Source organism: Sphingomonas sp. GCM10030256 (assembly GCF_042666415.1).
In the GTDB taxonomy this organism is placed as follows: Bacteria; Pseudomonadota; Alphaproteobacteria; order Sphingomonadales; family Sphingomonadaceae; genus Sphingomicrobium.
On the sequence record NZ_JBHTDI010000001.1, the window covers coordinates 230,687 to 285,298 of the forward strand.

The following is a 54,612-nucleotide window of genomic DNA, read 5'->3' on the forward strand; positions in this document are numbered from 1 at the left end:
CTGCTGCAGCGCCCGCGTGAACGAGGGCGCTACCGCGTGCAACCTCCCTTCCACCCAGCGGGATGAACTTGAAGGTGCCGTGATCGGCGCCCTGCAGGAACGGCTCTTCGCTCCTTCAAGGCTCCCCGTGCTTCTTTCCCATCTGCTGGATCGCTCTGCTGATGCTGACAAGCGGCGACGCAAGGATTTGGGGCTGGCGCGCTCTGAACTGACCAGCGTGTCCAGAGCGATCACAAACCTCATGATATTGGTCGAGCGTGAGGTCTCCCGCCTTGATGAGCCCGAGTTCGCAGAGCGCATGGCTCACAACCGGGCTCGCAAGAGCGTGCTCGAGGCCGACGTGAAGGCGCTGGAAGCTCAGCTCGCCAAGGCGAAGGTGCGCATTACCAAGGAAATGATCGAGACCTTCGGCGAACGGATGAGAACGGCCCTCCGAGACGGCGATCGTCAATTCCGGTCCGCCTACGTGCGCCTGTTCGTGGACCAGGTGACCGTCACACCTGAGGAGATCGTCATTTCGGGGAGTAAGGCAGCGCTTGAGCGGACCCTCGTCAAAGTAGGCGATCCCGCTCGCGAGCCGGTGCCCATCTTTGACCGGGAGTGGTGCCGCTTACAGGACTCGAACCTGTGACCCCCTCATTACGAATGAGGTGCTCTACCAACTGAGCTAAAGCGGCTTGGCCGGGTGGAGCCCGGGCAGGCGAGGCGCGCCCTACCAACCCGGGGGGCCGCAAACAAGCCCTCGCCTGCCGCCGGTCCGCTCAGCAGCGCCAGCCACCGCCCGACCACCAGCGGCGGTCGCAATTGGCGTTGCTGCCGACCCAGCGGGGGAAGGCGCGGTCGGGGCGGTCGTGCCACCAGTCGTTGTAGCTGTCGGGTTCCCAGGTGCGGTTGTTGTAGAGCGCCCATTCGCCGCCGTACCAGCCGCCGGCAAAGACGTTGCACTCGACCGGTCGGCGGTCGCGGTGTCCCCCGCGTCCATCGTGGCGGCGGTCACGCCGGAGGTCGCAGTCGAAGCCGCGGCGGTCGCGTCCGAACACGGTGCCGCGGTCGTGGCCGGCTCCGCCGCGATGGACGGTGACGCCGGAGTTCGACCAGCTCTCCGCGGACGCGGCGGAGGGCACAGCGGCGGCAAGCACGGCGGCGGAGGCGAGGATCAGGGTTCGCATGTCGCGGCTCCTTGAAGGCCCGCTTTTGGGCGGAAGACGAACGCCCGGGCCAGACAGGTGTTGCGCCGCGTCGATGGACTAGGCGGCCAAGACGGCCCCTTAACCATCCGGTGACCCCTGACGATTACCGTCGCGCCATGAGCAACAGCATCGTCCTGCGCGCACTCGCCCCGTGGAAGTTCAAGCGCCACCAGGCGGCGCAGCGGATGGCAGCGCTCCGGAGCCGAGACGGCGACCATTGCTTCCGCTGCCGCCGACCACTGCGCTTCGACCTTCCCGCCGGGCATGACCGCGGAGCAAGGATCGAGACGATCACCCCCGGCGACGAAGGCTCACTCGATAATCTGTGCCTGACCCACGGCCGCTGCAACGCCAAGGCGGGCTGCGACACGACCGAGGTGCTGGAGCGCAGCCGGCTGAAGAACGAGGCCGCCTTGTTCGAACGGGCGCGGGAGCGGCGCCGGGCATGAGCGGAGCGCCGCGTTCGACGGCCCCGCTAACCGCTTGCTAACCCAAGCCCCTGTAGTCACCGGCCCATGGCACGACCGCTCCCCACGGCAAAGCAGACCGTCGACCTGGCGGCGCCCGTCCGGGTGTCGCGCATCCGCCGCGATCCGCCGCCGCCCGCCAAGACGCTGTCGCTCCACGACCGCAACGAGCGCGACAAGCGCAACGCGGTGATCGGCGTGGTGGCGTTCGCGCTAGCGCTGGCGATTATTGCGCTGGCCTCGGCCTCGGCCGCCGGTTGGTCGCCGAGCCAGCATTCGATCGTGATCCAAACCTGAAGGGTCCGCATCGCGGCCACGCGCATCGGTGAAGCAGCCGTCACGGAGTTAATCCGTGACGTCGGTCCTGTCACCCACAGGCGCAGGCGGGCCGGCCTGCGCCGGCTCTACGCGCTGATAATAAAAGACGACCTTGAGGGGCAGCTACTTCGATTATTCATCTTGGCTGACATCGGAGTAAAGGATCTTTTAGGTTGGCGGAGACCTTAGAGCGTCAAATCAGGCCGCATTTCTACTTGACAAACGTGCTTATGTTGAAGATCAGCGAAACTCTATTAAGACTTCAATAGAATAAAAAGGAAGCTTCCGCTCTGAGAAGTACGGTCGCGGAAACTATGATTGGTCGGTTGGGCACTCTCAAACCTAACGCCAAGGGTAGCTTCTTGACACGTGTAAAGCGGAGAGATTTGGCGCTCAGATTGAAAGTGCAGCAAAGGGACAAATACGACGGCACCACTCCAGAGTTGTAAATGTTATCCCGCTTGCTTCGGGTGGCGAGCAGGCGATGCGATCTTAGGAACTAAGTTTCGCATCGCCGGTGAGCCTAGGAGTGCCGCATACTACTCCGCCGCCACCCCGGCAGCCTCGAACAGGCCGCCCTCACCTTCACCCTCGTTCGCCGCATCGCCCGCGCCCGCCTTCGCCTTCTGCCGGCGGTCGAAGCTGTCCCAGACGCTGTTCCAGTCGCCCTTGGTCGCCGCCTTGGAATATTCCGTCGCGCGGGTTTCGAAGAAGTTGGCGTGCTCGACGCCGTTGAGCAGCGGGGCGAGCCAGGGGAGCGGGTGCTCGTCGACCATGTAGATCGGCTGGAAGCCGAGCTGGCCGAGGCGCCAGTCGGCGATGTAGCGGATGTACTTCTTGATCGCCTTGGGGGTCATGCCCTCGACCGGGCCCTGCTCGAACGCCAGGTCGATGAACGCGTCCTCCAGCCGGACGGTCTTCTGGCAGGTGTCGATGATGCTGTCCTTGACCGCGGGGGTCAGGCAGTCGCGTTCCTTGGTGAAGGCGTGGAACAGGCGAATGATGCCTTCGCAATGAAGGCTCTCGTCGCGGACCGACCAGCTGACGATCTGGCCCATGCCCTTCATCTTGTTGAAGCGCGGGAAGTTCATCAGCATGGCGAAGCTGGCGAACAGCTGCAGCCCCTCGGTGAAGCCGCCGAACATGGCCAGCGTCTTGGCGATGTCCTCGTCCGTGTCGACGCCGAAGGTGCTGAGATAGTCGTGCTTGTCCTTCATCTCCTTGTACTGGAGGAAGGCGCTATACTCGCTTTCGGGCATGCCGATGGTATCGAGCAGGTGGCTGTAGGCGGCGATGTGGACCGTTTCCATGTTGCTGAACGCGGTCAGCATCATCTTGATCTCGGTCGGCTTGAACACGCGGCCGTATTTTTCGTGGTAGCAGTCCTGCACCTCGACGTCGGCCTGGGTGAAGAAGCGGAAGATCTGGGTGAGGAGGTTGCGCTCGTGGTCGGAGAGCTTCTGCGCCCAGTCGCGGCAATCCTCGCCAAGCGGCACTTCCTCCGGCATCCAGTGGATCTGCTGCTGACGCTTCCAATATTCGAACGCCCAGGGGTATTCGAACGGCTTGTAGGCTTTGTTGGCTTGGAGGAGAGGCATCAGTTGGCTCCCGCGTTGGAAGTGGAGAAATCGTAAGGTTCGGTGGTGGTCCAGGCGATGGCGAAGCCGGCGAGGACCAGGCCGAAGGCGAGGACCATCATTCCGGCGATCAGCAGGCCGGTCGACTTGCGGGACTCGCCGGGGCGGCCGCGCAGGGCGGCAACCAGCATGCCGGCCCCGACCAGCGCGGCGAGGATGCCGACGACCAGGAAAGCGAGGGTGGCGCCGCTCACTCGCGGAACCCCAAAGCGAGGACCAAGAACAGGGCTCCGGCGGCAAGGAACAGCCAGCCGGAGGTGCGGGCGTTCTTCGCCTTCAACGCATCCTCGTGACGACGGGCGCGGCCGAGGTTGAGGATGGCGGCCAGAATCAGCAAGGCCGCAGCGAGCAGCTGGAGGGTCTGGGCGGTGGTCACCAGAACAGCTTTCCACCGCGGACCGCCTTGCCGCCGCCCGCCTTGACTAGGCGACCGCGGAGCATCTGCAGGTACATCCATAGTCCCGAGATGCTGAAGAAGATGAGGGTCAGGCCGCTCAGGATGGCGATGGCGGTGCCGATCGGCCCAAACGTCTCGCCGGAATGGAGATGGTGAAGCAGGCCAAGGTTCCACCCGCCGGGCGCGGGCTTGGGCCGGCAGTTCATGGTCTCGGGGCAGACGAAGCCGGCGGGCGCGGCGGCGAGCGCGACCTGGCGCGCGTCGTTCACCAGGCTGCCGACATGGCTCAGCACGCCGGTGACCGCGATCCACAGCATGAACAGGCCGAACAGGACCGACAGCCAGCGATGCCACTTGCGCATATTGAACGACTCCGAGGTTTGTTGCGATTCGTTCGCAACAACAGCAGTCGCGGTTCGTTCATGCAAGGAGGAAAAGCCGGTCATCGCGCCCGCTCGATCTCCGACGGGCTCGGGCGATAGTCGAGGCCGCCGAGCGCGTAGATGGCGAGGATCACGCCCACAGCGAGCAGGAGCACGCCGGACTGGCTGCCGTAGCTGGCATTCTCCGGATCGCGGGCGCGGCGGCGGTACTGCCAGACGCCGGCGGCGATGAGGAGGATGGCCGCGAGCAGCCTGAGGATGTCGGGGAGGGTCATGACGACAGACCCTCACCGTCCCGCTCCGCTGTGCCGAGCGCGCTGCGCTTTACTGACACGCCAGGCATTCGTCGTAGTCCGTGGTGGCCAGTTCGTATTTGGGTGCTTCGGCGGTGTTGTCCGCTTCCACCCCGCCCGCGAAGCCGGCGCGCTGCACCGACTTGCTGCGGAGGTAATAGAGCGACTTGATGCCCAGCTCCCACGCGCGGAAGTGGAGCATCATCAGGTCCCACTTGTCGACGTCGGCCGGAATGAACAGGTTCAGCGACTGTGCCTGATCGATGTAGGGCGTGCGGTCGGCGCTGAGTTCGAGCAGCCAGCGCTGGTCGATCTCAAAGCTGGTCTTGAACGTGTCCTTTTCCTCCTGGGTGAGGAAGTCGAGGTGCTGCACGCTGCCGCCCTGCTCCAGGATCGAGTTCCAGACGTTGGCGCTGTCCTTGCTCTTCTCCGCCAGCAGCTTTTCAAGGTGCGGGTTCTTGATCGACCAGCTGCCCGACAGCGTCTTGTGGGTGTAGACGTTGGCCGGGATCGGCTCGATGCAGGCGCTGGTGCCGCCGCAGATGATCGAAATGGACGCGGTTGGCGCGATCGCCATCTTGCAGGAGAAGCGCTCCATCACGCCCATGTCCTGCGCGTCGGGGCAGGCCCCGCGCTCCTGCGCGAGCATCATGCTCGCCTGATCGACCTGCGCCTTGATGTGCTTGAAGATCCTGAGATTCCAGGACTTTGCCATCGCGCCTTCGAAGGGCAGGCCGCGGGCCTGGAGGAAGGAGTGGAAGCCCATCACGCCAAGGCCGACCGAGCGTTCGCGCTCCGCGCTATATTTGGCGCGGGCCATCTCGTCGGGCGCGCGGGCGATGTAGTCGGACAGCACATTGTCGAGGAAGCGCATCACATCCTCGATGAAGCGCTTGTCGCCGTTCCATTCGTCCCAGGTTTCCAGGTTCAGCGACGACAGGCAGCAGACCGCGGTGCGATCAGCACCGAGGTGATCCTTGCCGGTCGGAAGCGTGATTTCGGAGCACAGGTTGGACGTGGTGACCTTGAGGCCGAGATCGCGGTGGTGCTTGGGCATCGACCGGTTCACCTGGTCGATGAAGATGATGTAGGGCTCGCCGGTCGCAAGGCGGGTCTCGACCAGCTTCTGGAACAGCGAGCGGGCATCGACCGAGCCGCGCACCTCGCCGGTCTTCGGGCTCTTGAGCTCGAACTCGGCGCCCTCGCGGACCGCTTCCATGAAGGCGTCGGTAACCAGCACGCCGTGGTGGAGATTCAATGCCTTCCGGTTGAAATCGCCGGACGGCTTGCGGATTTCGAGGAACTCCTCGATCTCCGGGTGGGAGATGTCGAGGTAGCAGGCCGCCGAGCCGCGGCGCAGCGAGCCCTGGCTGATCGCCAGCGTCAGCGAGTCCATCACCCGGACGAAGGGAATGATGCCGCTGGTCTTGCCGTTGAGGCCGACCGGCTCGCCGATGCCGCGAACGTTGCCCCAATAGGTGCCGATGCCCCCGCCTTTGGAGGCGAGCCAGACATTCTCGTTCCAGGTGTCGACGATGCCGTTCAGGCTGTCGGACACGCTGTTGAGGTAGCAGCTGATCGGAAGGCCGCGGCCGGTGCCGCCATTGGACAGGACCGGGGTCGCGGGCATGAACCACAGCCGGGAGATATAGTCGTAGATGCGCTGGGCATGCTCCGCATCGTCCGAGTAAGCTGCGGCGACGCGGGCGAACAGGTCCTGGTAGGATTCGCCAGGAAGCAGGTAGCGGTCCTTCAGCGTGTCCTTGCCAAAGTCGGTCAGGAGAGAATCGCGGCTGGGGTCGGTAGCGACCGGAAAGCGCCGCGAGTCGATCGACTTGCTGCCGCCCGCATCGTTCGCCGTCACGTCGTCGCTGCTGACGCTGCTGCTGCTCGAGAAGTCCATGTTCGCTCTCCCTGCAGCGACTCGCTGGCCGCTGTTCACTCTTCGTTCCTACCAGATTGCGGTCGGTGCCGCATCCGGACAAGGCGAAATCGGGAGGGTTTGGCGCTTGTCCCCGCTATTCACAGGGACGCGTCTCCTCTCCGCCAGAGATATAGTTATCCCCAGCGCCAACCACAATGTTGTGCGTTGGTCCCCCCGATCCGCTACCAGATGTTGTGCTTTGAAGCGCAGGCGGACGCAAGCCGGTAAATTATCGGCAACCGACTTTTTTGTGGATTGACGTGGCCACGAAAGCGCATCGGGGTCAGCGCCGGGAATAAAGCCCGATCATATCGGCCCGAGCGGCGTCCACCGCGGCGTCGGCCTTGCGCCGCGCCGCAGCATGGGAGAGGCCCTGGGCCCGTCCGAGCGCAGCAGAGCGACGACGAAGCTCCGCCTCCTCGGCCCCGCACAGGCGGTGGAGCCATTCGCCGAACCGGCCTGCCGCAAGTCCCTCCGAACGGGCCGCGCGCACCGCCCCGAAGGCACAGCCGAAATAGGCATCCATGCTCGTCATCTGTGCGTCACTGGCCGTGCGCCTGGCGGGCCGATCGATCGCAGTGGCGGCGAGAAGCAATGGAGCCAGCAGGAGGGTCATCGGCGGCGTTCCCCCACGTCAGCCTCGCCCTTGTGGCGGGTCGGGCGAAGCAAGGAAAGTGATCGCCGAAACGCCTGTTCCTCGGACTGGCGGAAGGCGCTTCGGCCGCGTGGCGGGTCAGCGGCGAGGCCGGTGACGAAATAGGCGACTCCGGTGCGCTGGACGCGGTCGATCCAGAGGCCGGAACGAAGGCCATAGGCTTCGCCGGCATGTCCCACCCGCGGGGTGCCGTCCCCTGCGCCGTCGTCGCTGCAGCCCTGCCCTCCGATCCCGATCTGCTGGCTCGCGAGACCATAGCTGCAATAGAAGCCGTCATCGGTGGCACCGTTGCTTCCGTTGAAGCGCCACTGTGGACGAAGCAGTTCCTCCACAGAGGCCCGGGAGAGGATTCGTGCGCCATCGAGTGTGCCCCCATTCAGCAGCATCCGCCCAATTCTCGCCAGGCCACGCGCGGAAATCCGCAGGCCACCCTGCGGCGAAAACAGCGCTCCATTCTCCCCTGCCACCCAGCGGGACAGGTCGCAGGGCTGGCCTTCGCGGACGAACACCGGGCAATCGGGACGGCGGCTGCGAAGATCGTCGCGGATGGGCTTGCCGTCCTGGGTCAGCACCACCGCCCGGGCAATCGCGGCGTCGCTGCAGGTCGGCCAGTTGAAGCAGCCGTCGATCTTCAGCGGGTCGAGCACCTGGCGCCGGATCCAGCGGTCGAACCGCTCGCCCGTGGCGCGCTCCATGACGGAGCCGACGACCGCGAAGTTGAGGTTGGAATAAGTGAAATAGCCGCTGGCGGGCGGGTGGGCCGGGTCCCAGCTGTGCGGCGAACGCAGCACGGCCTCCAGCCGCTCACCCAAGGGGATAGCATATTGGTCGTCATGGTCTCGCAGCCCGCTGGTGTGGCTGAGCAGCATCCGCAGGGTGACGGGTGGTCTGCGGCGGCCGGGCGGCTTCACCGTGTAGCCCAGCATGTCGGACACGTCGGCATCGAGGTCGAGCCGGCCGAGTTCGACCAGCTTCATCACCCCGATCGCCACCACCAGCTTGCTGACCGAGGCGATCCGCACAGGATCGTCGGGCGTGACCGCTCGCCCGGCCCCGGGATCGGCCAGCCCGTCGGCGAAGCTGCCGCGCTCCCCCGCCGTATCGAAGGCGACGCCGACCTCCACCCCTTCACGTTCGTTGCGCATTGGCAGACCCATGCAGCTTGCTGTGGCGACGGCGGCCAGAAGCGGCAGAACGATCCTCAACACCAGCCGACTTTGAAGCCGACGTAGCGGCGGGCAAGGCCGCTGGCGCGCATGTCCTCGGCGATCGATTGAATGGTCCCGCCGGGCCGATCGCGGGTCAGCGTGCGCAGGTCGCGGCCATAGCGGTCCTGCATGTCGCCGACCCGGCCCGTCATCGTGAAGGCACCCTGGTTGAGCAGCGCCTGAAGCTTGCGCGTGGACCGTTCGGCCAGCGCGATTTCGCTGGCGCACTGGCCCTTCACCTCCGGCGCGTCGATGCCGATGATCCGAACCTTGCGGGCGCCGAGTTTAAAGGTGTCACCGTCGATTACGCAGGCGTCGCCGCGGCCGCGACCGCAGCGGGTGAAGGTGGCGGAGACGCGTTCCGGGTCGCTCGCCAGCGGCCCGAGCGGCTCCACCAGCGCCGGATCGAACGCCGGCCACAGCGTCAGCAGGATCGCAAGCAGCGCGAACGGCCGCAGCCCGGACAACAGCCGGCCAATGCCGCCGCGCCGCCGCGCCTGACTCCACCCGCTACGCCGCGGCCGGTAACGACGTCGCCGAAATGGAACAGCCCTCCCCATTGCCACGGAGCTTAGCGAAGGGCGTCGGCCCCGACCAGCGGTGGCGCCCATCCCTTGAACACGGACGAGGCCGCTCTTATTAAGCGGGAGCGGACCGGGCCCCTCTGGCTCGCCGAAGCTGCAAGCAGCGAAGGCGAGTGATGTCGGACCGCATCGGAGACTTCCGATGTGTTTGGCCCGGCGCGACTGCCCCACCGCCACCCAACCGTCGGCTCTCCGATCGCTTCATCGATCAAGAGGAGACCGAGACCATGCACCCGCGACTCTATCGCCTGACCGAAGCCCACCAGCGGATCGACCGTGCGCTGCGCGACGAACGCGGGCGCTCGCTGCCCGACCCGCTGCGGCTGACCCGGCTGCAGGAATTGCGGTTGCGGGTGAAGCAGCTGATCGGACGGTTCGCGCGGCGGACGGCCTGGGCCTGACTCCAGTCGGACCAGAAGTCCGTTCGTCCCGAGCCTAGTCGAGGGACGCTCGACTGTTTTGCTCGGGACAGCGGACCTTGTGTTTTCGGTTCATAAGGGCTCCAAATCATGGAATTCCTCTTCACCGACTGGCTCGGAACGCCCGTCTGGTTCTGGCTGTCCTTCATCGGGCTGGTGGTCGCGCTGACCGCGTTCGACCTCGGCGTCCTCCACAAGGAGGACCGGGAGATGGGGATCAGCGAAAGCCTGAAGCTCAGCGCCTTCTACATCAGCATTGCATTGGCGTTCGGCGTCTGGGTGTGGATCGCCAAGGGTGCCGACCTCGGCATGAAATATTACACGGGCTTCTTCATCGAAAAAGCGCTGTCGATCGACAACGTCTTCGTGATCAGCCTGATCTTCACCTATTTCGCAATTCCCCGGATGTACCAGTATCGCGCGCTCTTGTGGGGCATCATCGCGGTGATCGTGCTGCGCGGCATCATGATCGGCTTCGGCGCGGCCGTGGTGCAGCAATGGTATTGGGTGCTGTACATCTTCGCGGCATTCCTGGTCTTCACCGGCATCAAGATGCTGTTCGCCGGCGACAAGCCGATGGACATCGAAGGCAATCCGGTGGTCCGCTGGATCAGCAGCCACATGCGGGTCACCAAGGACCTGCACGCCCAGCACTTCTTCGTGAAGGTGCCCGACGAGAAGACCGGCAAGTTGGTGCGCGCGGCGACGCCGCTGTTCCTCGCGCTGGTGGTGATCAACCTCGCCGACCTGGTGTTCGCGGTGGACAGCGTGCCGGCGATCTTCGCCATCACCACCGACACGTTCATCGTCTACACATCGAACATCATGGCGATCCTGGGCCTGCGCGCGCTTTATTTCGCGCTGGCGGCCATGGTGCACCGCTTCCACTATCTGAAGTATGCGCTGGCGCTGGTGCTGGTGTTCATCGGCGCGAAGATCTTCGTGTCCGACTTCCTGATGGGCGGCGACAAGTTCCCGCCGGTGCTGAGCCTTGGGGTTACGGCGGCGCTGATTGCGACGGGGATCGGCTACTCGCTGTGGAAGACCAAGGGCGAGCCGGAGCCCGGCTGGCCGGTCGAGGAAGGCGCCGAGGACGTCAGGCGCGACCTCGACGAACTGAGCGGCGGCAAGGCAGTGTGAGCTTCGTCAGCGCGAGGGTAGTGAAGCAATCCGGTGGCTGCGCTGGACGAGCGTGATGTAGCCGATCACCGCTCCGCCACCTTAGGGGAGCATTCGCCGATCCGGCGGCCGGTCAATTCGCGCTTCAGGCGATAGTCGCCGCTTCCTGTGAAGAAGCTGGTGCTGGTCACGCTGGCGGTCAGGCTGTCGGCGGTGAACTTGCCGTTGATCTCGCCCACCACCTTGCCCTGCCCGGCGGTGCAATCGAGCTGCAGGTTCATGCGCCCGTTCCGCACGTACGGGTTCCTCGCCGCGCACTGCTGGCCGGCGACCGCGAACAGTTCGGCCGGCAGCACACCGTCGGCTTCGACGCAGGCGCTCGCCGTGGCGGTGTCGCCAACCTTGGCCTGCACCGCCGGCACCGTCTTGTCGGTGGAGGTCAGCTCCGCGACCTTGGCCGTGACCTCCCACTGTCCCGCGGCAAGCTTTGCCGGAGAGGCGGCGGGTGGGGGCGGCGGAGCTTCGCTCGAGCAGGCCGCCAGGCTCATCAAGGCTGCAACCGTCACCACTGCACGCATGTTCATCTCCCCCGTCTGACTTTCGCTGGAGCTTACCGGCTGCGCCCGCTTTGGCAATCGCGTTGCCGGCTGTGGTCCGGGCAACCATATAGGGCGCAATGGCAATTCAGATCCGCACGTCCCTCGCCGAACCGGACACCGGCGAGGCGTTCGTTCCCCATCGTCCTGTTCGCCCCGAAAAGGCCGAGGGCGGGCGCGCCTTCGTGCTCAAGTCGGACTATGAGCCCGCCGGGGACCAGCCGGCCGCGATCAAGGAGCTGACCGAGCAGGCGCTGGACGGCGAGAAGAGCCAGGTGCTGCTGGGAGTCACCGGGTCGGGCAAGACCTTCACCATGGCCAAGGTGATCGAAACGCTGCAGCGGCCGGCGCTGGTGCTGGCACCGAACAAGATTCTCGCGGCCCAGCTTTACGGCGAGTTCAAGAGCTTCTTCCCCGACAATGCAGTCGAATATTTCGTCAGCTACTACGATTACTATCAGCCGGAAGCCTACGTCCCCCGCACGGATACATACATCGAGAAGGAAAGCTCGGTGAACGAGGCGATCGACCGGATGCGCCACTCGGCGACCCGCTCGCTGCTGGAGCGGGACGACGTGATCATCGTCGCCTCCGTCTCCTGCCTGTACGGCATCGGCTCGGTCGAGACCTACTCCGCGATGGTCTTCTCGATGAAGAAGGGCGCAAACGAGGACCAGCGCGAGATCATCCGCAAGCTGGTTGCGCTCCAGTACAAGCGGAACGACCAGGCGTTCGCCCGCGGTAACTTCCGGGTGAAGGGGGACAATCTGGAGATCTTCCCCTCGCATTATGAGGATACCGCCTGGCGCGTGTCCTTCTTCGGCGACGAGATCGAGGACATCGTCGAATTCGACCCCCTCACCGGCAAGAAGATCGCCAGCCTCGACAGCGTCAAAGTCTATGCCAATTCGCACTACGTCACGCCCGGGCCGACCCTGAAGCAGGCGATGGAAGCGATCCGGCACGAGCTTGCCGAGCGGCTGAAGGAGCTGGTTGCCGAGGGCAAGCTGCTGGAAGCCCAGCGGATCGAGCAGCGGACCAACTTCGACCTGGAGATGATTGCCGCCACCGGATCGTGTGCAGGAATCGAAAATTACTCGCGCTTCCTGACCGGGCGGCTGCCCGGCGAGCCGCCGCCGACCCTGTTCGAGTATCTGCCCGACAACGCGCTGCTATTCGTCGACGAAAGCCACCAGACGGTGCCGCAAATCGGCGCCATGGCGCGCGGCGACCACCGGCGGAAGATCACGCTGGCCGAATATGGCTTCCGCCTGCCGAGTTGCATCGACAACCGTCCGCTGCGCTTCAACGAGTGGGAGGCGATGCGGCCGCAGTCGGTGTTCGTCTCGGCGACGCCCGGCCCGTGGGAGATGAACGAGACCGGCGGCGTGTTCAGCGAGCAGGTGATCCGTCCGACCGGGCTGATCGACCCGCCGGTCGAGATCAAGCCGGTCGAGGACCAGGTCGACGATCTGGTGCACGAGGCGAAGAAGACGGCGCAGGCGGGCTATCGCACGCTGGTGACGACGCTGACCAAGCGGATGGCCGAGGATCTCACCGAATATCTGCACGAAGCCGGGCTCAAGGTCCGCTACATGCACTCCGACGTGGAAACGCTGGAGCGCATCGAGCTGATCCGCGACCTGCGCCTCGGCGTCTACGACGTGCTGGTCGGAATCAACCTGCTGCGCGAGGGCCTCGACATCCCCGAATGCGGGCTGGTCGCCATCCTCGATGCGGACAAGGAAGGCTTCCTCCGCTCGGAAACCTCACTGATCCAGACCATCGGCCGCGCCGCCCGCAACGTCGAGGGCAAGGTCATCCTCTACGCCGACCGGGTGACCGGATCGATGGAGCGCGCGCTCAACGAGACCAGCCGCCGGCGGGAGAAGCAGGAGGAGTATAACCGCCTGCACGGCATCACCCCCCAGACCATCAAGCGCAATATCAGCGACATCATCGCCCATGTCTCGACCCGCGACGGGGTGGTGATCGACACCGGTGACGACGAACGACCGCACCTCGTTGGCCACAACCTGCGCGCCTACATCAGCGACCTGGAGGAGCGGATGCGCAAGGCCGCGGCCGACCTCGAGTTCGAGGAGGCCGCCCGCCTCCGCGACGAAATCCGCAAGCTTGAAGAGGATGAGCTCGGCATCCCCGACCACGACCGCGCCGCGCCGCGGGTGGGGCATTCGACCGAGGGCAAGCCTGGCACGCGCAAGACCCGCTTCGGCAAGCAGCAGCAGGTGCGGATGGGCAAGCGCGCGCGGCGGTGAGCCAGGCGGCCTGACGCGTTCAGGTCCGCGAAATCCGCGCGATAGCAGGGCGTTCGGCTCATCCAGGAACAACAGGAGCGCGCTACCCGTTGGCGGCGCGATGTCTATGCTCAAACGACTTAGCTTGGTGTTCGGCGCTGCCACCCTTTTGGTCGCGACCCCTGGTGCGGCGCAGGTGCAGCCGCGTGGCGACGAGCCGGTCGCCGTGCCGCGGACGATCAAGCAGGGGATCGACTTCGTTTATGTCGATCCGCAGATGAGCACGGTCGCGCGCAAGAAGCAGCGGCCGCAGAACTGGCTTTCCCGCATCTTCAACCCGGCCGCGTCGCGGCGCAATCAGCCCAACCCGATGTTTCTCGACCTCGCTCGCGGGTTGCAGCAGTATCAGGCGACGTGGGGGCGGCTACCCCAAACCAAGATCCCGGCCGGACCAGCCCTGAAGCCCGGCTCCACCGGCAAACGCGTCGCGGCCTTGCGACAGCGGCTCGGTCTCTCTGCGGCGGGCGGCTACGATCAGCAGGTCGCGCAGCTTGTTTCCAGCTATCAGCAGGTTCACGGCCTCGGAAAGCCGGACGGCGTGGCCGGCCGGGGGACCATCTCATCGCTGAACCTCGGCTCCAGCCACTATGCGCGGCGCATCGCCATCAACATGGAGCGGGCGTGGCGCCTGCCGACCACCGGCACCTTCGACCGCTATGTCGTGGTGGATAGCGGGTCGGCCCAGACCTACCTGTTTAACCGCGACCGGGTGGCCGATGGCATGCGGGTGATCGTCGGCGCGCCGGAAACCAAGACTCCGATGATGGCGGTGCTGATGCGCGATGCGCTGGCCAACCCTTATTGGAACGTGCCGCCGGAGCTGGTCCGCTCGCTGACTGCCAAGAAGGTCAAGGAGCAGGGCCTCTCCTACTTCAATAATTTCCACTATGAAGTTCTGAGGGACTGGGGCCCCAATGCTCCGGTGGTCGATCCCAAGACGATCAACTGGAAAGCCGTTGCCTCGAGCAAGAAAGTGCCGACGATGCGGGTCCGGCAGAAGCCGGGACCGTGGAACAGCATGGGCGAGATGAAGTTCGAGATGCCCAATGATTTTGGCATCTACCTTCATGACACGCCGCTGAAGGAGAAATTCGCCCTTTCCGACCGCTGGATCAGCAACGGCTGTGTCCGCCTAGAGGATTACCGCCGCTTCGCCTCCTGGGTGTTCCCGCGAGGATTGCCGGCAAGCTCCGCGGCCGAGCAAAGGATCGAGCTGCCCCGGCCGGTGCCGATCTACATGACTTACCTGACGGTGGCGCCGAGCAACAATGGCGTGGTGTTCCGCGGCGATCCCTATGGCTTCGACGCGCTTGCCATGCCGCAAATGTTCGGTTCGGCGCAGATCGCCTCGGGCAACGACGCCGAGCGTCCGGCGATGAACTCCGCCGCTTAGTCGAACCCCGCGCTTTCCGCCTTGCCTCCTGCGCGCTCGCCGTCATGATCGGCGCGAGTTTGCGGGAGGTTGCATGACGAGTTGGTGGAGTTCGATAGCGGCGGCTGCGGTTCTGGCGGGGGCGCTTCCGGCGCAGGCGCAGGACAAGGCGGGCGGCGATAAGAAGGAAGTCCCCGCTCCGTCGGAAGTCACGCCGCAAATCGTAACCACCCGGCACCAGGGCAGTTTCGGCGGGCAGCGGGTGCGCTATTCGGCGACTATCGGTGAGACGATCATCAAGGGCGAGGACGGCACGCCCAAGGCGGCGATCGTCACCACGGCCTACGTCAAGGAACCGCGTGACCCATCGCGGCCGGTGTTCTTCCTGTTCAACGGCGGGCCGGGCTCCGGCTCGGTGTGGCTGCAGATGGGCGCCTTCGGGCCCAAGCGCGTCGCCATCCCGTCTGACGGCCGCGACGACGGCGCCCCACCCTACCCACTGCTCGACAATCCGGACAGCCTGCTCGATGTCACCGACCTGGTGTTCATCGATCCGCCGGGGACCGGTTTCTCCCACCTGATCGGCAAGACCGAGCCAAAGGAGTTCTACGGGGTCACCGCGGACGCCAAGGCGGTCGCGGAGGTGATCCGCCGCTGGCTGGGTGACAATGGCCGCTGGGCCAGCCCCAAATATCTCGGCGGGGAAAGCTACGGCACGACCCGCTCGGCGGCGGTCGTCAATGAGTTGGAAGCCTCGACCTTCAACGATGTCGGACTGAACGGCATCATTCTCATCTCAACCGTGCTCGACTTCGCCGCCGGATCGGACGCGCAGGGCAACGAGCTGAGCTTCATCACCAATCTGCCGTCGATGGCCGCGACCGCGCTGTTCCACGGCAAGGCCAGCTCGACCTCCACCGAGCAGTTTGTCGCCGAAGCGCGGCAGTTCGCGCTGGGCCCCTACGCCGCCGCCTTGCTCAAGGGTCAGAATCTGCCCGCCGAGGAACGCGCCGCCATCCGGTCCCAACTGGCGCGGTTCACTGGCCTCAGCGAAGCCTATGTCGAGCGCGCCGACCTTCGGGTCACGCCGGACCGCTTCTACAAGGAGCTGCTGCGCGACCGTGGGCTGACGGTCGGGCGGCTCGACAGCCGCTACACCGGGCGGGATTACGACAGCGCCGGGGAGAGGCCCGACAACGATCCGAGCTTCTACGGCATCGACGCAGGCTATACCGCGGCGATCAATCAATGGTCGCGTGGGGCCCTGGGGTTCAAGTCCGACCGCGAGTATCAGTCGATTTCCGGGATCGGCAAGGACTGGGACTGGCGGATCGGCGGGCGGGACGAGAATGCCTACCTCAACGTCACGCCATATATCGGCAAGGCCTTGCGGGAGAACAGCGGCCTCAGGGTGTTCGTCGGCCAAGGCTATTATGACTTCGCCACACCCTTCTTCGCCGCGGAATATGCGCTTTCGCGGACCGGCATTCCGCAGGACCGGATCAGCTGGAGCTACTACAACGCCGGGCACATGATGTACGTCCGCGATGACGACCGGCGGAAGCTGTCGGCCGACGTTCGCGCCTTCATCCGGGCGCGTTAGGGAGCGGGCTGTCGCATCCTTTTGGAGCCCGCCGAGTCGCGGCGTTGCATCTTTGACAGGGGTCCCCACGTTCCAAGCCGATGAGCAAGAAGGACGACGTCGCGCCCCCGCCTCCGCGGGACGAGCGGAGCTGGACGCGCGTCGAGGACTATCTTGACCTTCAGCGGCTGTGGCGCCGCTCCACTGCCCGCCGCCGCCGCAGGCTGGAACCGCGGACCGAGCCGGAGAAGCCACGGTTCGCGCTCGGCCTGCTGCCCTTTCTGCTGCTGATGTCGGCGATGCTGGTGCTGGCCGTGCTGATCATCATCGCGGCGGTTCCCGGCAAGCCGCGTCCAGCAGGGCGGGACGCTCCGGCCGAAGTCGGCACCGCCCGCCCGGGTTGGCTCAACGACTGAACCCCCCGCCCTGCCGAGCGTTGGCAGGACATTCCACGGGAGACGGTTCATGAGCAGCATCGACGAAGTTCGCGAGCATATGGAAGTGATCGGTGCCGACGGTGTTCACCTGGGCACCGTCGACCGGGTCGAGGGCGGCCGCATCAAGCTGACGCGCAAGGACAGTGGCGTCGCCCATGAGGATCATCACCATTATATCCCCGGCGGGCTGATCGCCGGTGTGGAAGGCGACCAGGTGCGGCTGTCACCCAACGCCGACGTCGCCGCGAGCCTGTTCGAACAGGAAGAAGGCGGCGACCCGATCGGGTGACGCCTGCCACGTTCGTGCCGAGCGTAGTGGAGACACGCCCCTCGACTACGCTCTGGACGAGCGGAATGGTCCGCCGAGGCTGTCTCCTAAGCCGCCAGCTTACGCAGGACGTAGGGCAGGATTCCGCCGGCGTGGAAATATTCCAGCTCGTTGTAGGTATCGATCCTGCAGCGCGCGGTGATCGTGCGGCTGGTGCCATCGGCCGCGGTGACCGTCACCTCGACATCCTGACGCGGCTTGATCTCGCCAACGCCCGAGATGCTGAACGTCTCGGTGCCGTCGAGACCGAGTGACTGGGCGCTTTCGCCGTCGTGAAACTGGAGGGGGAGAACGCCCATGCCGACCAGGTTGGAGCGGTGGATGCGCTCGAAGCTATCTGCGATCACCGCCCGGACGCCGAGCAGGACCGTGCCCTTGGCCGCCCAGTCGCGCGACGAGCCGGTGCCATATTCCTTGCCGGCCAGCACTACCAGCGGGGTGCCCTCCGCCTTGTAGCGCATGGCCGCGTCATAGATCGGCAGCGTTTCGCCGGTGGGCGCATGGCGGGTCATGCCGCCCTCGACCCCGTCCAGCATCTTGTTGCGGATGCGAATGTTGGCGAAGGTGCCGCGCATCATGACTTCGTGGTTGCCGCGGCGGGCGCCGTAGCTGTTGAATTCGGCGCGGGGCACGCCCTGCTCGGTCAACCACTTGCCGGCCGGGCTGTCGGGCTTGATCGCGCCGGCCGGGGAGATGTGGTCGGTGGTGATGCTGTCCCCGAATACCGCCAGCGCGCGGGCACCGTCGATGTCCTCGATTGCCCGCGGGGTCATGGTCATGCCCTCGAAATAGGGCGGGTTGGCGATGTAGGTGGAGCCGGAGGGCCAGGCATAAGTGTCGCTGCGGGTGACATCGATCGAGCGCCAGCGCTCGTCGCCGCGGAACACGTCGGCGTAGCGGGCGCGGAACAGGTCGGAATGGACGTGGGCGTCGATCAGCGCGCGGACCTCCTCGTTGGTCGGCCAGATGTCCTTGAGGTACACAGGCTGGCCGTTGCGGGCGGTGCCGATCGGCTCGACCGTCATGTCCGAACGGACAGTGCCCTTCAGCGCATATGCGACCACCAGCGGCGGCGAGGCGAGGTAGTTGGCGCGGCAGTCGGGCGAGACGCGGCCTTCGAAGTTCCGGTTACCCGACAGCACGCTGACCGCGACGAGATCCTTGTCGTTGATCGCCTTGCTGATCGGCTCGGCCAGCGGGCCACTATTGCCGATGCAGGTAGTGCAGCCATAGCCAACCAGGTCGAAGCCGATGGCGTTGAGGTCTTCGCTGAGGCCGGCGCGGTCGAGATAGTCGGTGACCACCTGGCTCCCGGGCGCCAGCGACGTCTTGACCCACGGCTTGCTGTCGAGGCCGAGCGCGCGCGCCTTGCGGGCGACCAGGCCGGCGGCGACCAGCACCGAGGGGTTGGACGTGTTGGTGCAGCTGGTGATGGCGGCGATTACCACGTCGCCGTTGCCGAGGTCGAAATCCTCGCCCTCGACCGGCACCCGCGGGTCGTTCGACTTGCGATAGGTGCATTCCAGCTCGTCGTTGAACTCGTCGTCGACGTCCTTGAGCAGCACCCGATCCTGCGGCCGCTTGGGGCCGGCAAGGCTCGGCTGAACGCTGCTCATGTCGAGCTGCAGCGTGTCAGTGAACAAAGGCTCAGGGGCCGAGGCGTCGCGCCACATGCCCTGCGCCTGGGCATAGGCCTTGACGAGCGCGATCCGATCCTCCTCGCGGCCGGTGAGGCGGAGATAGTCGAGCGTGCGCTCGTCGATCGGGAAGAAGCCGCACGTCGCGCCATATTCCGGCGCCATGTTAGCAATGGTCGCGCGGTCCGCCAGCGTCATCGCATCGAGGCCCGGGCCGTAGAATTCGACAAAGCGGCCGACCACGCCCTTGGCGCGGAGCATCTGGGTGACGGTCAGCACCAGGTCGGTCGCGGTGATGCCTTCCTTGAGCTGCCCGTCGAGGCGGAAGCCGACCACTTCGGGGATGAGCATGGAGACCGGCTGGCCGAGCATCGCCGCCTCGGCCTCGATCCCGCCGACACCCCAGCCGAGTACGCCAAGGCCATTGACCATGGTGGTGTGGCTGTCGGTGCCGACGAGGGTGTCCGGGTAAGCGATCGTCTCGCCGGTCTGGTCCTCGCTGGTCCAGACCGTCTGGGCGAGGTTCTCAAGGTTGACTTGGTGGCAGATGCCGGTGCCCGGCGGCACGACCTTGAAATTGTCGAACGCCTGGCTGCCCCACTTGAGGAACTCGTAGCGTTCGGCATTGCGCGCATATTCCAGCGCGACGTTGTCCTCGAACGCCTTTGGCGTGCCGAATTCGTCAACCATCACCGAATGGTCGATGACCAGGTGCACCGGGACCAGCGGATTGATCTTCTGCGCGTCGCCGCCAAGGCTCTTCATCGCGTCGCGCATGGCGGCCAAGTCGACCACCGCCGGAACGCCGGTGAAATCCTGCATCAGCACCCGCGCCGGGCGGTACTGGATTTCCCGCGCGATCCGCCGCTCCTTCTGCCAGTCGACCATCGCCTGGAGGTCTTCGCGGGTGACCGTCACCCCGTCCTCGAAGCGCAGCAGATTTTCCAGCAGGACCTTCATCGAGAAGGGCAGCCGGCTGATGTCGCCAAGTTCCGCGCCCGCTTTGTCGAGGCTGTAATAAGCGACGCGCTGGCCGCCCACCTCCAGGGTCGAGCGGGTCTTGAGGCTGTCCTGGCCGGTGGGGATCATGGCGCTTTCCTGATGCTGGCGGGTGGGGCGTGCGCGCGGCCCTTAGCAAGCATGAACCCCGCCCGCCAAGGGCCGGTTCCGGCGCCGGTCAGCGCGTGCCCACGGCGACCTTCTTGCGCTGCCTGGCCTCCTTGATGACCTCGGCCTCGGCTTCCTCCACCGCCTGCTTGGCCGCGGCGCGCTCGCGCGGGTTGCCGGCCTGCTCGCCCTTGGCCTCGATCGCTTCCTTCACCTGCTCCTTGAGCTGGGTGATATCCTCCTCGTCGAGCTCCTCGATGCCGGCCATCTCGTCACGAGCACCCTTCATGGCGACCAGCAGTTCGTCGAGCTTGGCATGCATCGCGACATCACGCCGGTGGGCTTCGGCCTCGCGGTCATACTGGCCGTTCAGGACCATCTGGGTCAGCGTGATCGCGAGGATCGATAGCGCCGCGGTCAGCAGGTCGGCATGGAAGCCGAACACGAACCACGCGATGCAGAAGAGGATCACGCCAATCTGCATTGCCGGGTGGGCGAACAGCTTGGACGTCAGGTCTGAAACCTGATCGCCAATTTGCACCAGCCTATGCTTGTCCTGCGCCATTACGCTCCCCTAACGAGGCTGTCCGGCGTTGGTTGCCGTGCCGCGCCCGGTGGAACCAAGCTGCCGATGAACAGTTGATTACCGGCCCCTTTCCTCCCGCCGGAGCAACCCGTGACGCTCGACACCGAATATCAGCGCCGCTTGCAGTCGCTCGCTCGGGCGGAGGCTGGCCGGTCGGGTCCGGTGGCTATCTCGGGCATTGCGTCGGTCGCCTTAGCCCGCCGCATGCAGGTGCCGCGATGCGAGCGGCTCGGCGCAGTGGATCCGGTCGCGGCGTCGCGCCCCGACCCTCGGCCGCTGCTGCTGCGCCACTAGATCCAGCCGCGCTTCTTCAGCACCCACAGCGGGACCACCGCGCTGATCGCGATCAGCGTCAGCGCCGCGGGATAGCCGTAAAGCCAGTCGAGTTCGGGCATGTGGGTGAAGTTCATCCCGTAGATGCCGGCGATCAGCGTTGGCGGGAGGAACACCAGCGCCGCCCACGAAAACAGCTTCATCGCCGCATTCTGCTCGACGCTGATCAGCCCCAGCGCCGCGTCCAGCAGGAAGGACAGGTTGTTGGCCAGGAAGGCGCTATGCTCGGTCAGCGCCGCCGCGTCGGTCTGTAGGCTGATGAGGTGGTCGCGGGTCCCATTGCAGTCCGGCTGGTGGAGGCGCTCGGTCCCGAGCAGGAAATTGAGAAAGCGGGTGGCGCTGACCGCCGTCTCGCGAATGCGGGTCAGCAGCGACTGTGACCGGCCGATCCGGGTCAGCAGCGCCGTCAGCTGCCGGGCGGGGATCCGGCGCTCGTCCAGATCCTTGGCGAAGACGCACAGGCTGATGGCCTCGATCTCCGCCGCCACTGCTTCCAGTTCGTCCGCCAGCCGATCGATGATCGCGTCCAGCAGGCGCTCCAGCACGGTCAGCGCATTGCTGACCAGCGCCGTTTCGTGACGAGCATGCTGGGCGAAGATGCGCACCGGCTTGGGCGTGGCGTAGCGGACCGTCACCAGGCGATTGCCGGCCACGACGAAGCCGATCGGCTCAACCGTCGGCTGACCTTCCTCGACCCCGCGGAGGGTCGCCAAGGTCATGTAAAGCGCACCGTCCTTCTCGTAGAGCCGGCTCGACGGTTCGATCTCGACCAGGTCGTCGCGGGTCGGGATGGCGATGCCCAGCGCCCGCTCGACCAGCTGCTCCTCCGCCCGTGTCGGCTCTTCCAGGTCGATCCAGGTTGCGCCTTCGGGCAGTGCGCTCAGATGGGAAGCATCGGCGAGTTCACCATCACAAGTAGGGCCATAGGTCCGCAGCATCGCGCGGTCATCCGCTGCCCCGCGCCGCTTGGCAAGACTCTCGTCCTCGCTTAGCCACCGCTCTCATGTCCGCCGCCCACTCCCACGATTATCTTGGTCACGCCCACGACCGCAACGAGCAGCGGACCCGCTGGGTCGTGCTGCTGTCGGCGGTGATGATGGTGGCCGAGATCAGCGTCGGCATGCTGACCGGGTCGATGGCGCTGACCGCCGATGGCTGGCACATGGCGACCCACACGCTGGCGCTGGGTGTGTCGGCATTCGCTTACTGGCTGGCACGGCGGTGGGCCGCGAACCCGGCCTATTCGTTCGGTACCGGAAAGGTCGGCAGCCTCGCCGGCTTTGCCTCGGCGCTGGCGCTGGCGGCGGTTGCGATAGGGATCGGAGCCGAAAGCATCAGCCGCTTCTTCGAGCCGCGCAATGTCGATTATCGCGAGGCCATGCTGGTCGCGGTGCTGGGACTGCTGGTGAACCTCGCCAGCGCGTGGCTGCTGCACGACGGCGGGCATCACCATGGCGGGTCCACTGACCACGAGCATGATCACGAGCATGGCGAGGGGCATGGCCACGGGCATCACCATCACGACCACAATCTCCGCTCGGCCTACTTGCACGTGATCGCCGATGCGCTGACCTCCGTGCTGGCGATTGCCGCGCTGGCGGCCGGCATGTGGGCGGGCTGGCGGTGGCTCGACCCGGCGGTAGGACTGGTCGGCGCGGTGGTCATCGTCTGCTGGAGCATCGGCCTGCTGCACGACACGTCCGGCGTGCTGCTAGACCGCATTCCCGACCCTGCACTTGCCGAGCGGCTGAAGCAACGGATCGAACAGCCGGGCGATGCGCGGGTCACCGATTTTCACCTCTGGCAGGTCGGGCCGGGCCGATACGCGATGATTGCCGCGGTCGACAGCGTCGCGGGGCCGGCCGAAATCCGGCGCCGGATCGGCCGCGACCCGCGGCTGGCGCATGTCACGGTGGAGATCGGATGATCCGCTCGGCCGCGCGGCCGCTGTGGGGGGCGGTCCTGATCGTCGCCGCCACAGCCGCCATCCTCTGGCTGATGGGGCGGCCGGCGCTGTGCACCTGCGGCGACATCGACCTGTGGGTCGGCAGCGCAAGCAGCCCCAAGACCAGCCAGATGCTGGCCGACTGGTACAGCCTCAGCCACCTGATCCACGGGCTGCTGTTCTACGCCGCCTTGCACCTGCTGATGCCCGGCGCCCCGGTTCAGCGCCGCCTCGCGGTCGCGACCCTGATCGAGGCGGCGTGGGAGTTGCTGGAGAACAGCCCGGTGATCATCGACCGCTACCGCGAGGCGACCATCGCGCTCGGCTACACCGGCGACAGCATCCTGAACTCGGTCAGCGACATTGCGATGATGGCGGCCGGGTTTGGCCTCGCCCGGCGATTGCCGGTCTGGGCCAGCGCGGCGCTGGCGATCGGCCTGGAACTGCTAGCGCTGTCGGTGATCCGGGACAATCTGACGCTGAACGTGTGGATGCTGCTGGCGCCCAGCGAGACGGTGCGGGCGTGGCAAGCGGGCTAGGGTTTCCCATGCCCGTGCAACGGGTTAAGGACAGCGGCATGCGTATCCTCATCCTCATCGCCGGCAGCGTTGCTGCCCTGTCCACACCCGCCCAGGCCGGGGAACTGTTTGGCGGCGTCTACAAGCATGCGGTCGATACCCCGCTGAGCCTCAGCGGAGGCGATGAGAAGGGCGTCGACCTCCAGCTCGGCTATCGCTTCGGCGGGATCGGGCGCACGGGCCTGCAGCCTTACGCCTTTGGCGCGGTTAACAACGCCGGCGACACCACCTACGCCGCCGCCGGGATCAGCTACCGCTGGGGACGGGATATCTACCTTCGGCCAGGCATCGGCCTCGCCGTCCACAACGGCTCCAAGGACGAGTTCGAGCGGCCGGACAATGGCGAGATCGAGTTCGGCAGCCGGGTCCTGTTCGAACCGGAGCTGAGCCTCGGCTACCAGGCCAGCGACCGGCTGAGCGTCGAGGCGAGCTGGGTCCACATGAGCCAGGGCACGCTGTTCAGCGGACAGAACCCCGGGATCGACAACATCGGGGTCCGGCTGAACTGGCGGCTCTAGCGCCCCGGCAACTCGGTCAGGTGCCGGCGCTCCACTCGTTCGGCGTTGGCCGCGACCGGGCGCAGCGTGGGACTGCTCCCGGCGCGAGCGAAGTCGCCATGGAGTTGTAGCGCTTCCTGATGCGCCACCATTACGCGGCGCTGATAGCCAGTTTCAATCGGCCTGGAGCGGCTTAGCAGATCAAGCTCGCCCTGCTGCTCGGGCAACATGGCCGCGGCCGGAAGCAGATTCAGCCGCCGCCCAGCCAGCGACAGCTGCCCCGCCAGTCCGCGATGATCGGCCAGCATGCGCTCGGCCAGCCCCCGGGTGCGCGGGTCGGTCGAGCGCTGCAGCGCCATCTCGCTGGCCCGGACCACGAACAGGTCGAGCGACGCGGCACGTTGGACGTAAGCGGCGGGACTGAGCACCTGCGCCGGGCGCGGCTCCACCACCACCACGGGCGGCGGAGTGCGCGGCTGCGGCGTCGTCCCGCAGGCGGAAAGGAGCAGCGCTCCGGCAAGCGATAGAACAACAGCAGAGTTACGCATCCAGCCCCCCTGTCCGGCCACCCCCTATCAGGGTTACCGCCCGAGCATCTTCTCCGGCTTCACTACCCGGCCGAAGGTCTCCTCGTCGACCAGGCCCAACTCCAACCCCGCTTCCTTGAGCGTCAGCCCCTTCTTGTGGGCATGCTTGGCGATGGTCGCGGCATTGTCGTAGCCGATCTCCGGCGCCAGTGCCGTGACCAGCATCAGCGAGCGGTTCAACAGGTCGGCGATCCGGCGCTCATCCGGCTCGGTGCCGTCCAGCATCCGCTCGGTGAAGCTTTCCATTCCGGTTGACAGCAAGGCGATGGAGCGGACCACGTTCGCCCCGATCAGCGGCTTGAACACGTTCAGCTCCATATGCCCCTGGAGCCCACCGATCGTCACCGCGACATGGTTGCCCATGACCTGCGCCGCGACCATGGTCAGCATCTCCGCCTGGGTCGGGTTGACCTTGCCCGGCATGATCGAGCTGCCCGGCTCATTCTCCGGAAGCTTCAGCTCGCCAAGGCCGCAGCGCGGACCGGAGCCGAGCAGCCGCACGTCGTTGGCGATCTTGCTGAGCGCGACCGCGATCGTGTTGAGGACGCCCGACAGCTCGACCAGCGTGTCGTGCGCCGCAAGCTCCGCGAACTTGTTGGGCGCCGAGGTGAAGGGCAGTTGCGTCAGGTTGGCGACTTCGGCAGCGAACGCTTCGGCGAACCCCTTGGGCGCGTTGAGGCCGGTGCCGACCGCCGTACCGCCCTGGGCCAGGCGCATCACCCGCCCCAAGCAGCCTTCGACCCGGTCGATGCAGTCGGCGATCTGCGCCGCATAGCCGCTGAATTCCTGCCCCAGTGTCAGCGGGGTCGCGTCCTGCAGGTGGGTACGGCCGATCTTGACGATGCCGTCCCAGCGCTCGGCCTGGTCGGCGAGCCGCGCATGGATCATCCGCAGCGCCGGCAGCAACTGCTTATGCACCGCTCGGCCCGCCGCAATGTGCATGGCGGTCGGGAAGCTGTCGTTCGACGACTGGCCCATGTTGACATGGTCGTTGGGGTGGACCGGGCTCTTGCCGCCGCGCTTGCCGGTGAGGATCTCGTTGGCCCGGCCGGCAATCACCTCATTGGCGTTCATGTTCGACTGGGTGCCCGACCCGGTCTGCCAGACGACCAGCGGAAACTGGCGGTCGAGGTCGCCGCGCGCGACCTCACCGGCCGCCTGCTGGATAGCCTCGGCGAGCTGCGGATCGAGCCCGCCGATCCGCGCATTCACCCGCGCCGCCGCCTGCTTCACATAGCCCAGCGCATGGACGATCTCCACCGGCATCTGCTCGCGCGGGCCGAACGGAAAGTTCCCGATCGAGCGCTCGGTCTGGGCGCCCCAATAGCAGTCGGCGGGTACTTCGAGCGGACCGAAGCTGTCGGTCTCGGTGCGGGTTTGTGCGGGCATGAGATCCTCGTACTTGTTTCGCTCGCGTCATTGCGAGGAGCGAAGCGACGAAGCAATCCAGTTTCTTCGACCGGAAGAGCGAAGAGCAACTGGATTGCTTCGGTTCGCTCGCAATGACGCAGATTACTTCTTCCGCGTGAAATCCACGCTGACGACGTTGGACCCATCCTCGGCCGGAGCGGCTGCAACTACCGGCTCGTCATTCTCCGGCGCGTCATGCTGCTCGTGCGGAGAGCCGTCGGCGCCGTTCGCCTGGAACTTGAGCGAGAAATCCACCGCCGGATCGACGAAGTCGGTCACCGCCGCAAAAGGCACGCGGAGGGTCGAAGGCACGCCTCCGAACGACAGCCCGACGCTGAACATGTCCTTGTCGACCTTGAGGTCCCAATAGCGGTGCTGGATGACAATAGTCATCTCGTCGGGGAAGCGTTGGGACAGATGCTTCGGGATCTCGACCCCTGGCAGCCCGGTCTTGAACGTGATGTAGAAGTGATGCCCGCCAGGCAGCGCGCCGCCGCGTTCCACCTCCTTCAACACTCGGCCGACCACGTCGCGGAGCGCTTCCTGAACGATCTCGTCGTAGGGAATCAGGCTTTCTGGTGTCTCGTCGGTCATGGTCAAAGCGTGGTAGCGATGCCCCGAAATGGGTCAAGCCGGAGTCCGACCGAATGCCGATCGATGCGACCAAGCCGTATGACGAAAGCAACATTTTCGCCCGGATCCTGCGCGGCGAGCTGCCCGCGGAGACGGTCTACGAGGACGAGCATGCGCTCGCCTTCCACGACATCAACCCGCTCGCCGCGGTGCACATCCTGGTGATCCCGAAAGGAGCCTACGTCAGCTGGGACGATTTCAGCGACCGGGCGACTGAAGCGGAGATCGCGGGCTTCGTCCGCGCCGTCGGCAAGGTGGCGCGCGACCAGGGCGTCGTCGTCCAGGGCTACCGCCTCCTCGCCAACATCGGCAAGCGCGCCGGCCAGGAGGTCGGCCACCTCCACGTGCACATCTTCGGCGGACAGCCACTCGGCCCGATGCTGGCGCGGTGACACGAAAGCTGACGCGAAGAGGGATTGCACCGGCGAAATGAGCCGCTAGGCTCCCCCGCAAGACCGGCGTGCCTTGGGAGGGCGCGCCGCATCCAAGGGGATCGCAATGAAGTTCGCTCGCGTCAAACCGCTCGACGCCATTCTCGCCACAGCCGAGAAGAAATCGCTGCACCGCTCGCTGGGGGCGCTCCAGCTCACCCTGTTCGGCATCGGCTGCGTCATCGGCACCGGCATCTTCGTGCTGACCTCGGCCGGCGCGCAGAAGGCCGGTCCCGGCCTGATGCTCGCCTTCGCCATTGCCGGTGCGATCTGCATCGTCGCAGCCCTTTGCTATGCGGAGATCGCGGCGATGATCCCGGTCGCCGGTTCGGCCTATACCTACACCTACTCGGTAATGGGCGAGCTGCTGGCCTGGACGGTCGGCTGGGCGCTCGTGCTTGAATATGCGGTTGCCGCATCGGCAGTGTCGGTCGGCTGGTCCGGCTATTTCACCGGTACGATCCTCAACGAATTCCTTGGCGTCAGCCTGCCACCCTGGCTTGCGGCCGGACCGCTGGCGTTGGGCGGCGCACCGGGCGGGCTGATCAACCTGCCGGCGATGGTGATCGCGCTGCTGGTCACCTGGCTGCTGATGATCGGCACCAGCGAGAGCGCCAAGGTCAACGCCGTGCTGGTGGCGATCAAGGTCACGGCGCTGACGATCTTCATCATCCTGACCCTCCCCAAGGCGGAGATGAGCCACTTCAACCCGTTCCTGCCGGCAGGAGTGTTCGGCGGCTTCGGCTCCGGCATCGGCGCGGTCGGCGCGGCGGCGACCATCTTCTTCGCTTATGTCGGCTTCGACGCGGTCTCCACGGCAGCGGAAGAAACCCGCGACCCGCAGCGCAACGTGCCGATCGGCCTCGTCGGAAGCCTGCTGATCTGTACCGTCTTCTACATCCTGGTTGCCGCAGGAGCGATCGGCGCGTCGCCGAGCGGCGGCCAGCCGATCATGGGTCCGGGCGGAATCCCGTTCCCGGCCGGCTCGGAAGAGCTCGCCCGCCAGTGCGCGCTGCCGCAGTACAGCCAATGGCTGGTCTGCTCCAACGAGGCGCTGGCCCACGTGCTGCGCGAGATCGGCTTCTCCTCAATCGGCAACATGCTTGGCATCGCCGCCTTCGTCGCACTGCCGTCCGTGATCCTGATCCTGCTGTTCGGCCAGACCCGAATCTTCTTCGTGATGAGCCGCGACGGGCTCCTTCCCGAGAAGCTGTCGACCATCCACCCGAAATGGAAGACGCCCTACATCGTGACGGCGCTGACGGGCATCGTCGTCGCGATCGCGGCGGCCTTCCTGCCGGTCGGGCAGCTGGCCGACATCGCCAATGCGGGCACGCTCTACGCCTTCATGATGGTCGCCATCGCGGTGATGATGCTGCGCAAGGCGGAGCCGGACCGGCCGCGGAAGTTCAAGACCCCGGCGCTGTGGCTGCTCGGTCCGGCGACCATCGCGGGGACGATCTTCCTGTTCCTCAACCTGCCGTTCGAAGCGATGATCGTGCTGCCGGTGTGGGGAGCGCTCGGCCTCGTCATCTATTATCTCTACAGCTACCGCCACAGCCATCTCGGCCAAGGCCGGGTGGAAGTGCACGAAACGGAGATCGAGGAGATCGCGCCCCCGATCCCCGGCGTGGACGACCGGGCCCCGCATCGCGGACTTCCCGACCAGACCTGATTTCAGGTCCGGGACAAACGAAGAGGGCGGCTCCAGCGATGGAGCCGCCCTTTTTTATCCTCCCCGCCCTTTCGCGGGGAGGTGGCAGCCGCAGGCTGACGGAGGGGTTCTTCGTCGTGGCAAAGAACCCCTCCACCATTCTTCGAGTGGTCCCCCTCCCCGCGAAACCGCGGGGAGGAAATCAGAGCAACCCGCCCGCCAGCGCCTTCAAGTCCTTCTCCGGCCGAGCGCCGTAATGCTGGATCACCTCGGCGGCAGCGATGGCGCCCAGCTTGAGGGACTGCTCCAGCCCCAGCCCACGCGCCTGCCCCGCGAGGAAGCCCGCGGCGAACAGGTCGCCCGCGCCCGTGGTGTCAACCAGCCGCTCGATCGGCTCGGCCGCGACCCGCGCCCGCTCCTCGCCCGCCACGGCGACGGCGCCCTGGTCGCCATGGGTCACCACCAGCAGCGGCAGCTTGGGCGCAAGCGCCGCGACACCGGCATCGAAGTCGTCCTCGCCGGTCATCGCGGCCAACTCCATCGCATTGGCAAACAGGATGTCTATCCGGCCCTCGTCCATGAGCCGCAGGAAGTCGGCCCGGTGGCGGTCGACGACGAACGTGTCAGATAGGGTGAAGGCGACCTTGCGCCCCGCCGCCTTGGCGGCGTCGATTGCCGCTTCCATAGCGTGGCGCGGACCTTCCGGATCCCACAGATATCCTTCGAGGTAGAGGATGCCGGCGTCCGCCACTGCGGCATGGTCGATCGCGGACGCATCTAGCTTCTGGGCGGCGCCAAGGAAGGTGTTCATCGTCCGCTGCGCATCCGGGGTGACCAGGATCAGGCAGCGCGCCGTGGCGCCGACGTCTCTTCGCGGCTCGACCAGGAAGTCGACGCCGAGGGTCTGGATGTCATGGCGGTAAATTGCGCCGAGCTGGTCGTCGGCGACCTGGCCGATGAAGCCGGTGCGGATGCCAAGCGCGGCGAGCCCGGCAGCGGTGTTGCCGGCGGAACCTCCACTCGCCTCCCGCCCCGGGCCCATCAGGCCGTACAGCCGCTCCGCCTCGGCCTCGTCGATCAGCCGCATCGAGCCCTTGTCGAGGCTTTGCTCGGCCAGGAAACCGTCGTCGGCATCGGCGATGACGTCGACGATCGCATTGCCGATGGCGAGCACGTCGAGGCGGGGCTGGGTCATGGAATATCCTGCTGAGGTCTGGGAAGCGCGCCGGGTAGCGGCCGGCGGCCGGTCCATCAACACTCGTCATTGCGAGGCGGTCGGGGCGGGGCGGCAATCCAGCGACGTTGCCTTGTGAGAGACTGGATTGCTTCGCTGCGCTCGCAATGACAGGGGTGCGCCATGCGCATCCTCCTATCGACTGCCTCCGCCCTGCTGCTCGCCGCCTGCGCGACCAAGACTCCACCGCCGGCCCCCGTGCGGCCGACACCCCCTGTCCAGCCCGTCCAGACCGGTAATCTCATCGGCCTTTCGGTACAGGAGCTCGGCGCCCGCTTCGGCGCACCCTCCTTCCAGGTGCGCGAAGGGCCTGGCCTGAAGCTGCAATGGGCAGGCAGCGCCTGCGTCCTCGACGCCTACCTTTATCCGCCCGCCTCCGGCGCGGGGCTCGAACGGGTCACCTATGTCGAAGCGCGCCGGACGACCGGCGATCCTACCGATCAGGCAGCTTGCGTCGCGGCAATCGACGCGGCGGGGTGAGCCACCCGTTCGGCGGCCCACGTTGCCGCCTCGGCAACCACCGGATCCGGGCTATCCAGATGCGCGCGGATATTTGGTAGCAGGGCTGCGTCGCCGCTGTTGCCCGCCGCGATCAGGCAGTTGCGCAGGAAGCGCGCGATCCCGATCCGTTTGATCGGGGAGCCGGCGAACACCTCCCGAAAAGCGGTCTCGTCGAGCGCCAGCAGGTCCGCCAGTCGCGGCGCGGCCAACTCCGCGCGCGGCAGGAAAGCACGGTTGGCGTGCGCCGCTTCCGCAAACCGGTTCCACGGGCAGGCGGAGAGGCAATCATCACAGCCGTAAATGCGGTTGCCCATCGCCGATCGGAACTCGTGCGGGATTGGGCCAGAATGCTCGATCGTCAGGTAGGAGATGCAGCGCCGGGCATCGATCCGCCCGGGCCCGTCGAAGGCGGCGGTCGGGCAGGCCGCGAGGCAGCGGGTGCAGCTTCCGCAATGGCTGCTCGCGGGTGGGTCGGGTTCCAGCTCAAGCGCAGTGAAGATCACGCCCAGGAACAGCCAATTGCCCTCGGTCCGCGACAGCAGGTTGGTGTGCTTGCCCTGCCAGCCGATCCCGGCGGCTGCCGACAGCGGCTTTTCCATCACCGGGGCGGTGTCGACGAACACCTTGAGCTCGGACGGCACCTGTTCGACGATGAAGCGGGCAAGGGCCTTCAGCGCCTTCTTGACGAACTTGTGATAGTCGCCGCCCTGGGCATAGACGCTGATCCGGCCGACCTGCGGGTCCTGCGCCAGACGCCGCGGGTCCTGGGCCGGGGCGTAGCTCATCGCCAGCGCAATCACGCTCTTCGCTTCGGGCCACAGCGCCTGCGGGTGCGCCCGTTGGCCGACCCGCTCTTCCATCCAGTCCATCGTGCCGTGGCGGCCGTCCGCCACCCACGCCTTCAGCGCCTCGCCCGCCTCCGGCACCGCATCGGCACGCGCAAAGCCGCAATGAACGAAGCCCAGCTTCGCCGCTTCCTCGCGGATTGCCTGCTTGAGGGTGGCCTGGTCGAACACCGCCGCCTCTTAGCGCAGAACGGCTGAACCTGTCTTGTCTTGGGCAAGCGGAAACAAAGCCGGACCCGCCTCGATTGCGTTTCGGAACAGGGAGGACGAATGAACAAAATCATCATCAGCCGCATGGCCTTGGCCGCAGCGGGATTGTCTTTAGGCGCCTGCCAGAGCAGCGGGATGAAGGACGCGGTGAGCAGCGCCGGAGATACGGTTGCATCCGCGGCCAAGGGCGTCACTGGGGCCGCGGTGTCGCCGGTCAACGTCGACCTGCGCAACGTGCTGAACGACCTGTCGCTCGACCTCAAGCTCGACAAGGCCAACATCCCGGTGAACGCGCAAATCCCGATTACGATCGCCGCGAACATCTGCGGGGTGAACATCAACATTCTGTCCGTCTCGACGGGCGGCCAAGCCAATTGCACCGCCAACACGACCTCGCCCCCGGTGCGGCGAGCAGCGGTTCGGACACGACCCCTGGAGCGGACGCCGGTACCGGAACGGGCGGAACGGGAACGACCGGCGGCAGCGGCTCGACCGGGGGAACCGGCACCGGCAGCGGCATTCCTGCGCTGGTCAACCTCAATCTGCAGAATGTTCTCAACGACCTAATCGGTCAGCCTCAAGGTCGACCGCGCCAATATCCCGGTGAACGCCCAAGTTCCGATCGACGTCGCGGCAAGCGTTTGCGGCGTGTCGGTCAGCGTTCTGTCGGTGTCCACCGGCGGTCAGGGCAGCTGCGTCGCAAAGACGTCCAGCGCTGCGCTGGCCCAGGCGGTTCAGCAGCAGATCGCGGCCGCCGGCGATGTCGGTGGCGGCGACCAGACCATGGGCGGCACTCCGACTCCGACCAACACGCAATGAGATCACCTGGACCGGAGGGCGGACCTGCCCTCCGGTCCATGCTCAGTGCACGAACCTTGCCACCACGTCGCGGTAGGAGCGGCTGACCTTCACCTGAGCCCCGCTGTCCAGCACCAAAAAGCATTCGCCGTTGGTATGCGGCTTGACCTGCCGCACCAGGTCCAGGTTGACGATGGTCGAGCGATGCACCCGCTGAAAGCGGCGGGGGTCCAGACGCTTTTCCAAGTCCTTCATCGTTTCACGCAGGATCAGCGTGTTGTCCTTGGTCTGGATGCACATATAATCGCCGGCCGCATCGATCCGCTCGATCGTATCCACATCGACGCGGAAGATCTGCCCCTGGTCCTTGATGTTGATCATCTTCTCGAAGCGGTTGGACGCGTGCGGTTCGGTGGTCCCGCTACCCTCCGCCAGTTCCTCCGCGGCCTCCGGCGCATGCTCGACCAGCGCTTCCTTGAGCCGCTCCACCTCCTGCGCGCCGCGCTTCTCGGACAGGCGCTGACGCACCCGCTCCATGGTCGCGGCCAGCCGGTCTTCCTCGACCGGCTTCATCAGATAGTCGACCGCCTGCGCCTCGAACGCCCGAAGCGCGTGGTCGCCAAAGGCGGTGACGAACACGAACAAAGGCGGCTCAACTTCCATCAGGCCCTGGATGACCGAAAAGCCGTCGAAACCCGGCATCTGGATGTCCAGGAACACCAGATCCGGCTTGTGGGTCTTGATCGCCCGGATCGCCTCCCGCCCGTTTGAGGCGGTGGCGATCACCTCGACATCGTCGTGCGCTTCGAGCCGCAGCCGCAAACCCTGCGTCGCCAGCGGCTCGTCGTCGACCAATATGGTCCGAATGCTCATGCCAATTCCTTGTCCTGCCTGCCCATCACCCGGCGATCGGCCGCGCATCGAGCGGGATTTCCACAATCACGCTGAATCCCCCGTGTTCGTTCGTCTTGGTCGTGAAACTGTGCGCTGCGCCATAGGCCTGCGCCAGACGGTCCTTGGTGTTCGCCAGGCCGACTCCGGTGGACTGAGTGGCGACCAGGCAGTCCTGCCCGCCGCTGCCGTTGTCGGCCACCTCGATGCACACCGCATTGCCCTCGCGCCGGGCCGAAATCCAGATGTCGGCACCGGTCTCGCTCGGCGTCACCGCATATTTGATCGCATTCTCGATCAGCGGCTGGAGCAACAACGACGGCAGCCGCGCGCCGATGGTCGCCGCATCGATCCGGAAGTGCGGCCGGAGCCGGTCTTCGAAACGCATCTTCTCGATCTCGAGGTAAAGCTTCAGCGTCTCCACTTCTTGCGCCAGCGTCACCTGCGCCGTCGGCTCGTTGGCCAGCGTGTAGCGCAGGAACGACGACAAACGTGCCAGCATGGCGTTGGCCCGCTCGGTCTGCTTCAGCAGTACCAGGGTGGAGATGCTGTTCAGCGTGTTGAACAGGAAGTGCGGGTTGAGCTGGTAGCGGAGCATCGCCAACTGGGCCGAACTCGCCTGACTTTCCAGCCGCCCGCGCTGGTCGATCTCGTCTTCCAGCAGCAGGTAATAGTTGATCCCGTAGTACAGCGCCGCCCACGCCGCCAGAAGCGCGAAGTTGAGCAGGATCGCGCCGAGATACTTGACCCCGACCGGCCGCGACCCCGGGTCCACGAAGGTCGAATGACTCCACGTCTCGATGATCGAGAAAGCGGTCGACGCAAGCACCACCGCGCCGAGACTCAGCACCACCGTGTAGAGCGCGCGCATCGAGATCAGCCGCCGGAACAGCGTCCCCATCAGCAGGGTCAGCGAATAGCCGGTCGCGGTCAGCAGAAGGGTGTGGACCACGAACATCAGGCCCATCGCATTCGCGACACCGCCCAGGGTCCGGAGCACGAAGTATCCGGTCCAGCCGACCGACTGGAGGATCCAGAAGGCTCGGTTCTTGTCCGCGAAGAAGGGCACGTCCAGCCCGACCGACCGGGCGAGCGGCCCCGATCGCGGAGCAATCGCGCGCGGCCGCTTCAAGGATTGGGCGCCGCTTGGCTCCGGCCGCATCAGGGTGGCGCTATCCGTCGCCATGGATTCGTTCAGCCTGCAGCCGCATCCGCTTGCATATAGAGGCCCAAGTTCGCCATTGCGAGGCGGGAGGAAAAACCGCATCCGACGCGCGCCTCGCCAGGAGACCCCATGACCGTTCCGCGCCTGACTGTTGTCCTTGCCGTCCTGCTGCTGCCGGCCTGCAAGGTGTCCGACCGCTCGCAGCCGGCCGCCTCGTCGGAATCCGCTGCGGTGGCGCCGGTGCTGACAACCGCCGACGCGCAGGATCCGCACAGCTTCGCCAAGCCGCTGGAAGCGCGGGTCACCCACGTCGCGCTGGATCTGTCGGTAGACTTCGACGCCAAGCGAGTGGGCGGCACCGCCACGCTCGACATCCAGCGCAAGCCCGACGCCAAGCAGATCGTCCTCGACAGCAAGGGTTATCAGGTCACGGCCGTGACCGACGGCGAAGGCCAGCCGCTGCAGTATCGCATCGGACCCGCGGACCCGAACCTCGGCGCGCCGTTCGCTATCGCGCTCCGCCCCGACACCCGGAGGCTGGTGATCCGCTATAGGTCGGCGCCCAACGCGGAAGCGCTGCAGTGGCTCACCCCGCAGCAGACCGCCGGCAAGCAGCAGCCCTTCCTGTTCAGCCAGGGCCAGTCGATCTTCAACCGCAGCTGGATCCCGACCCAGGATTCGCCCGGCATCCGCCAGACCTGGGAAGCCACGATCAAGGTGCCGGCTCCGCTGACCGCCGTGATGAGCGCGCCGAAGTCGGCCGAGCCGCTGACGCAAGGCGGGATGAGCAGCTTCAGCTACCGGATGGACAAGCCGGTCGCGCCCTACCTCATCGCCATTGCCGTCGGCGACCTTACCTTCCGCCAGCTGGGCCGGCGCACGGGCGTATGGGCGGAGCCCGCGACGATCGACGCGGCCGCGGCCGAGCTGGTCGACACCGAAAAGATGGTGACCGCGGCCGAGAAGCTGTTTGGTCCGTACCGCTGGGGTCGCTACGACATGATTGTCCTGCCACCATCCTTCCCGTTCGGCGGCATGGAGAATCCGACCCTTACCTTCCTGACGCCGACGTTCCTCGCCGGGGACAAGAGCCTGGTGAGCCTGATCGCGCACGAGCTGGCGCACAGCTGGTCTGGCAACCTCGCCACCAACGCGACCTGGGCGGACTTCTGGCTGAACGAGGGCACCACCACCTACGCCGAACGGCGGATCGTGGAAGCGATCTACGGGCCCAAGGTCGCCGCGCAACAGGTGGCGCTCGGGATCGACGGGATGAACGCGGCGATCACCGACAATGGCGGCCCGAGCGGCGCCGATACCCGGCTCGCGGTCGACCTCAAGGGCCGCCATCCCGACGACGGCCTGACCGATATCGCCTACGAGAAAGGCGCGGCCTTCCTCCGGACGATCGAACAGGCCGTTGGCCGAGAGCGGTTCGACCCGTTCCTGCGCGGATGGTTCGAACGGCATGCGTTCAAGCCGGTGACCTCGGCCATGTTCCTGGCCGACCTCCGCCAGCACCTGATCAAGGGCGACAAGGCGCTGGAGCACAAGCTGCAGCTCGACCGCTGGGTGTACCAGCCGGGCATTCCGGCTAACGCCGTACCGGCCGACCGCCAGGCGTTCGCGGCGGTGGATGCAGCGGTCGCCGCCTTCGCGCGGGGCGGCGCACCCGACCGGGCCGCATGGCAGGGCTGGACCACCGACGAGCGCCTGCGCTTTCTCAACAAGTTGCCGCGCACGCTGGCCGCGGAGCGGCTGAGCGCGCTTGACCAGACGCTGGGCCTCAACCGGACAGCGAACAAGGAGGTGCTGTTCGCCTGGCTGAGCCTTGCCGTAGCGAACCGCTACGATCCCGCGGTGCCGGCGCTCGAGCAGTTCGTCACCAGCCAGGGGCGGCGCAAGTTCGTCCGGCCGCTGTTCAAGGCGCTGATGGAGGATCGCCAGTGGGGGCAGCCGATCGCGCGGCGCCTCTACCCGCGCGCGCGGCCGATCTACCATCCGATGGTCACCCAGGAGCTCGACGAGCTCGTGCAGGCGGTGCCCGGGTCCGAGGCCCGCGCGGGCGCCTCCTAACCTCGGTTAGCAAGAAAGCGGGCTGCGGGGACATCTCTTAACTCCCTCGAAACCCTCTTCGAATAACCCTCTCGCTCCAGAAGAAAGCGAGTGCGGATGTACGAGGCACCTGACCGATACAAGCGGATGATCGCGGCCCGCCTGCCGGATGGCGAGTCGCTGGCGGTGGCCAAGGACTCGGAGGTCGGCGGATCGCCCTTGCGCGACGTCCAGCTGCTCTCGCGCGGGCAGCTCGCACCTTTCTTCGCCGCCGCCAACATCGTTGCGGCCCTGTTGTTCGTCGTCGCCCTCTGGGGCCAGGCGCCAACCAAATTGCTGCTGCCGTGGGCTGGGGCGGTGGTCCTGCTCAACCTGCTGGCCATGCAGTGGGCCCGCAACCAGGCGGTGACCTGCGTCGGCCGCTCGGGTCGGCCGGTCCCGCAACCGCTTCTGATCGGCGACGTGCTGGTCCGTGCGGCGGCGTGGCTGACCCTTCCGATCTACCTGTTTCCGAGTCTTGGTCCGCAGCAGCAGGTGATCGCCGGATCGTTGATCGCCGGGCTTGGCGTCGCCGGGCTCGGACTGGTCGTCATCCCCAATTGCGCGATCGCCTGGATGTCGGCCTTCACCGCGGGCCTGTCGGTCGCGCTGGTGATGGCGCGGGCCACCTTGCCGTTTCAGCATGTGCTCGCGATCCTGTTCACCCTTGGCGTCGCTATCTTCGGCGTCCTGACCGTGTCGCGCTGGGCGTTCCACCAGCTCAAGACCAACGCCGACATGGGCTCGCAGAGCGAGAGCGCGGCGTTGCTGCTGCAGGAATATGAGCAGCGCGGCGTGGGCTGGCTGTGGCAGGTCGATGCCGATAACCGCGTCACCTACATCTCCAGCCGCATGACCGCTCTGCTCGGGCGCCCCTCGTCACAAATTCTTGGCCATTCGCTTCCGGCCCTGCTTGGCGGCCATGCGGAGCTCGGGCGGGTGTTGCTGGAGCGCCGCCCGTTCAACGCTCTCGACATGGAGCTGAAGACCGCCCGCGGCACCCGCTGGGTGTCCATAGCCGGCGATCCGATCATCGACACCGCCGGCCGTTTCGAGGGCTTCCGCGGGGTGGGGTCGGATGTCACGGATGTCCGCCAGACCCAGGAGCGGTTGACGAACCTTGCCAACATGGACGTGCTGTCGGGCCTCCCCAACCGCGGCCGGGTTCGCCAGTTGCTCGGCGAAGCGCTGCGCACCGCGACCGCCGGCAATGTCCCCTGCGCAATTATGTTCCTCGACCTGGACGGGTTCAAGCCGGTCAACGACACCTTCGGCCACCCCAAGGGCGATGCCGTCCTGCAGGCCGTGGCCAAGCGGCTGTGCGGCGAAGTCGGCGCGGACGGTCACGTGGGACGGATGGGCGGCGATGAATTCGCCATCGTCGTCCCGGACGGCCAGAGCCGCAAGAAGGTCGAACAGCTGTCCGACCGGATCATCCGGGCGATCGCCCAGCCTTACCTGATCGACGGGATCGAGATTCGCATCGGCGTCTCGATCGGATGCGCCTTTGGCCCGATCGACGGAGCGACCGTCGACGACCTGATCCTAAAAGCCGACCTCGCGCTGTACGAGGCCAAAGGCGCCGGCCGCGGGGTCGCCCGCTACTTCTCATCGGAGCTGCAGTCCGAACAGGAGGACCGGGTTCGCCTCGAAGGCGACCTCCGCCAGGCGCTGGACCTCAAGCAGTTCCACCTGGTCTTCCAGCCACTGGTCAGCGCCCCGACCCAGAAGCTGGTCGGCTTCGAGGCCCTCATCCGCTGGAACCACCCGCAGCGGGGGTTCGTCCCGCCCAATGTCTTCATCGCGGTGGCCGAAGAGTGCGGCCTGATGACAGCGATCGGCGACTTCGTGATCGAGGAAGCGTGCAAGGCGGCGGCGACCTGGCCCGAGCCGATCACGGTGGCCCTGAACATCAGCCCCAAGCAGATGTCGTCCGCCCTTCCGACCAAGGTGTCGCAGGCGCTCAAGAAGAACCGGCTGCCGGCCAACCGAATCGAGCTGGAAGTCACCGAAGGCGTGTTCCTCGGCGACAACGGCACGACCCTAGACGTGCTCGGGAGGCTGCGGGCGCTCGGCGTCGGTATCGCGCTCGACGACTTCGGCACTGGCTATTCGTCAATCGGCTACCTCAACAAGGCTGTCTTCCATAAGCTCAAGATCGACGGCAGCTTTGTCCGTGAAGCTGGCACCCGACCGGAAAATATCGCGATCATCCAGTCGATCGTGCATCTGGCCAAGAGCTTCCGCATGTCGGTCACCGCCGAAGGGGTGGAAACGGCCGAGGATTTCGAGCGGATGCGGAGCCTCGGCTGCGACACCATCCAGGGCTACCTGTTTGGCCGGCCGCTGTCCTACGACCGGGCCAACGAAATGGTGCTCGGACTGGGCGCCAAGCGGATGGCGGGCTGAGCCGGGCCGCGCCGGGCGATTACTCCGATTTGACCGCGGCGGCGTCGACCGGCGCGACTGCAAAGCGGGCGCGGATGAACTCCACCGCAGCCTGATATTCGCGCACGGTCACCCGACCGTCGCCATTGCCGTCCGCAATCTCCTTGAACACGCCGAGCGCCGGCTGCGCCTCGAACAGCGACAGCCATCCGTCGCCGTTGCGATCGAACCGGCGCACCGCCCAGGCTTTCAGCTGCGGATCGCGGTCGAACAGTTCCGTTGCTTCGGCATTGAGGGTGCCGGCCTGGGCGGGCTCGGCAGGCGGCGTTTCGATCACGGCCAGTGCGGCAATCAGGATTGGCGACACCATCGGCAACTCCCGTTCGAGCTCTCCCGGTATAACACCTCAATCACCAATTGGCTTCAGCGCGCGGAACCGCCGTCCTTTTTACGACCGAGGGCGCCTTGCACGGCCCGGTCCAGCGTCGCCGCGCGAAACGGCTTGGTCAGCAGCGGCGCATCCGGCGCGACCTCCTTGATCGTCGCCGTTTCGCTGTAACCCGAGACGAACAGGATCGGCTGGCCCGCACGGTGCTCTCGGATGGCGGCCGCAACCTGTGCCCCGGACAGTCCGGGCATGATGAAGTCGAGCACCACCAAGTCCGGCTCGCGCCGGACGAACTCCGCCAGCCCGGACTGGCCGTCGGCCGCGCTGCGGACCTCGTAACCGAGATCCTCCAAGCTGTTCGCGATAAAGGCGCGCACGTCCGGGTCGTCGTCGATCACCAGCACGGATGCGCTGCGCGCTTGCTCTGCCGCGACATGCTGTTCGCCCGCTTCGGCCACCGACGGCTGATCCTTAGCGATGCGGAAAAACAGGTGAACGCTGGTGCCTTGGCCAGGCGCGCTTCGCACCCGCGCGGTGCCGCCGGACTGGCGGGCCACGCCATAGACCATGGACAGGCCGAGGCCAGTGCCCTTGCCCACTTCCTTGGTGGTGAAGAAGGGCTCGAACGCCCGCTCCAGCACCTCCGACGACATGCCCGTCCCGGTATCGGAGATGATCAGCTCGATGTAGTCGCCGTTCTCCAGTTCGGGGTCGCCGGCCACCGTCGCCTGTTGCGTGCGGAAGCCCAGCACGCCGCCCTCCGGCATCGCGTCGCGGGCGTTGATCGCCAGGTTGAGCACCGCCAACTCCAGCTGGGTCGGGTCAGCCATCACCGGCGCGAGCACGTTGTCGAGGTCGAAGGTCTTGCGGATGCCGGGGCCAAGCACATTCTTCAGCAGCGGCCGCATGTTCTCGATCAGCGGCGCCACCAAGGTCGGCCGCACTTCCAGCCGCTGCACCCGGCTGAACGCCAGCAGCTGCGCCGTCAGGCGGGCGCCGCGCTCCGCCGCTTCCAGCGCGTTGGCGGCATAGCGCTTGAGCCTGGGGTCCGCTTCGCGCTTCGCGATCAGATCGAGCCCGCCAACCACCACCGTCAGCAGATTGTTGAAGTCGTGCGCGATCCCACCGGTCAGCTGGCCGAGCGCTTCCATTTTCTGGCTTTGCCGAAGCTGCGCCTGCGCCCCGCGCAATTCGCTGATGTCGCGCGCCTCGCCGACGAGGTAGATCGGCTTGCCGTCCTCGTCGAGCACCGGCTTGGCAGAAGCAAGGTGAGTCGCGATGCGTGAGCCCGACCGGATCGTGAGTTCCGATTCCGCGGTCTCCCCCCGCGCCGCACGTTCCAGCAGGGCGCGCATCGCCGCCGCCGCGGCGGGGTCGTCCGCGACCGGCGCGACCTCCCACGCCTTGCGGCCGAGCACATCCTTGGGAGTGAAGCCCAGCAACTGCGTCGCCGTGCGGTTCATCTCCAGGTATTCGCCCTCGGGTGTCATCAGTGCCATGAACTCAAGCGCCGTATCGAACACCGCCCGAAACCGCGCTTCGCTTGCCGACAACTCCGCGGTCCGCTCCTCGACGAGCCGGCGAAGCTCCAACTCCCCTTCCTTGGCCAAGGTCACGTCGAACGCCGCGCCGATGAATCCGACCATCTTCCCGTCGGGCCCGAAGCGCGGCGACGACACGGAACGCAGCCAGCGCCACTCCCCGTCGAAGCGCCGATAGCGCGCTTCCAGGGTGAACGGCCGGCACGAGGCTTCCCCCTCCAGGCTCGAGGCGACCACCCGCGGATAATCGTCCGGATGGACCCATGCCCGCCAGTCGTGGGTCCGCGCCTCGGCATCCGTCAGCCCGGCAAATTCCAGATAGGCCTCGTTGACGAACTCCCGCTGCCGGTCGAGCCGGGTAACCCACATCATTACCGGCGCGGAGTCGGCGATCCGCCGAAAGCGCGCTTCCGACTCCCGCAACGCCCGCTCGGCTATCCTTTGCTCCGTGACGTCCAGGATGATGAGAACGATTCCGTCGACATCTCCGGCGTGATCCCTCTGCGGCAGATATTCGGCCTGGAGCGCAAGCATGCCGCGGCTCGGGTGGTCGAACGTTGCGGCGAACCACTGCCGCTGGCCCGCCAGCGCGCCTTCGAGCATCGCGCGACGCTCGGCATAATGCGCGGGTCCGAGCACGTCCGCCACCGTCCGCCCGAGGATCTGCGAGCGTGGTTGCTCGAAGAATTCGGCGAGGGCCCGGTTGACAAAGCGATAGGTCAGCGACGTGTCGACCAGCCCGATCGGCATCGGCAGCGCATCCGCGATGCGAAGAACCTGCGCAAAGCCGAACCCCGCCGCCGGCTGCGGCCCGGCCCTGTTCTGTCCCGTTGCCATCGCCGGTCAGCCTAGACTCAGACTGTGGGCGGGAAAAGCCACCACGGCCCGCGGCCGACAGCTTATTCCTCTCCCATCCTCAGCGCCGCAATGAATGCCTCCTGCGGAATCGACACGTTGCCATACTCCCGCATCTTGGCCTTGCCCTTCTTCTGCTTCTCCAGAAGCTTGCGCTTGCGGGTCGCGTCGCCGCCGTAACATTTTGCGGTGACGTCCTTGCGCATCGCGCTGATGGTTTCGCGAGCGATGACCTTGCCGCCGATCGCAGCCTGAATCGGGATCTTGAACAGGTGCCTCGGGATCAACTCCTTCAGCCGCTCGCACATGCCTCGGCCGCGTTGCTCCGCGGTGCCGCGGTGGACGATCATGCTCAGCGCGTCGACCGGCTCCTCGTTGACGAGGATGCTCATCTTGACGAGGTCGCCCTCGCGGTGGCCGATCTGGTGATAATCGAAGCTCGCATAGCCCTTGGAGATCGACTTCAGCCGGTCGTAGAAATCGAACACCACCTCATTCAATGGCAGTTCGTAGGTCAGCTGCGCGCGGCCGCCGACATAGGTCAGGTTCTTCTGGATGCCGCGACGGTCCTGGCACAGCTTCAGGATGGGGCCGAGATATTCGTCTGGGACGTAGATGGTCGCCTCGATCCATGGCTCCTCGATGCTCTCGATCCGGTTGGGATCGGGCATATCGGCCGGATTGTGCAGCTCGATCGTCTGCGCCGGCTCATTCTTTGAATGCGAAAGGATCATCCGGTAGACCACCGACGGCGCGGTGGTGATGAGGTCGAGGTCATACTCGCGGGTCAGCCGCTCCTGGATAATCTCGAGGTGGAGGAGGCCGAGGAAGCCGCAGCGGAAGCCGAAGCCGAGCGCGGCGGAGGTTTCGGTCTCGAAGCTGAAGCTGGCGTCGTTGAGGCGGAGCTTGGAAATGCTCTCGCGCAGCTTCTCGAAATCGGCGGCGTCGACCGGGAATAGCCCGCAGAACACCACCGGCTGAACTTCCTTGAAGCCCGGCAGCGCTTCGGCGGCGGGCTTCCTGGCGTCGGTGATGGTGTCGCCAACCCGGGTCTGGGCGACTTCCTTGATCTGCGCGGTGATGATTCCGATCTCGCCCGCCGCAAGCTGGTTCAGCACTTCCAGCTTGGGCCGCATGCAGCCGACGCGGTCGACCAGATGCTTGGTGCCCGCGGCCATGAACTGGATTTCCTGGCCCTTGCGGATCACCCCGTCGATCACGCGGATCAGGATGACGACGCCCAGATACGGGTCGTACCAGCTGTCGACCAGCATCGCCTTGAGCGGCGCATCGCGGTCCCCCTTCGGCGGCGGGATGCGCTCGACAATGGCGTCCAGCACTTCCTCGATGCCGATGCCGCTCTTGGCGCTTGTCATCACCGCGTCCGACGCATCGAGCCCGATCACTTCCTCGATTTCCGCGCGCACCTTTTCGGGCTCGGCGGCGGGGAGGTCGATCTTGTTGATGACGGGCACGATCTCATGATCGTGCTCGATCGACTGGTAGACGTTGGCCAGCGTCTGCGCCTCGACGCCCTGCGCCGCGTCGACCACCAGCAGCGCGCCCTCACACGCCGCAAGGCTGCGCGACACTTCATAAGCGAAGTCGACATGGCCGGGCGTGTCCATCAGGTTGAGCTCATATCCCTTCCATTCAAGCCGCACCGTCTGCGCCTTGATGGTGATCCCGCGCTCCTTCTCGATATCCATGTTGTCGAGAACCTGGCTGGACATCTCCCGCTCGGTCAGCCCACCGGTGGTTTGGATCAGCCGATCGGCGAGCGTCGATTTGCCATGATCGATATGGGCAATGATCGAGAAATTCCGAATTCGTTCCAGAGGCGTCATGATTTCCCAGCTTCGCGCTTTTGGGCCACTTTGCCCACGTCAGTCTCGCCGCGCCCGCTAGCAGAGGGTGGGCGGCGTGTCAGCCGCCGCGACTGCACGCGCCACTCGTCGAAGCGGAGGCTCGCTTGGTCGAATGGGATGACTCCTGTTGCACCCCGCGCCACCATCGGGCGACAAGCGAATTTCCGTTTGGAGTTTCAAGCCAATGCATTCCCTTCGCCGCCTGTCCCTTCTGCTCGCCAGCGCCTCGGCGTTAGCGGCATGTACCACTGCCACCGTTCAGCCGGTCGAGACTGCGTCAGCTCCCGTTCAGCCCGTGGCGGTTGCCCCGGCCGAACCGGCGCCGGTTCCAGCGCTGGTCAGTCAGGTGACCATCCCCAACCAGATCTTCCGTCTCGCCAACGGCTTGACCGTGATCGTGCATGAGGACCGCAAGGCGCCGGTGGTGGCGGTCAGCACCTGGTACAACGTCGGGTCCAAGGACGAGCCCAAGGGCAAGACCGGCTTTGCCCACCTGTTCGAGCATCTGATGTTCAACGGGTCGGAAAACCTGCCGGGCGACTTCTTCCAGTATCTGCAGCAGATCGGCGCGACCGACTACAACGGCACCACCCATTTCGACCGCACCAACTATTTCCAGACGGTCCCGCGCGGCGCTCTGGATCGCGCGCTGTTCATGGAAAGTGACCGCATGGGATATTTGCTCGGCGCCGTGACGCAGGACAAGCTCGATAATCAGCGCGGTGTCGTTCAGAACGAGAAGCGCCAAGGCGACAACAATCCGGGCGGCCTCGTCTTCTACGAAGTGCTGAAGGGCATCTTCCCCGAAGGCCACCCTTATCGCCACAGCCCGATCGGATCGATGGCCGACCTGGACGCCGCCAGCCTGCGTGACGTGCAGAGCTGGTTCGTGAACAATTACGGGCCGAACAATTCGGTGCTGGTGCTGGCGGGCGACATCAACGCCGCCGAGGCACGGCCGCTGGTCGAGAAATATTTCGGGGCGATCAAGAATGGGCCGGTCAACACCCCGACCGACGCGGCCATCCCAACGCTGGCGGAGCGCGAGACCATCGTCATGAAGGACCGGGTCGCGGCGACCACCATCAACCGCTACTGGCCAATGCCGGGCCTGCTCGACCGCCGCCTGGTCGCGCTGGACGTCGGCGGGTCGGTGCTCGGCGGTCTCGCCAGCTCGCGGCTCGACAAAATCCTGGTTCGTGACGAGAAGCTGGCGGTGTCGGTCTCCGCCGGCATGATCCCGTTCCAGCGGGTCGGGATCTTCACCGCCAATGCGACCGTGAAGCCGGGCATCGATCCGGCGCTCGTCGAAAAGCGGCTGGACGAGATCATTGCCGAGTTCGTCGCCAACGGACCCACTGAGGAGGAAGTCCGCCGTGCAGCGACCAACGAGGTCGCGGACCGGATCAAGGGGCTGGAACAGGTCGGTGGTTTCGGCGGCAAGGCCGTCGCGTTGGCTGAGGGCCAGGTCTACGCTGGCGACGCCAACTGGTACCGCAAGAACCTCGACGCTTATGCGACGGTCACCCCAGCCGAAATCCGCACCGCCATGCAGGAGTGGCTGACTAAGCCCGCACTCAAGCTGCGCCTCGAGCCGGGTGAGCGCCCGCCTTACCAGGAGGCCAAGTTCACGCCGAAGAAGGGCGCCAAAGTCGCGGTTCCCCCGTCGACCAAGCGCGAGGTGCCGCCGCTCGGCACACTCGCCGCGCTGGACTTCCCCGCGGTCGAGCGCACTACTCTGGCGAACGGGGTGCAGCTGTTCTACGCCCAGCGCACCGCGGTGCCGATGACCCAGATCGGGCTGCTGTTCGACGCGGGCGCGGCGGCCGACGCACCCAACGGGCGAGGCCTCCAGAACCTCACCCTCAGCCTGCTCGACGAGGGCGCGGGCGAGCTGACCTCACAGCAGATAGCCGAGCGCCAGGAAGAGCTGGGCGCCGAGATCGCGACCCAGAGCTCGCTCGATCGCAGCACGGTCATCCTGTCGGCGCTCTCGGCCAACCTCGGCCCCTCGCTTGACCTGCTGGAAACGGTGGTCGAGCGGCCGACCTTCGCCCCGGAAGAGGTGGAACGGGTCCGCGCCCAGGTGCTGACCGGGATTGCCCAGGCGCAGAAGGACCCCAACCAGATCGCGGTTCGGGCGCTGCCCACCCTGCTCTATGGCGCGAACCATCCCTATGCGGTGATCGGCGCCGGCGATCCGGCGGCGGTGAAGAGCTTCAGCCGCGACGACCTGGTTCGCTTCCAGCAGACCTGGTTGCGTCCCGACACGATGCAGATCTTCGTCGTCTCCGACCGGCCGCTGGCCGAGATCAAGCAGCAGCTCGACGCCCGGTTCGGTGAGTGGAAAGCGCCGGCGGCTCCCAAGGGCAACAAGACGTTCGCTGCTGCCCCGGCGCGTCCGACCGCGCCGCGAATCGTGCTGATCGACCGGCCAGGCTCCCCGCAGTCGGTAATCTACGGCGGGCAGCTGACACCGGTTGATCCGCGCAGCGACATCGTTCCGATCAGCAGTGCCAATGACATCCTGGGCGGCAACTTCCTCTCGCGGATCAACATGGACCTGCGCGAGACCAAGGGCTGGTCCTACGGTGTGCGCGGCACGGTGCAGCTGAACCAGAAGGCGGTGCCCTACCTGATCACCGCCCCGGTCCAGGCCGACCGCACTGGCGAGTCGATCGCGGCGCTTAACAGCCAGATCCGCGACATGCTCGGCGCCAAGGGCGTCAACGACGAGGAGCTCACCCGCACCGTCGCCAACAACATCAACCAGCTGCCGGGCCGGTTCGAGACCAGCCAGGCGGTGCTGCAGGCGATGATCACCAACGAACTCTACGGCCGTCCGGACGACTATTACGAGCAGCTCGCGGACAAGTATCGCGGCCTTACCCGCTCCGGCCTCGATCAGGCGTTGCGCGGAGCGATCGATCCGCGCGGGTTTGTCTGGGTCGTGGTCGGCGATGCGGCCAAGGTGAAACCGCAGCTGGCGAAGCTGGGCATGCCGGTCGAGGTGGCGGAAGCGCGGTAAGCCTAGCCGGAGCGAAGGAAGGGCCTGGCGCACGCGTCAGGCCCTTCTCCGTTCGCCGCGACGGTTCGCAAATCTCGTTTAAACCTTGCGAGATAACAGCTATTCATAGAGCAGCGAGTCGCCCGAAGGGTTGTCCTCCCGCGTAGCTCAGGCGCGTAGCCCAACCCAGGAGAGGTACGAGGCCGCCATGAGCATCGAAACGGGCGAACCTGCGAATGTCGAGAGCATGTTCGCCGAAGCGCAGGCCACTCCGGTGACCGACGAGCTTGAGAAGTTGCGCAGCGTGCTGGTCGAGCAGCTGCCGCGAGACGCGCTGATCAAATTCGAGTTCGACGGGAAGCTGCGGGTCCACCTGGACGTCCGCCGTTTTGAGGACGTGGCGCACGTCGAGGCCCTGCTACCCTCGCTCGCCGGGGGGATCTACCGCGACCTGCAGCGGGGATTGAGCCGGCACAATTCATTCCTGCATCGGGTCACGGCGTCGGTCCGCCGGTGACGCCTATGGGCGAGGCATGACGCGGGTAACGTGCCCCATCTTTCGGCGAGGCCGCGGTGCGCCCTTGCCGTAAAGGTGCACCGACGCACCAGGCTCCCCCACCAGGTCCCGCCAGCCAAGCACATCGTCGCCGATCAGATTGTCCATCACCGCACCGCCGGTGCGAAGCTGCGCCGATCCTAGGGGTAGGCCACAGACCGCCCGGATATGCTGCTCGAACTGCGAGGCGGCCGCACCCTCGATCGTCCAATGGCCGCTATTGTGGACGCGCGGGGCGATCTCATTGACGATCGGCCCGTCGGCCGCGGCGAAGAACTCCACGGTGAGGACGCCGACATGGTCCAGTGCCGCTGCGATGCCTGCCGCCACGCACTGGGCCTCCGCGGCTTGAGCGAGAACTGCTGGCCCGGCGGGCACGGTGGAGCGGCGGAGGATGCCGTCGCGGTGTTCGTTCTGCGGCGGTTCGAACCGCGCCACGCTGGCATCAGCCGACCGTGCGAGGATGATCGAGAATTCGGCAGCGAAGTCGACCCCCGCCTCCGCGACCGCCGGCTGCTCGCCAATCGAGCTCCACGCCTGCGCGGCCTCGACCGCGGAGCGAACCCAGGCCTGTCCCTTGCCGTCGTAGCCATACCGCCGGGTCTTGAGCACGAGCGGCACGCCGAGGTTCTCGACCGCGGCCTCCACCTGCTCGAACGAGTCGACCGTCGTCCACGGAGCGACCCGGCCGCCGCTGGCTTCGATGAAGCGCTTCTCCTCGGCGCGGTCCTGCGCGACGGCCAACGACTTCAGCCCCGGCCGGAGCTTGGGTCCAAGCAGGCGGAGTGGTCCCACCGGCAGATTCTCGAACTCGTAGGTGGCGACATCCACCGCATCTCCGAACCTTCGAAGCGCATCGCCATCGTCGAACGCTCCCCGGGTGAACGCCGCCGCCACATCGGCAGCGACCGGCCGCTCGTGCGGATCGTAGATGTGGCAGCGATAGCCGAGCTGCGCCGCCGCAATGCTGAGCATCCGGCCAAGCTGTCCGCCCCCGACGATGCCGATCGTGGCGCCCGGCTCGATCGTCATTCCGGGCTCTCTCCCACGCTCGCCGTCTGTTCAGCGCGCCAATCGTCGAGCCTCATCTCCAGCGCTTCGTCCCCGAGCGCGAGGATGGAGGCGGCGAGCAGTGCGGCGTTGACCGCGCCCGCCCGGCCGATGGCCAGGGTGCCAACCGGCACTCCCGCCGGCATCTGGACGATCGACAGCAGGCTGTCGACGCCGTTCAGCGCCTTGCTTTCCACCGGTACGCCCAGCACCGGCAGGCTGGTCATCGATGCCGCCATGCCGGGCAGGTGAGCGGCGCCGCCCGCCCCCGCGATGATCACCCTTAACCCACGTTGTCTTGCGCCCGTCGCATAGCGGTACAAGCGATCGGGAGTGCGGTGGGCGGAGACGATGCGTGTTTCGTACGCGACCTGCAGGTCGTCCAGGCAATCTGCCGCATGGCGCATGGTGTCCCAATCCGACGTGCTGCCCATGATGATGCCCACCAGTGCCGCTTCGCTCATCACCCATCCTTGCCCATCGCCGGAGTGCGGGCCTTACGAAGTGTCGCGGAACGAGGCAATCGTCAGACAGTTGTTGCGAAACTATCCACAGCGCCGGAAATCCGCGCTATTATGCGATTCTCCGCTGGGGCGTTTTTTCATGAACGACGTGCCGCTCGACTGCTCGGACCCGCAGATCCTCATGACTGAGGTCGCCCGGTTGCGGGCCGAGATCGCGCGCCTTGAAAGCCGGGTGGAGGACCTCGACCGGCTCGCCTACCACGACAGCCTGGTCCCTCTACTCAATCGTCGCGGGTTCATCCGGCAGCTAGAGAAGATGATCGACCGTGCCAATCGCTATGGCGACAGTGGCGCGCTGCTGTTTGTGGACGTTGATGGCCTGAAGGTGGTCAACGACAGCTTCGGTCACCATGCCGGCGACGCGGCCTTGGTCCATGTCGCCGAGCTGCTAGCCGGCGACGTTCGGCAAAGCGATTGCGTGTCGCGGTTTGGCGGTGACGAGTTCGCGATCCTGCTGGAGCATTCCGACCACCGTCATGCGCTCGAAACCGCGCGCCGGTTGGCGGACCGGATCGCCGGCAGCGAGTTCTGCCACGAGGGATCCTGCATTCCGCTGTCCGCCGCGATCGGGATCGCGCTGATCGAGCCGGGCGACCGGCCGGAAAGCGTGATCGATCGTGCAGATCAGGCGATGTACGCGGAAAAGGTGGCGGCGTGATCCGGCTCAGCGCTCGCTGAGATAATAGCGGTCCCGCACCGCAAGCGTCTCGTCCAGATCATAGACGATCGGCTGGCCGGTTGGGATCTCCAGGCCGATGATGTCGGCATCGCTGATCCCCGACAGCTGCTTTTCCAGCGCGCGCAACGAATTGCCATGCGCCGCGACCATCACCCGCTCGCCCGCCCGGAGCGCCGGCGCAATGTTGGCGTCGAAGTAAGGCAGCACGCGCGCGATCGTGTCCTTGAGGCTTTCGCTGTCCGGCACGGTCACGCCGGCGTAGCGGCGATCGTCGCGCAGCGCGCAATAGGGGCTGTCCGCTTGCAGCGGCGGCGGCGGAATGTCGAAGCTGCGGCGCCAGATCTTGACCTGCTCCGCGCCGACCTTGGCGATGGTCTCCGCCTTGTTGAGTCCAGTGAGGCCACCGTAGTGTCGCTCGTTGAGGCGCCAGTCCTTGGTCGTCGGAAGCCAGAGGCTGCCAAGCTCGTAGAGGACCAGGTGCAGGGTTCGGATCGCGCGGGTCTGGACCGATGTGAAGCAACGGTCGAACTCGAACCCCTTTTCCTTGAGCAGCCGGCCGGCCCCCCGCGCTTCGGCGATGCCTGCCTCGGTCAGGTCGACATCCCACCAGCCGGTGAAGCGGTTTTCAAGGTTCCACTGCGACTGGCCGTGGCGCAGGAGCACAAGGGTCGGCATCGCCTTCAGGCCTTTTTGAGGTCGGGGAGGATGGCGTGCAGCGCATGGAGGCACGCGTGCGCAAGGAACTTGGAGCGTTCCGGGCTCCACCCGCAGACCGGGTCGGGCAGGTTGTCATTGTCCTTGAACGGCATCTCCAGCGTCGTCGACAGGCAGCCGAAGCGCTCGGCCAGTTGGGTCGTCGACATGCTCATGTTGGCCTGGCCAGGTGCAGGGATCTCGTAGCCGAGGCGCGACTGGAAGTCGGGTGAGAGCCGCTCCAGCGTATCACTGAACAGCTTGAACAAGTCCGACTGGCGCTGGGTCAGCGAGGGGATACCTTCGAACCCCGCGAGGAAGTTGGCGGGGATTGCTTCATCGCCATGAATGTCCATCGCAAAATCGGGCCGGGCGGCATCCATGGCGTTCCGGACACACAGCACTTCCGGGCTCTTCTCCGCCGAAGGCTCGTGCCACTCCCGGTTGAGGTTAATACCGGCGGCGTTGGTGCGCAGGTGCCCGCGGCGGGACCCGTCGGGGTTCATGTTGGGCACGAGGTGGAAGGTCACTTCCTTGCGCAGCACCCGGGCGACGGGATCGTCGGGGTCGGCAAGCTTCTCCAGCGCGCCTTCCATCCACCATTCGGCCATGCTCTCGCCGGGGTGCTGGCGGGCGTAGATCCAGGCGGTCAGTGGCCCCTCACCGATGGTCAGGCAGTCGATGTCCTGCCCGTCCAGGCTTTGTCCGAGCGAACGGTAGGCAACGTCGGGCAGCGATGAGAAGGTCGCGATCAGGTCGTGATGCCGCTCCATCGAATAAGGCGCGAAATAAGCCAGCCAAACGCAGTCAGTCTCGGGCGTGAGTCGGATGGTGAGCACGCCGTCGCCGTAGCTGCAATCCGGCACCTGCACCCAGGTCTCACGGTCGACAGATAAACGCGCCTTGTAGCCCGGCCAGCCGTTCGGATAGGCGCTGTCGGCGCAGTTGACGATCCGCAGCGTCACTTCCCGGCCGCCGGCGCCGGCCAGGCGGAAGTGGAACCATTGGTAGAAGTCGCTCGACGCGTCCTTGACGATCTCCAAGTCGAAACGATCGCCGTCCTGGCCGACCACGCGGATGTTGCCGGAATCGAACGCACTGGAAATGGTGGTTGCCATGAGCTGGATGGTCTCGCTGCAAAGGATTTGGCGGGCTCTTAGGGCGGCGCGCTTGCCTCGCAAAGCCGAAAACGTCTAGCGCTGCCGGGCCGGCGGGGGTCGACCATGGAGCAACACACGCATGAATGACTCGACCCGTCCGACCGTTCTGGTGACCGGCGGCGCCGGCTATATCGGCAGCCACGCGGTGCTGGCCCTGACGGATGCCGGATGGCGTGTGGTCGTGGTCGACGACTTGTCCAACGGCCGGCGCGAGGCGGTGCCGGAGGGCGTGGCATTCCTGCAAGCGAACATCGGCGACCCGGCGACGGTCGGGCCGTTCCTGCGCGAACATGCCGTCGGCGCCATCATGCATTTCGCCGGCTCGATCGTCGTTCCGGAGAGCGTCGAGAACCCGCTCAAATACTACGGCAACAACACGGTGGCGACCCACAGCCTGATCGCCGCGGCGACCGAGTGCGGCGTCCGGCACATCCTGTTCTCGTCCACCGCCGCCACCTACGGCTCGCCCGAACGGGTGCCGATCGAGGAGACCGATCCCACGCGCCCAATCAATCCCTACGGTTCGTCCAAGCTGATGACCGAAGTTATGCTGGCGGATTGCGCCAAGGCGTATGGCTTCAACTACGGTGCGCTGCGCTACTTCAATGTCGCTGGAGCCGATCCGCACGGCCGGTCCGGCCAGGTCGGCAAAGGGTCGACCCACCTGCTCAAGGTCGCGTGCGAAGCCGCGGTCGGCAAGCGCGACCATGTCGATGTGTTCGGCACCGACTACCCAACTCCGGACGGCACCTGCATCCGCGACTATGTCCATGTGTCGGACCTTGCCGCAGCGCATGTCGCCGCGCTTGAGGAGTTGATCCGCACCCCCGACGAAAGCTTCACGCTCAACTGCGGCTATGGGCGCGGCTTTTCGGTGCTGGAGATGCTCGACGCGCTCGACAAGGTGAACGGCCGGCCAATTCCCCGGCGCATGGGCGACCGCCGGGCGGGCGATCCGCCGCAGCTGGTCGCCTCCAACCGCCGCTTGGTCGAACGGCTCGGCTGGACTCCCAAGCGCGACGATATCGAAACGATCATTGCCGATGCCCTCGCCTGGGAACGGCGCCTCTCCGGCCAAGGATAGTTGATGCGTCCCTCCCGCCTGCTGATTGCCCCCGCCGCTGCGTTCCTGTTGGGAGCAGCGGCTCCGCCCGCCCAGCGGTTTCAGCCAAGCGCCGAAGCCGCGGCGCGGGTTCGGGCGGACGTGGAGTTCCTGGCCGACGACCTGCTGGAAGGCCGCGGAGCCGGCAAGCGCGGGCATGAGGTAGCCGCGCTTTACGTGGCGACCCAGTTCCGCGGCATCGGTTTGCAGCCGGGCGGCGAAGCCAAGGGCTGGTTCCAGCGAGTCCCGTTCCGCCGCGCCCAGCATCAGGGGACGCCGACAATTCGCCTGAACGGTCGCGGGCTGCGCTGGGGCACCGATGTCGCCATCCGCCCCAGCGTGACCGAGGCGGTCCGGCAGATCGAAACGCCGCTGGTGTTCGTCGGCTGGGGAATAACCGACCCCCGCCATGGCTTCGCTGACTACCAAGGCCTCGATGTGCGCGGGAAAACGGTGGTGGCGCTTGGCGGGACCCCGGCGGGCCTGCCGTCCGAAGTCGCCGCCCACCTCGGGCAGCAGAAGCATCGCTTTGCCGCCGCGGCCGGCGCCGTCGGGCTGATCGAGATCGCGCCGGGAGCACGCAACGGTGTCGAGAGCACTGCGCGGCGGGCGACCACCGACTGGGTCGACGCGCGGGGCCAGGCCGGAAGCACGCCTGCCGGGTTGCGGTTCCGCGGCACCATCTCGCAGGCCGCTGGAGAAGGCTTGTTCAGCCGGGCGCCGACGAGCTTAGGAGCAATCGTCGCCGCCATTCGGCAGCGCACCCCGGTGCGCGGCTTCGCCCTGCCGTCGCGCCTGTCGCTCGACGCCCGCTCGACCTGGGAAGAGTTCAGCAGCCCGGCGGTGATCGGCATATTGCCGGGAGCCGACCGCAGGCTCGCGTCCGAGCACGTCATGCTGATGGGACATCTGGATCACCTCGGCATGAAGGCGGACGCGAAGCCCGGCGAGGACGCGATCTACAACGGCGCGCTCGACAACGCCGCGGGGGTCGCGACGATGCTCGAAGCGGCGCGCGAGTTCGTGCGCTCGGGCAAGCGACCTAAACGGTCCGTGGTCTTCATCGCCCACACGGGCGAAGAATTGGGCCTGCTCGGCGCCGACTATTACGCCGCGCACCCGACGATCCCGATCGACCGTATCGTTGCTGCGGTCGACCTCGACATGCCGGTGCCGCTGTACGACTTCACGGATGTGGTGGCGTTCGGCGCGGACCATTCCACCGTGGCCCGCACTGTCGCGCAGGCCGGACGGTCGATGGGGATTGGCGTTTCCCCCGACCCGATGCCCGAACAGGGGATCTTCACCCGGTCGGATCACTATCCGTTCGTGCTGCGGGGAGTGCCGGCAATCCTGATGTTCACCGGCTATGGCAATGGTGGCAAGCCGATCTGGGACAAGTTCTTCGCGCAGAACTACCACCAGGTCAGCGATGACCTGAAGCAGCCGATCAACTGGGTTGCCGCGGCGCGTTATGCCGAGCTCAACTACCGCATCGCGCGGGCGCTGGCCGACGATCCGCAGCGGCCTCGCTGGTACCGCGGCAGCTACTTCGGCGAGATCGTCGCACCCGGTCAGGTCAAGGCTGTTCGGTAGCGCTCGCCTTGACTCGGGCAGAACGGTCCCATAGGGGCGCGCGGAAGCTTTCGAGCGTCAGCCAACAACACGAAACAAGAAACGGGCGTACCCGGCCATGAAGATTCGCAATTCTCTGAAGTCCCTCAAGGACCGCCACCGGGACTGCCGCGTCATCCGTCGTCGCGGGCGGACCTACGTCATCAACAAGACGAACCGCCGCTTCAAGGCGCGCCAGGGCTGACCTCCGGCGGGGCTGACCAGCGGGTCGGCTCGCTTCATCGCTGATCCCAAACGACTCGCCGTCATTGGCGGTTCATATCTTCTGCACTATATCCGGCCCGCAAGGAGTCGATGAGTCATGAAGAGCATTGTTCGTTTCACCCTGATGAGCGCCGTTGCCGGTGCCATCGCCGTGGGCGGGACGTCGGCTGCCGTGGCTCAGTCGCGCCCGACGCCCAAGGATTGGAATTACGAGATCCGCAACGGGCAGCGGGTACCGAAGGGCGGCAACCGCGTCACCAATGCCGACGGCAGCTGGCGCGAGGAAATCCGCCAGGGCAGCTGCGTCACCATCAAGGAAAAGACCGCCAACGGCGAGTATAAGGAAGTGCGCCGCTGTGACTGACACCGCGCGCATTGCTTTGCCTGGAACTGCTGGAATCGGTCGCCGCTCGAGCCATTCGCCGGGCAGGCTAACCCGTAAGGACGGTTTCCACTAACTCCGGTGGCCGTAAGACTCGGTGAACCCCGGGGCACATGTCATATCGGCGTGGGGGCGCCGACATGAGCCACTACAAGCTTTATTGCCTCGACGCCCGTGACAAGATCACGAAGGCTCACTGGATCCAGGCCGACAGTGA

57 protein-coding genes and 1 tRNA gene (2 of these 58 only partly in view) are annotated in these 54,612 nt (G+C 66.1%); 29 read left to right on the forward strand and 29 right to left on the reverse strand.

The window, feature by feature from the left end:
* A protein-coding gene (locus ACFQPG_RS00970) for a recombinase family protein (RefSeq protein WP_380809519.1) crosses the window boundary here: on the forward strand, positions 1-631 show its 3' end. Its footprint begins 989 nt before the window's first position; the window shows 631 of its 1,620 coding nt (coding positions 990-1,620); the start codon falls outside the window, past its left edge; the stop codon is at positions 629-631.
* On the opposite strand, the gene ACFQPG_RS00975 is transcribed toward ACFQPG_RS00970, so the two are convergent.
* Together ACFQPG_RS00975 and ACFQPG_RS00980 are read right to left on the reverse strand one after the other, a co-directional pair.
* Positions 602-677: transfer RNA gene (locus ACFQPG_RS00975), tRNA-Thr, on the reverse strand. The genes ACFQPG_RS00970 and ACFQPG_RS00975 overlap by 30 nt on opposite strands.
* A gap of 84 nt (positions 678-761) precedes the next feature.
* The gene (locus tag ACFQPG_RS00980; protein WP_380809521.1) at positions 762-1,169 is read right to left on the reverse strand and encodes a hypothetical protein; all 408 of its coding nucleotides are present in this window, start codon (positions 1,167-1,169) and stop codon (positions 762-764) included.
* A gap of 110 nt (positions 1,170-1,279) precedes the next feature.
* On the opposite strand from ACFQPG_RS00980, the gene ACFQPG_RS00985 reads away from it, so the two are divergent.
* Both ACFQPG_RS00985 and ACFQPG_RS00990 read left to right on the forward strand, forming a co-directional pair.
* Entirely contained in the window at positions 1,280-1,639 is a 360-nt protein-coding gene (locus tag ACFQPG_RS00985) for a hypothetical protein (RefSeq protein ID WP_380809523.1), read from the forward strand.
* 66 nt (positions 1,640-1,705) lie between these two features.
* Entirely contained in the window at positions 1,706-1,954 is a 249-nt protein-coding gene (locus ACFQPG_RS00990) for a hypothetical protein (protein WP_380809524.1), read from the forward strand.
* A 560-nt stretch (positions 1,955-2,514) separates the two neighbouring features.
* Here the strand turns inward: ACFQPG_RS00990 and ACFQPG_RS00995 are convergent.
* The 9 genes from ACFQPG_RS00995 to ACFQPG_RS01035 form a co-directional block, all read right to left on the reverse strand.
* Positions 2,515-3,573, reverse strand: a complete 1,059-nt coding sequence (locus ACFQPG_RS00995) for a ribonucleotide-diphosphate reductase subunit beta (RefSeq protein WP_380809525.1) — start codon at positions 3,571-3,573, stop codon at positions 2,515-2,517.
* Positions 3,573-3,806: a hypothetical protein gene (locus ACFQPG_RS01000; RefSeq protein ID WP_380809527.1), complete on the reverse strand. Its 234-nt coding sequence runs from the start codon at positions 3,804-3,806 to the stop codon at positions 3,573-3,575. Before ACFQPG_RS01000 ends, ACFQPG_RS00995 begins: the two co-directional genes overlap by 1 nt.
* Entirely contained in the window at positions 3,803-3,988 is a 186-nt protein-coding gene (locus ACFQPG_RS01005) for a hypothetical protein (RefSeq protein ID WP_380809528.1), read from the reverse strand. The genes ACFQPG_RS01000 and ACFQPG_RS01005 overlap by 4 nt, the downstream gene beginning before the upstream one ends.
* Positions 3,985-4,371, reverse strand: a complete 387-nt coding sequence (locus ACFQPG_RS01010; protein WP_380809530.1) for a PepSY domain-containing protein — start codon at positions 4,369-4,371, stop codon at positions 3,985-3,987. The genes ACFQPG_RS01005 and ACFQPG_RS01010 overlap by 4 nt, the downstream gene beginning before the upstream one ends.
* Before the next feature lie 80 nt (positions 4,372-4,451).
* Positions 4,452-4,667, reverse strand: a complete 216-nt coding sequence (locus tag ACFQPG_RS01015; protein ID WP_380809532.1) for a hypothetical protein — start codon at positions 4,665-4,667, stop codon at positions 4,452-4,454.
* Between the two features lie 49 nt (positions 4,668-4,716).
* Entirely contained in the window at positions 4,717-6,588 is a 1,872-nt protein-coding gene (locus ACFQPG_RS01020) for a ribonucleoside-diphosphate reductase subunit alpha (RefSeq protein ID WP_380809533.1), read from the reverse strand.
* A 304-nt stretch (positions 6,589-6,892) separates the two neighbouring features.
* Positions 6,893-7,225, reverse strand: a complete 333-nt coding sequence (locus ACFQPG_RS01025; RefSeq protein ID WP_380809535.1) for a hypothetical protein — start codon at positions 7,223-7,225, stop codon at positions 6,893-6,895.
* Positions 7,222-8,409: a serine hydrolase domain-containing protein gene (locus ACFQPG_RS01030; protein WP_380809536.1), complete on the reverse strand. Its 1,188-nt coding sequence runs from the start codon at positions 8,407-8,409 to the stop codon at positions 7,222-7,224. Before ACFQPG_RS01030 ends, ACFQPG_RS01025 begins: the two co-directional genes overlap by 4 nt.
* Positions 8,410-8,465: 56 nt before the next feature.
* Entirely contained in the window at positions 8,466-8,939 is a 474-nt protein-coding gene (locus ACFQPG_RS01035) for a thermonuclease family protein (RefSeq protein WP_380809538.1), read from the reverse strand.
* A 344-nt stretch (positions 8,940-9,283) separates the two neighbouring features.
* Here ACFQPG_RS01035 and ACFQPG_RS01040 point away from each other — a divergent pair, with 344 nt between their 5' ends.
* Together ACFQPG_RS01040 and ACFQPG_RS01045 are read left to right on the forward strand one after the other, a co-directional pair.
* On the forward strand, positions 9,284-9,457 hold the full coding sequence (locus ACFQPG_RS01040) for a hypothetical protein (protein WP_380809539.1): 174 nt from the start codon (positions 9,284-9,286) through the stop codon (positions 9,455-9,457).
* Positions 9,458-9,565: 108 nt separating this feature from the next.
* Positions 9,566-10,615, forward strand: coding sequence for a TerC family protein (locus ACFQPG_RS01045; protein ID WP_380809541.1), 1,050 nt, complete (start codon positions 9,566-9,568; stop codon positions 10,613-10,615).
* A 65-nt stretch (positions 10,616-10,680) separates the two neighbouring features.
* On the opposite strand, the gene ACFQPG_RS01050 is transcribed toward ACFQPG_RS01045, so the two are convergent.
* Positions 10,681-11,172, reverse strand: coding sequence for a DUF3617 domain-containing protein (locus ACFQPG_RS01050; RefSeq protein WP_380809543.1), 492 nt, complete (start codon positions 11,170-11,172; stop codon positions 10,681-10,683).
* A gap of 98 nt (positions 11,173-11,270) precedes the next feature.
* Here ACFQPG_RS01050 and uvrB point away from each other — a divergent pair, with 98 nt between their 5' ends.
* The 5 genes from uvrB (at position 11,271) to ACFQPG_RS01075 (ending at position 17,188) form a co-directional block, all read left to right on the forward strand.
* Positions 11,271-13,469, forward strand: a complete 2,199-nt coding sequence (gene uvrB, locus ACFQPG_RS01055; RefSeq protein ID WP_380809545.1) for an excinuclease ABC subunit UvrB — start codon at positions 11,271-11,273, stop codon at positions 13,467-13,469.
* Positions 13,470-13,575: 106 nt separating this feature from the next.
* Positions 13,576-14,901 carry a L,D-transpeptidase family protein gene (locus tag ACFQPG_RS01060; protein WP_380809546.1) on the forward strand — a complete coding sequence of 442 codons (1,326 nt, stop codon included), beginning with the start codon at positions 13,576-13,578 and terminating at the stop codon, positions 14,899-14,901.
* A 73-nt stretch (positions 14,902-14,974) separates the two neighbouring features.
* A complete protein-coding gene (locus ACFQPG_RS01065; RefSeq protein ID WP_380809548.1) occupies positions 14,975-16,483 on the forward strand; it encodes a S10 family peptidase in 1,509 nt (502 codons plus the stop codon).
* 80 nt (positions 16,484-16,563) lie between these two features.
* Complete coding sequence (locus ACFQPG_RS01070; RefSeq protein ID WP_380809549.1) at positions 16,564-16,878, forward strand: hypothetical protein; 315 nt, start codon at positions 16,564-16,566, stop codon at positions 16,876-16,878.
* Between the two features lie 49 nt (positions 16,879-16,927).
* Positions 16,928-17,188 (forward strand): DUF2171 domain-containing protein, encoded by a 261-nt coding sequence (locus ACFQPG_RS01075; protein ID WP_380809551.1) that lies wholly within the window; start codon positions 16,928-16,930, stop codon positions 17,186-17,188.
* Positions 17,189-17,274: 86 nt separating this feature from the next.
* Here the strand turns inward: ACFQPG_RS01075 and acnA are convergent, their stop codons facing one another.
* Positions 17,275-19,953 carry an aconitate hydratase AcnA gene (acnA, locus tag ACFQPG_RS01080; protein WP_380809553.1) on the reverse strand — a complete coding sequence of 893 codons (2,679 nt, stop codon included), beginning with the start codon at positions 19,951-19,953 and terminating at the stop codon, positions 17,275-17,277.
* 88 nt (positions 19,954-20,041) lie between these two features.
* Positions 20,042-20,536, reverse strand: coding sequence for a low affinity iron permease family protein (locus tag ACFQPG_RS01085; protein ID WP_380809555.1), 495 nt, complete (start codon positions 20,534-20,536; stop codon positions 20,042-20,044).
* Positions 20,537-20,647: 111 nt separating this feature from the next.
* Between ACFQPG_RS01085 and ACFQPG_RS01090 the strand changes: the two genes are divergently transcribed.
* Positions 20,648-20,851 carry a hypothetical protein gene (locus ACFQPG_RS01090; protein ID WP_380809556.1) on the forward strand — a complete coding sequence of 68 codons (204 nt, stop codon included), beginning with the start codon at positions 20,648-20,650 and terminating at the stop codon, positions 20,849-20,851.
* Here the strand turns inward: ACFQPG_RS01090 and ACFQPG_RS01095 are convergent.
* Complete coding sequence (locus ACFQPG_RS01095) at positions 20,848-21,828, reverse strand: magnesium transporter CorA family protein (RefSeq protein WP_380809557.1); 981 nt, start codon at positions 21,826-21,828, stop codon at positions 20,848-20,850. The two genes, ACFQPG_RS01090 and ACFQPG_RS01095, sit on opposite strands and share 4 nt — an antisense overlap.
* A 65-nt stretch (positions 21,829-21,893) precedes the next feature.
* Between ACFQPG_RS01095 and dmeF the strand changes: the two genes are divergently transcribed.
* From dmeF to ACFQPG_RS01110, 3 genes are read left to right on the forward strand one after another with little or no spacing between them, the layout of a single operon-like run.
* On the forward strand, positions 21,894-22,817 hold the full coding sequence (gene dmeF, locus ACFQPG_RS01100; RefSeq protein ID WP_380809559.1) for a CDF family Co(II)/Ni(II) efflux transporter DmeF: 924 nt from the start codon (positions 21,894-21,896) through the stop codon (positions 22,815-22,817).
* Positions 22,814-23,374 carry a DUF2585 family protein gene (locus tag ACFQPG_RS01105; protein ID WP_380809561.1) on the forward strand — a complete coding sequence of 187 codons (561 nt, stop codon included), beginning with the start codon at positions 22,814-22,816 and terminating at the stop codon, positions 23,372-23,374. The genes dmeF and ACFQPG_RS01105 overlap by 4 nt, the downstream gene beginning before the upstream one ends.
* A 38-nt stretch (positions 23,375-23,412) precedes the next feature.
* Complete coding sequence (locus ACFQPG_RS01110) at positions 23,413-23,931, forward strand: acyloxyacyl hydrolase (RefSeq protein WP_380809562.1); 519 nt, start codon at positions 23,413-23,415, stop codon at positions 23,929-23,931.
* Here ACFQPG_RS01110 and ACFQPG_RS01115 read toward each other — a convergent pair.
* The 3 genes from ACFQPG_RS01115 to ACFQPG_RS01125 form a co-directional block, all read right to left on the reverse strand.
* The gene (locus ACFQPG_RS01115; RefSeq protein WP_380809564.1) at positions 23,928-24,458 is read right to left on the reverse strand and encodes a DUF4142 domain-containing protein; all 531 of its coding nucleotides are present in this window, start codon (positions 24,456-24,458) and stop codon (positions 23,928-23,930) included. The genes ACFQPG_RS01110 and ACFQPG_RS01115 overlap by 4 nt on opposite strands.
* 33 nt (positions 24,459-24,491) lie before the next feature.
* A complete protein-coding gene (gene fumC / locus ACFQPG_RS01120) occupies positions 24,492-25,886 on the reverse strand; it encodes a class II fumarate hydratase (protein ID WP_380809565.1) in 1,395 nt (464 codons plus the stop codon).
* Between the two features lie 123 nt (positions 25,887-26,009).
* On the reverse strand, positions 26,010-26,501 hold the full coding sequence (locus ACFQPG_RS01125; RefSeq protein ID WP_380809567.1) for an SspB family protein: 492 nt from the start codon (positions 26,499-26,501) through the stop codon (positions 26,010-26,012).
* A 53-nt stretch (positions 26,502-26,554) separates the two neighbouring features.
* Between ACFQPG_RS01125 and ACFQPG_RS01130 the strand changes: the two genes are divergently transcribed.
* Positions 26,555-26,932 carry a histidine triad nucleotide-binding protein gene (locus tag ACFQPG_RS01130; protein WP_380809569.1) on the forward strand — a complete coding sequence of 126 codons (378 nt, stop codon included), beginning with the start codon at positions 26,555-26,557 and terminating at the stop codon, positions 26,930-26,932.
* A 106-nt stretch (positions 26,933-27,038) separates the two neighbouring features.
* Entirely contained in the window at positions 27,039-28,646 is a 1,608-nt protein-coding gene (locus ACFQPG_RS01135; RefSeq protein WP_380809571.1) for an amino acid permease, read from the forward strand.
* 181 nt (positions 28,647-28,827) lie between these two features.
* On the opposite strand, the gene ACFQPG_RS01140 is transcribed toward ACFQPG_RS01135, so the two are convergent.
* Positions 28,828-29,820, reverse strand: coding sequence for an adenosine kinase (locus tag ACFQPG_RS01140; RefSeq protein WP_380809573.1), 993 nt, complete (start codon positions 29,818-29,820; stop codon positions 28,828-28,830).
* A 162-nt stretch (positions 29,821-29,982) separates the two neighbouring features.
* On the opposite strand from ACFQPG_RS01140, the gene ACFQPG_RS01145 reads away from it, so the two are divergent.
* A complete protein-coding gene (locus tag ACFQPG_RS01145; protein WP_380809575.1) occupies positions 29,983-30,339 on the forward strand; it encodes a hypothetical protein in 357 nt (118 codons plus the stop codon).
* Here ACFQPG_RS01145 and queG read toward each other — a convergent pair.
* Entirely contained in the window at positions 30,300-31,376 is a 1,077-nt protein-coding gene (queG, locus tag ACFQPG_RS01150) for a tRNA epoxyqueuosine(34) reductase QueG (protein WP_380809577.1), read from the reverse strand. The two genes, ACFQPG_RS01145 and queG, sit on opposite strands and share 40 nt — an antisense overlap.
* Positions 31,377-31,475: 99 nt before the next feature.
* Here queG and ACFQPG_RS01155 point away from each other — a divergent pair, with 99 nt between their 5' ends.
* Positions 31,476-31,982 carry a hypothetical protein gene (locus tag ACFQPG_RS01155; protein WP_380809579.1) on the forward strand — a complete coding sequence of 169 codons (507 nt, stop codon included), beginning with the start codon at positions 31,476-31,478 and terminating at the stop codon, positions 31,980-31,982.
* Between the two features lie 36 nt (positions 31,983-32,018).
* The gene (locus ACFQPG_RS01160; RefSeq protein WP_380809580.1) at positions 32,019-32,234 is read left to right on the forward strand and encodes a hypothetical protein; all 216 of its coding nucleotides are present in this window, start codon (positions 32,019-32,021) and stop codon (positions 32,232-32,234) included.
* A gap of 42 nt (positions 32,235-32,276) precedes the next feature.
* Here the strand turns inward: ACFQPG_RS01160 and ACFQPG_RS01165 are convergent, their stop codons facing one another.
* The gene (locus tag ACFQPG_RS01165; RefSeq protein WP_380809582.1) at positions 32,277-33,086 is read right to left on the reverse strand and encodes a LytR/AlgR family response regulator transcription factor; all 810 of its coding nucleotides are present in this window, start codon (positions 33,084-33,086) and stop codon (positions 32,277-32,279) included.
* 25 nt (positions 33,087-33,111) lie between these two features.
* Positions 33,112-34,290 (reverse strand): sensor histidine kinase, encoded by a 1,179-nt coding sequence (locus tag ACFQPG_RS01170; protein WP_380809584.1) that lies wholly within the window; start codon positions 34,288-34,290, stop codon positions 33,112-33,114.
* A 108-nt stretch (positions 34,291-34,398) separates the two neighbouring features.
* Here ACFQPG_RS01170 and ACFQPG_RS01175 point away from each other — a divergent pair, with 108 nt between their 5' ends.
* Positions 34,399-36,345, forward strand: coding sequence for a M1 family metallopeptidase (locus ACFQPG_RS01175; protein ID WP_380809586.1), 1,947 nt, complete (start codon positions 34,399-34,401; stop codon positions 36,343-36,345).
* A 96-nt stretch (positions 36,346-36,441) separates the two neighbouring features.
* A complete protein-coding gene (locus ACFQPG_RS01180; protein ID WP_380809588.1) occupies positions 36,442-38,772 on the forward strand; it encodes a putative bifunctional diguanylate cyclase/phosphodiesterase in 2,331 nt (776 codons plus the stop codon).
* 19 nt (positions 38,773-38,791) lie between these two features.
* Here ACFQPG_RS01180 and ACFQPG_RS01185 read toward each other — a convergent pair whose 3' ends face one another.
* The 3 genes from ACFQPG_RS01185 to lepA all read right to left on the reverse strand — a co-directional run bounded on the left by ACFQPG_RS01185 (position 38,792) and on the right by lepA (position 43,382).
* Positions 38,792-39,121: a hypothetical protein gene (locus ACFQPG_RS01185; protein ID WP_380809590.1), complete on the reverse strand. Its 330-nt coding sequence runs from the start codon at positions 39,119-39,121 to the stop codon at positions 38,792-38,794.
* A gap of 53 nt (positions 39,122-39,174) precedes the next feature.
* Positions 39,175-41,517 carry a PAS domain S-box protein gene (locus ACFQPG_RS01190; protein ID WP_380809592.1) on the reverse strand — a complete coding sequence of 781 codons (2,343 nt, stop codon included), beginning with the start codon at positions 41,515-41,517 and terminating at the stop codon, positions 39,175-39,177.
* 62 nt (positions 41,518-41,579) lie between these two features.
* Positions 41,580-43,382 carry a translation elongation factor 4 gene (lepA, locus tag ACFQPG_RS01195; RefSeq protein WP_380809594.1) on the reverse strand — a complete coding sequence of 601 codons (1,803 nt, stop codon included), beginning with the start codon at positions 43,380-43,382 and terminating at the stop codon, positions 41,580-41,582.
* Between the two features lie 205 nt (positions 43,383-43,587).
* Here lepA and ACFQPG_RS01200 point away from each other — a divergent pair, with 205 nt between their 5' ends.
* A complete protein-coding gene (locus ACFQPG_RS01200) occupies positions 43,588-46,431 on the forward strand; it encodes a M16 family metallopeptidase (RefSeq protein ID WP_380809596.1) in 2,844 nt (947 codons plus the stop codon).
* 187 nt (positions 46,432-46,618) lie between these two features.
* Positions 46,619-46,927 (forward strand): hypothetical protein, encoded by a 309-nt coding sequence (locus ACFQPG_RS01205; protein ID WP_380809597.1) that lies wholly within the window; start codon positions 46,619-46,621, stop codon positions 46,925-46,927.
* Between the two features lie 3 nt (positions 46,928-46,930).
* Here ACFQPG_RS01205 and ACFQPG_RS01210 read toward each other — a convergent pair whose 3' ends face one another.
* Both ACFQPG_RS01210 and purE read right to left on the reverse strand, forming a co-directional pair.
* On the reverse strand, positions 46,931-47,998 hold the full coding sequence (locus ACFQPG_RS01210) for a 5-(carboxyamino)imidazole ribonucleotide synthase (RefSeq protein ID WP_380809599.1): 1,068 nt from the start codon (positions 47,996-47,998) through the stop codon (positions 46,931-46,933).
* Entirely contained in the window at positions 47,995-48,480 is a 486-nt protein-coding gene (gene purE, locus ACFQPG_RS01215) for a 5-(carboxyamino)imidazole ribonucleotide mutase (RefSeq protein ID WP_380809600.1), read from the reverse strand. The genes ACFQPG_RS01210 and purE overlap by 4 nt, the downstream gene beginning before the upstream one ends.
* 139 nt (positions 48,481-48,619) lie before the next feature.
* Here purE and ACFQPG_RS01220 point away from each other — a divergent pair, with 139 nt between their 5' ends.
* Positions 48,620-49,198, forward strand: coding sequence for a GGDEF domain-containing protein (locus ACFQPG_RS01220; protein WP_380809601.1), 579 nt, complete (start codon positions 48,620-48,622; stop codon positions 49,196-49,198).
* 6 nt (positions 49,199-49,204) lie between these two features.
* On the opposite strand, the gene gpmA is transcribed toward ACFQPG_RS01220, so the two are convergent.
* Together gpmA and ACFQPG_RS01230 are read right to left on the reverse strand one after the other, a co-directional pair.
* Positions 49,205-49,894: a 2,3-diphosphoglycerate-dependent phosphoglycerate mutase gene (gene gpmA, locus ACFQPG_RS01225; RefSeq protein WP_380809603.1), complete on the reverse strand. Its 690-nt coding sequence runs from the start codon at positions 49,892-49,894 to the stop codon at positions 49,205-49,207.
* 5 nt (positions 49,895-49,899) lie between these two features.
* Complete coding sequence (locus ACFQPG_RS01230) at positions 49,900-51,030, reverse strand: M14-type cytosolic carboxypeptidase (protein ID WP_380809605.1); 1,131 nt, start codon at positions 51,028-51,030, stop codon at positions 49,900-49,902.
* 121 nt (positions 51,031-51,151) lie between these two features.
* On the opposite strand from ACFQPG_RS01230, the gene galE reads away from it, so the two are divergent.
* From galE to ACFQPG_RS01255, 5 genes are all read left to right on the forward strand, one after another.
* The gene (gene galE / locus ACFQPG_RS01235; RefSeq protein WP_380809606.1) at positions 51,152-52,156 is read left to right on the forward strand and encodes a UDP-glucose 4-epimerase GalE; all 1,005 of its coding nucleotides are present in this window, start codon (positions 51,152-51,154) and stop codon (positions 52,154-52,156) included.
* 3 nt (positions 52,157-52,159) lie between these two features.
* Positions 52,160-53,770, forward strand: coding sequence for a M20/M25/M40 family metallo-hydrolase (locus ACFQPG_RS01240; protein ID WP_380809608.1), 1,611 nt, complete (start codon positions 52,160-52,162; stop codon positions 53,768-53,770).
* Positions 53,771-53,867: 97 nt separating this feature from the next.
* Positions 53,868-53,993 carry a type B 50S ribosomal protein L36 gene (ykgO, locus tag ACFQPG_RS01245; RefSeq protein WP_029941846.1) on the forward strand — a complete coding sequence of 42 codons (126 nt, stop codon included), beginning with the start codon at positions 53,868-53,870 and terminating at the stop codon, positions 53,991-53,993.
* A 117-nt stretch (positions 53,994-54,110) separates the two neighbouring features.
* Positions 54,111-54,377, forward strand: a complete 267-nt coding sequence (locus ACFQPG_RS01250) for a hypothetical protein (RefSeq protein ID WP_380809610.1) — start codon at positions 54,111-54,113, stop codon at positions 54,375-54,377.
* Between the two features lie 158 nt (positions 54,378-54,535).
* Positions 54,536-54,612: the 5' portion of a hypothetical protein gene (locus ACFQPG_RS01255; protein ID WP_380809612.1), read on the forward strand. 139 nt of this gene lie beyond the right edge of the window; 77 of the gene's 216 nt are visible here — the first part of the coding sequence; the start codon lies at positions 54,536-54,538; the stop codon falls past the right edge of the window.

Bases quoted from the DNA above. Each gene is read 5' to 3' on its own strand.
- ACFQPG_RS00980 (WP_380809521.1), bottom strand. From the start codon at position 1,169: ATGCGAACCCTGATCCTCGCCTCCGCCGCCGTGCTTGCCGCCGCTGTG.
- ACFQPG_RS00990 (WP_380809524.1), top strand. From the start codon at position 1,706: ATGGCACGACCGCTCCCCACGGCAAAGCAGACCGTCGACCTGGCGGCG.
- ACFQPG_RS00995 (WP_380809525.1), bottom strand. From the start codon at position 3,573: ATGCCTCTCCTCCAAGCCAACAAAGCCTACAAGCCGTTCGAATACCCC.
- ACFQPG_RS01010 (WP_380809530.1), bottom strand. From the start codon at position 4,371: ATGCGCAAGTGGCATCGCTGGCTGTCGGTCCTGTTCGGCCTGTTCATG.
- ACFQPG_RS01015 (WP_380809532.1), bottom strand. From the start codon at position 4,667: ATGACCCTCCCCGACATCCTCAGGCTGCTCGCGGCCATCCTCCTCATC.
- ACFQPG_RS01020 (WP_380809533.1), bottom strand. From the start codon at position 6,588: ATGGACTTCTCGAGCAGCAGCAGCGTCAGCAGCGACGACGTGACGGCG.
- ACFQPG_RS01025 (WP_380809535.1), bottom strand. From the start codon at position 7,225: ATGACCCTCCTGCTGGCTCCATTGCTTCTCGCCGCCACTGCGATCGAT.
- ACFQPG_RS01030 (WP_380809536.1), bottom strand. From the start codon at position 8,409: ATGCGCAACGAACGTGAAGGGGTGGAGGTCGGCGTCGCCTTCGATACG.
- ACFQPG_RS01040 (WP_380809539.1), top strand. From the start codon at position 9,284: ATGCACCCGCGACTCTATCGCCTGACCGAAGCCCACCAGCGGATCGAC.
- ACFQPG_RS01045 (WP_380809541.1), top strand. From the start codon at position 9,566: ATGGAATTCCTCTTCACCGACTGGCTCGGAACGCCCGTCTGGTTCTGG.
- ACFQPG_RS01050 (WP_380809543.1), bottom strand. From the start codon at position 11,172: ATGCGTGCAGTGGTGACGGTTGCAGCCTTGATGAGCCTGGCGGCCTGC.
- uvrB (WP_380809545.1), top strand. From the start codon at position 11,271: ATGGCAATTCAGATCCGCACGTCCCTCGCCGAACCGGACACCGGCGAG.
- ACFQPG_RS01060 (WP_380809546.1), top strand. From the start codon at position 13,576: ATGCTCAAACGACTTAGCTTGGTGTTCGGCGCTGCCACCCTTTTGGTC.
- ACFQPG_RS01065 (WP_380809548.1), top strand. From the start codon at position 14,975: ATGACGAGTTGGTGGAGTTCGATAGCGGCGGCTGCGGTTCTGGCGGGG.
- ACFQPG_RS01070 (WP_380809549.1), top strand. From the start codon at position 16,564: ATGAGCAAGAAGGACGACGTCGCGCCCCCGCCTCCGCGGGACGAGCGG.
- ACFQPG_RS01075 (WP_380809551.1), top strand. From the start codon at position 16,928: ATGAGCAGCATCGACGAAGTTCGCGAGCATATGGAAGTGATCGGTGCC.
- acnA (WP_380809553.1), bottom strand. From the start codon at position 19,953: ATGATCCCCACCGGCCAGGACAGCCTCAAGACCCGCTCGACCCTGGAG.
- ACFQPG_RS01085 (WP_380809555.1), bottom strand. From the start codon at position 20,536: ATGGCGCAGGACAAGCATAGGCTGGTGCAAATTGGCGATCAGGTTTCA.
- ACFQPG_RS01095 (WP_380809557.1), bottom strand. From the start codon at position 21,828: ATGCTGCGGACCTATGGCCCTACTTGTGATGGTGAACTCGCCGATGCT.
- dmeF (WP_380809559.1), top strand. From the start codon at position 21,894: ATGTCCGCCGCCCACTCCCACGATTATCTTGGTCACGCCCACGACCGC.
- ACFQPG_RS01105 (WP_380809561.1), top strand. From the start codon at position 22,814: ATGATCCGCTCGGCCGCGCGGCCGCTGTGGGGGGCGGTCCTGATCGTC.
- ACFQPG_RS01110 (WP_380809562.1), top strand. From the start codon at position 23,413: ATGCGTATCCTCATCCTCATCGCCGGCAGCGTTGCTGCCCTGTCCACA.
- ACFQPG_RS01115 (WP_380809564.1), bottom strand. From the start codon at position 24,458: ATGCGTAACTCTGCTGTTGTTCTATCGCTTGCCGGAGCGCTGCTCCTT.
- fumC (WP_380809565.1), bottom strand. From the start codon at position 25,886: ATGCCCGCACAAACCCGCACCGAGACCGACAGCTTCGGTCCGCTCGAA.
- ACFQPG_RS01125 (WP_380809567.1), bottom strand. From the start codon at position 26,501: ATGACCGACGAGACACCAGAAAGCCTGATTCCCTACGACGAGATCGTT.
- ACFQPG_RS01130 (WP_380809569.1), top strand. From the start codon at position 26,555: ATGCCGATCGATGCGACCAAGCCGTATGACGAAAGCAACATTTTCGCC.
- ACFQPG_RS01135 (WP_380809571.1), top strand. From the start codon at position 27,039: ATGAAGTTCGCTCGCGTCAAACCGCTCGACGCCATTCTCGCCACAGCC.
- ACFQPG_RS01140 (WP_380809573.1), bottom strand. From the start codon at position 29,820: ATGACCCAGCCCCGCCTCGACGTGCTCGCCATCGGCAATGCGATCGTC.
- ACFQPG_RS01145 (WP_380809575.1), top strand. From the start codon at position 29,983: ATGCGCATCCTCCTATCGACTGCCTCCGCCCTGCTGCTCGCCGCCTGC.
- ACFQPG_RS01155 (WP_380809579.1), top strand. From the start codon at position 31,476: ATGAACAAAATCATCATCAGCCGCATGGCCTTGGCCGCAGCGGGATTG.
- ACFQPG_RS01165 (WP_380809582.1), bottom strand. From the start codon at position 33,086: ATGAGCATTCGGACCATATTGGTCGACGACGAGCCGCTGGCGACGCAG.
- ACFQPG_RS01170 (WP_380809584.1), bottom strand. From the start codon at position 34,290: ATGGCGACGGATAGCGCCACCCTGATGCGGCCGGAGCCAAGCGGCGCC.
- ACFQPG_RS01175 (WP_380809586.1), top strand. From the start codon at position 34,399: ATGACCGTTCCGCGCCTGACTGTTGTCCTTGCCGTCCTGCTGCTGCCG.
- ACFQPG_RS01180 (WP_380809588.1), top strand. From the start codon at position 36,442: ATGTACGAGGCACCTGACCGATACAAGCGGATGATCGCGGCCCGCCTG.
- ACFQPG_RS01185 (WP_380809590.1), bottom strand. From the start codon at position 39,121: ATGGTGTCGCCAATCCTGATTGCCGCACTGGCCGTGATCGAAACGCCG.
- ACFQPG_RS01190 (WP_380809592.1), bottom strand. From the start codon at position 41,517: ATGGCAACGGGACAGAACAGGGCCGGGCCGCAGCCGGCGGCGGGGTTC.
- lepA (WP_380809594.1), bottom strand. From the start codon at position 43,382: ATGACGCCTCTGGAACGAATTCGGAATTTCTCGATCATTGCCCATATC.
- ACFQPG_RS01200 (WP_380809596.1), top strand. From the start codon at position 43,588: ATGCATTCCCTTCGCCGCCTGTCCCTTCTGCTCGCCAGCGCCTCGGCG.
- ACFQPG_RS01205 (WP_380809597.1), top strand. From the start codon at position 46,619: ATGAGCATCGAAACGGGCGAACCTGCGAATGTCGAGAGCATGTTCGCC.
- ACFQPG_RS01210 (WP_380809599.1), bottom strand. From the start codon at position 47,998: ATGACGATCGAGCCGGGCGCCACGATCGGCATCGTCGGGGGCGGACAG.
- purE (WP_380809600.1), bottom strand. From the start codon at position 48,480: ATGAGCGAAGCGGCACTGGTGGGCATCATCATGGGCAGCACGTCGGAT.
- ACFQPG_RS01220 (WP_380809601.1), top strand. From the start codon at position 48,620: ATGAACGACGTGCCGCTCGACTGCTCGGACCCGCAGATCCTCATGACT.
- gpmA (WP_380809603.1), bottom strand. From the start codon at position 49,894: ATGCCGACCCTTGTGCTCCTGCGCCACGGCCAGTCGCAGTGGAACCTT.
- ACFQPG_RS01230 (WP_380809605.1), bottom strand. From the start codon at position 51,030: ATGGCAACCACCATTTCCAGTGCGTTCGATTCCGGCAACATCCGCGTG.
- galE (WP_380809606.1), top strand. From the start codon at position 51,152: ATGAATGACTCGACCCGTCCGACCGTTCTGGTGACCGGCGGCGCCGGC.
- ACFQPG_RS01240 (WP_380809608.1), top strand. From the start codon at position 52,160: ATGCGTCCCTCCCGCCTGCTGATTGCCCCCGCCGCTGCGTTCCTGTTG.
- ykgO (WP_029941846.1), top strand. From the start codon at position 53,868: ATGAAGATTCGCAATTCTCTGAAGTCCCTCAAGGACCGCCACCGGGAC.
- ACFQPG_RS01250 (WP_380809610.1), top strand. From the start codon at position 54,111: ATGAAGAGCATTGTTCGTTTCACCCTGATGAGCGCCGTTGCCGGTGCC.